The sequence below is a fragment of the Thiobacillus sp. SCN 63-57 genome (assembly GCF_001725555.1).
Lineage (GTDB): Bacteria > Pseudomonadota > Gammaproteobacteria > Burkholderiales > Thiobacillaceae > Thiobacillus.
In genome coordinates, this window is sequence record NZ_MEGP01000002.1 from 1 (window position 1) to 56089 (window position 56089).

55 protein-coding genes and 2 pseudogenes (1 of these 57 cut by a window edge) are annotated in these 56089 nt (G+C 64.6%); 29 read left to right on the top strand and 28 right to left on the bottom strand.

Going from position 1 to position 56089, the window contains the following annotated elements; genetic code table 11:
- The 7 genes and pseudogenes from ABT23_RS00615 to ABT23_RS00645 form a co-directional block, all read right to left on the bottom strand.
- A pseudogene (locus tag ABT23_RS00615) lies at positions 1 to 189 on the bottom strand (hypothetical protein); the annotation flags it as partial.
- A 28-nt stretch (positions 190 to 217) separates the two neighbouring features.
- Positions 218 to 1048, bottom strand: coding sequence for a dihydropteroate synthase (gene folP, locus ABT23_RS00620; protein ID WP_296629718.1), 831 nt, complete (start codon positions 1046 to 1048; stop codon positions 218 to 220).
- A complete protein-coding gene (locus tag ABT23_RS00625; RefSeq protein ID WP_296629720.1) occupies positions 1045 to 1584 on the bottom strand; it encodes a histidine phosphatase family protein in 540 nt (179 codons plus the stop codon). Before ABT23_RS00625 ends, folP begins: the two co-directional genes overlap by 4 nt.
- The gene (locus ABT23_RS00630) at positions 1581 to 2381 is read right to left on the bottom strand and encodes a formylmethanofuran dehydrogenase subunit C (RefSeq protein ID WP_296629722.1); all 801 of its coding nucleotides are present in this window, start codon (positions 2379 to 2381) and stop codon (positions 1581 to 1583) included. The genes ABT23_RS00625 and ABT23_RS00630 overlap by 4 nt, the downstream gene beginning before the upstream one ends.
- Positions 2378 to 3274, bottom strand: a complete 897-nt coding sequence (fhcD, locus tag ABT23_RS00635) for a formylmethanofuran--tetrahydromethanopterin N-formyltransferase (RefSeq protein WP_296629724.1) — start codon at positions 3272 to 3274, stop codon at positions 2378 to 2380. The genes ABT23_RS00630 and fhcD overlap by 4 nt, the downstream gene beginning before the upstream one ends.
- Positions 3271 to 4935: a formylmethanofuran dehydrogenase subunit A gene (locus ABT23_RS00640; protein ID WP_296629726.1), complete on the bottom strand. Its 1665-nt coding sequence runs from the start codon at positions 4933 to 4935 to the stop codon at positions 3271 to 3273. The genes fhcD and ABT23_RS00640 overlap by 4 nt, the downstream gene beginning before the upstream one ends.
- Positions 4922 to 6109 carry a hypothetical protein gene (locus tag ABT23_RS00645; protein ID WP_296629728.1) on the bottom strand — a complete coding sequence of 396 codons (1188 nt, stop codon included), beginning with the start codon at positions 6107 to 6109 and terminating at the stop codon, positions 4922 to 4924. The genes ABT23_RS00640 and ABT23_RS00645 overlap by 14 nt, the downstream gene beginning before the upstream one ends.
- A gap of 344 nt (positions 6110 to 6453) precedes the next feature.
- On the opposite strand from ABT23_RS00645, the gene ABT23_RS00650 reads away from it, so the two are divergent.
- The 8 genes from ABT23_RS00650 (at position 6454) to ABT23_RS00685 (ending at position 14164) form a co-directional block, all read left to right on the top strand.
- Positions 6454 to 7440: a beta-ribofuranosylaminobenzene 5'-phosphate synthase family protein gene (locus tag ABT23_RS00650; protein WP_296629731.1), complete on the top strand. Its 987-nt coding sequence runs from the start codon at positions 6454 to 6456 to the stop codon at positions 7438 to 7440.
- Between the two features lie 22 nt (positions 7441 to 7462).
- Entirely contained in the window at positions 7463 to 8365 is a 903-nt protein-coding gene (locus tag ABT23_RS00655) for an NAD(P)-dependent methylenetetrahydromethanopterin dehydrogenase (RefSeq protein WP_296629733.1), read from the top strand.
- Positions 8355 to 9536: an ATP-grasp domain-containing protein gene (locus tag ABT23_RS00660; RefSeq protein ID WP_296629734.1), complete on the top strand. Its 1182-nt coding sequence runs from the start codon at positions 8355 to 8357 to the stop codon at positions 9534 to 9536. Before ABT23_RS00655 ends, ABT23_RS00660 begins: the two co-directional genes overlap by 11 nt.
- Positions 9537 to 9547: 11 nt before the next feature.
- On the top strand, positions 9548 to 10513 hold the full coding sequence (mch, locus tag ABT23_RS00665; protein ID WP_296629736.1) for a methenyltetrahydromethanopterin cyclohydrolase: 966 nt from the start codon (positions 9548 to 9550) through the stop codon (positions 10511 to 10513).
- Positions 10510 to 11421 (top strand): RimK family alpha-L-glutamate ligase, encoded by a 912-nt coding sequence (locus ABT23_RS00670; RefSeq protein WP_296629737.1) that lies wholly within the window; start codon positions 10510 to 10512, stop codon positions 11419 to 11421. The genes mch and ABT23_RS00670 overlap by 4 nt, the downstream gene beginning before the upstream one ends.
- 37 nt (positions 11422 to 11458) lie before the next feature.
- Positions 11459 to 12301 (top strand): triphosphoribosyl-dephospho-CoA synthase, encoded by an 843-nt coding sequence (locus ABT23_RS00675; RefSeq protein ID WP_296629739.1) that lies wholly within the window; start codon positions 11459 to 11461, stop codon positions 12299 to 12301.
- Positions 12302 to 12410: 109 nt separating this feature from the next.
- Complete coding sequence (gene fae / locus ABT23_RS00680; protein WP_296629741.1) at positions 12411 to 12923, top strand: formaldehyde-activating enzyme; 513 nt, start codon at positions 12411 to 12413, stop codon at positions 12921 to 12923.
- A gap of 38 nt (positions 12924 to 12961) precedes the next feature.
- On the top strand, positions 12962 to 14164 hold the full coding sequence (locus ABT23_RS00685) for a 6-carboxytetrahydropterin synthase (protein WP_296629743.1): 1203 nt from the start codon (positions 12962 to 12964) through the stop codon (positions 14162 to 14164).
- On the opposite strand, the gene ABT23_RS00690 is transcribed toward ABT23_RS00685, so the two are convergent.
- Positions 14073 to 14834 carry a HisA/HisF-related TIM barrel protein gene (locus ABT23_RS00690; RefSeq protein WP_296629745.1) on the bottom strand — a complete coding sequence of 254 codons (762 nt, stop codon included), beginning with the start codon at positions 14832 to 14834 and terminating at the stop codon, positions 14073 to 14075. The genes ABT23_RS00685 and ABT23_RS00690 overlap by 92 nt on opposite strands.
- Between ABT23_RS00690 and ABT23_RS00695 the strand changes: the two genes are divergently transcribed.
- The 8 genes from ABT23_RS00695 to ABT23_RS00730 all read left to right on the top strand — a co-directional run bounded on the left by ABT23_RS00695 (position 14833) and on the right by ABT23_RS00730 (position 22211).
- Positions 14833 to 15819 (top strand): ATP-grasp domain-containing protein, encoded by a 987-nt coding sequence (locus ABT23_RS00695; protein ID WP_296629748.1) that lies wholly within the window; start codon positions 14833 to 14835, stop codon positions 15817 to 15819. The genes ABT23_RS00690 and ABT23_RS00695 overlap by 2 nt on opposite strands.
- Positions 15816 to 16922 carry a hydantoinase/oxoprolinase family protein gene (locus ABT23_RS00700; RefSeq protein ID WP_296629751.1) on the top strand — a complete coding sequence of 369 codons (1107 nt, stop codon included), beginning with the start codon at positions 15816 to 15818 and terminating at the stop codon, positions 16920 to 16922. The genes ABT23_RS00695 and ABT23_RS00700 overlap by 4 nt, the downstream gene beginning before the upstream one ends.
- A complete protein-coding gene (gene pabB, locus ABT23_RS00705; RefSeq protein WP_296629755.1) occupies positions 16913 to 18304 on the top strand; it encodes an aminodeoxychorismate synthase component I in 1392 nt (463 codons plus the stop codon). Before ABT23_RS00700 ends, pabB begins: the two co-directional genes overlap by 10 nt.
- The gene (locus ABT23_RS00710; RefSeq protein ID WP_296629757.1) at positions 18289 to 18870 is read left to right on the top strand and encodes an aspartate/glutamate/uridylate kinase; all 582 of its coding nucleotides are present in this window, start codon (positions 18289 to 18291) and stop codon (positions 18868 to 18870) included. The genes pabB and ABT23_RS00710 overlap by 16 nt, the downstream gene beginning before the upstream one ends.
- A 14-nt stretch (positions 18871 to 18884) precedes the next feature.
- Positions 18885 to 19487 carry a hypothetical protein gene (locus tag ABT23_RS00715; protein ID WP_296629759.1) on the top strand — a complete coding sequence of 201 codons (603 nt, stop codon included), beginning with the start codon at positions 18885 to 18887 and terminating at the stop codon, positions 19485 to 19487.
- Positions 19474 to 20004 carry a TlpA disulfide reductase family protein gene (locus ABT23_RS00720; RefSeq protein WP_296629760.1) on the top strand — a complete coding sequence of 177 codons (531 nt, stop codon included), beginning with the start codon at positions 19474 to 19476 and terminating at the stop codon, positions 20002 to 20004. Before ABT23_RS00715 ends, ABT23_RS00720 begins: the two co-directional genes overlap by 14 nt.
- 7 nt (positions 20005 to 20011) lie before the next feature.
- On the top strand, positions 20012 to 21361 hold the full coding sequence (locus tag ABT23_RS00725) for an aminotransferase class I/II-fold pyridoxal phosphate-dependent enzyme (protein WP_296629761.1): 1350 nt from the start codon (positions 20012 to 20014) through the stop codon (positions 21359 to 21361).
- A 271-nt stretch (positions 21362 to 21632) separates the two neighbouring features.
- Positions 21633 to 22211, top strand: a complete 579-nt coding sequence (locus ABT23_RS00730; RefSeq protein ID WP_296629763.1) for a cytochrome c — start codon at positions 21633 to 21635, stop codon at positions 22209 to 22211.
- A 10-nt stretch (positions 22212 to 22221) separates the two neighbouring features.
- Here the strand turns inward: ABT23_RS00730 and ABT23_RS00735 are convergent, their stop codons facing one another.
- The 18 genes from ABT23_RS00735 to ABT23_RS00820 all read right to left on the bottom strand — a co-directional run bounded on the left by ABT23_RS00735 (position 22222) and on the right by ABT23_RS00820 (position 38357).
- A complete protein-coding gene (locus tag ABT23_RS00735; RefSeq protein WP_296629765.1) occupies positions 22222 to 22485 on the bottom strand; it encodes a glutaredoxin family protein in 264 nt (87 codons plus the stop codon).
- On the bottom strand, positions 22482 to 22919 hold the full coding sequence (locus ABT23_RS00740) for a hypothetical protein (RefSeq protein ID WP_296629766.1): 438 nt from the start codon (positions 22917 to 22919) through the stop codon (positions 22482 to 22484). Before ABT23_RS00740 ends, ABT23_RS00735 begins: the two co-directional genes overlap by 4 nt.
- A 109-nt stretch (positions 22920 to 23028) precedes the next feature.
- Positions 23029 to 23649 carry a V-type ATP synthase subunit D gene (locus ABT23_RS00745; RefSeq protein WP_296629768.1) on the bottom strand — a complete coding sequence of 207 codons (621 nt, stop codon included), beginning with the start codon at positions 23647 to 23649 and terminating at the stop codon, positions 23029 to 23031.
- Between the two features lie 106 nt (positions 23650 to 23755).
- A complete protein-coding gene (locus ABT23_RS00750; RefSeq protein WP_296629770.1) occupies positions 23756 to 25138 on the bottom strand; it encodes a V-type ATP synthase subunit B in 1383 nt (460 codons plus the stop codon).
- Positions 25135 to 26934, bottom strand: a complete 1800-nt coding sequence (locus ABT23_RS00755) for a V-type ATP synthase subunit A (RefSeq protein ID WP_296629771.1) — start codon at positions 26932 to 26934, stop codon at positions 25135 to 25137. The genes ABT23_RS00750 and ABT23_RS00755 overlap by 4 nt, the downstream gene beginning before the upstream one ends.
- 5 nt (positions 26935 to 26939) lie before the next feature.
- Positions 26940 to 27590: a hypothetical protein gene (locus ABT23_RS00760; protein ID WP_296629772.1), complete on the bottom strand. Its 651-nt coding sequence runs from the start codon at positions 27588 to 27590 to the stop codon at positions 26940 to 26942.
- Between the two features lie 107 nt (positions 27591 to 27697).
- Positions 27698 to 28042, bottom strand: a complete 345-nt coding sequence (locus tag ABT23_RS00765; RefSeq protein ID WP_296629773.1) for a V-type ATP synthase subunit F — start codon at positions 28040 to 28042, stop codon at positions 27698 to 27700.
- Between the two features lie 4 nt (positions 28043 to 28046).
- Positions 28047 to 28484, bottom strand: coding sequence for an ATP synthase subunit C (locus ABT23_RS00770; protein WP_296629774.1), 438 nt, complete (start codon positions 28482 to 28484; stop codon positions 28047 to 28049).
- A gap of 88 nt (positions 28485 to 28572) precedes the next feature.
- A complete protein-coding gene (locus ABT23_RS00775) occupies positions 28573 to 30456 on the bottom strand; it encodes a V-type ATPase 116kDa subunit family protein (protein WP_296629776.1) in 1884 nt (627 codons plus the stop codon).
- On the bottom strand, positions 30456 to 31496 hold the full coding sequence (locus ABT23_RS00780; protein WP_296629778.1) for a V-type ATPase subunit: 1041 nt from the start codon (positions 31494 to 31496) through the stop codon (positions 30456 to 30458). The genes ABT23_RS00775 and ABT23_RS00780 overlap by 1 nt, the downstream gene beginning before the upstream one ends.
- A 55-nt stretch (positions 31497 to 31551) precedes the next feature.
- Entirely contained in the window at positions 31552 to 31869 is a 318-nt protein-coding gene (locus ABT23_RS00785) for a hypothetical protein (protein WP_296629780.1), read from the bottom strand.
- A 53-nt stretch (positions 31870 to 31922) separates the two neighbouring features.
- Entirely contained in the window at positions 31923 to 32495 is a 573-nt protein-coding gene (locus ABT23_RS00790; protein WP_296629782.1) for a HupE/UreJ family protein, read from the bottom strand.
- A gap of 35 nt (positions 32496 to 32530) precedes the next feature.
- Positions 32531 to 34324, bottom strand: a complete 1794-nt coding sequence (locus ABT23_RS00795; protein WP_296629783.1) for a nickel-dependent hydrogenase large subunit — start codon at positions 34322 to 34324, stop codon at positions 32531 to 32533.
- Between the two features lie 4 nt (positions 34325 to 34328).
- Complete coding sequence (locus tag ABT23_RS00800; RefSeq protein WP_296629785.1) at positions 34329 to 35591, bottom strand: (Fe-S)-binding protein; 1263 nt, start codon at positions 35589 to 35591, stop codon at positions 34329 to 34331.
- Between the two features lie 106 nt (positions 35592 to 35697).
- Positions 35698 to 36357, bottom strand: coding sequence for a hypothetical protein (locus ABT23_RS00805; RefSeq protein WP_296629787.1), 660 nt, complete (start codon positions 36355 to 36357; stop codon positions 35698 to 35700).
- Positions 36358 to 36359: 2 nt separating this feature from the next.
- Positions 36360 to 37439 carry a hydrogenase small subunit gene (locus ABT23_RS00810; protein WP_296629788.1) on the bottom strand — a complete coding sequence of 360 codons (1080 nt, stop codon included), beginning with the start codon at positions 37437 to 37439 and terminating at the stop codon, positions 36360 to 36362.
- A gap of 44 nt (positions 37440 to 37483) precedes the next feature.
- Complete coding sequence (locus tag ABT23_RS00815) at positions 37484 to 37894, bottom strand: hydrogenase expression/formation protein (RefSeq protein ID WP_296629790.1); 411 nt, start codon at positions 37892 to 37894, stop codon at positions 37484 to 37486.
- Entirely contained in the window at positions 37884 to 38357 is a 474-nt protein-coding gene (locus ABT23_RS00820) for a HyaD/HybD family hydrogenase maturation endopeptidase (protein ID WP_296629791.1), read from the bottom strand. Before ABT23_RS00820 ends, ABT23_RS00815 begins: the two co-directional genes overlap by 11 nt.
- A 150-nt stretch (positions 38358 to 38507) precedes the next feature.
- Here ABT23_RS00820 and ABT23_RS00825 point away from each other — a divergent pair, with 150 nt between their 5' ends.
- The 8 genes and pseudogenes from ABT23_RS00825 to hflX all read left to right on the top strand — a co-directional run bounded on the left by ABT23_RS00825 (position 38508) and on the right by hflX (position 45772).
- Positions 38508 to 38753, top strand: a complete 246-nt coding sequence (locus ABT23_RS00825) for a HypC/HybG/HupF family hydrogenase formation chaperone (RefSeq protein ID WP_296629792.1) — start codon at positions 38508 to 38510, stop codon at positions 38751 to 38753.
- Positions 38746 to 39114 carry a hydrogenase maturation nickel metallochaperone HypA gene (locus tag ABT23_RS00830; RefSeq protein WP_296629793.1) on the top strand — a complete coding sequence of 123 codons (369 nt, stop codon included), beginning with the start codon at positions 38746 to 38748 and terminating at the stop codon, positions 39112 to 39114. The genes ABT23_RS00825 and ABT23_RS00830 overlap by 8 nt, the downstream gene beginning before the upstream one ends.
- A gap of 17 nt (positions 39115 to 39131) precedes the next feature.
- Positions 39132 to 39938 carry a hydrogenase nickel incorporation protein HypB gene (gene hypB, locus ABT23_RS00835; RefSeq protein ID WP_296629794.1) on the top strand — a complete coding sequence of 269 codons (807 nt, stop codon included), beginning with the start codon at positions 39132 to 39134 and terminating at the stop codon, positions 39936 to 39938.
- A 65-nt stretch (positions 39939 to 40003) separates the two neighbouring features.
- A pseudogene (locus ABT23_RS00840) lies at positions 40004 to 40234 on the top strand (hydrogenase formation protein HypD); the annotation flags it as partial.
- Between the two features lie 92 nt (positions 40235 to 40326).
- The gene (gene hypD, locus ABT23_RS00845; protein WP_296629796.1) at positions 40327 to 41037 is read left to right on the top strand and encodes a hydrogenase formation protein HypD; all 711 of its coding nucleotides are present in this window, start codon (positions 40327 to 40329) and stop codon (positions 41035 to 41037) included.
- Positions 41030 to 43255 (top strand): carbamoyltransferase HypF, encoded by a 2226-nt coding sequence (hypF, locus tag ABT23_RS00850; RefSeq protein WP_296629797.1) that lies wholly within the window; start codon positions 41030 to 41032, stop codon positions 43253 to 43255. Before hypD ends, hypF begins: the two co-directional genes overlap by 8 nt.
- 9 nt (positions 43256 to 43264) lie before the next feature.
- Positions 43265 to 44269: a hydrogenase expression/formation protein HypE gene (gene hypE / locus ABT23_RS00855; protein ID WP_296629799.1), complete on the top strand. Its 1005-nt coding sequence runs from the start codon at positions 43265 to 43267 to the stop codon at positions 44267 to 44269.
- 102 nt (positions 44270 to 44371) lie between these two features.
- A complete protein-coding gene (gene hflX / locus ABT23_RS00860) occupies positions 44372 to 45772 on the top strand; it encodes a GTPase HflX (protein ID WP_296629800.1) in 1401 nt (466 codons plus the stop codon).
- Positions 45773 to 45861: 89 nt separating this feature from the next.
- Here hflX and narL read toward each other — a convergent pair whose 3' ends face one another.
- Entirely contained in the window at positions 45862 to 46521 is a 660-nt protein-coding gene (narL, locus tag ABT23_RS00865) for a two-component system response regulator NarL (protein WP_296629802.1), read from the bottom strand.
- Positions 46518 to 48440 (bottom strand): type IV pili methyl-accepting chemotaxis transducer N-terminal domain-containing protein, encoded by a 1923-nt coding sequence (locus tag ABT23_RS00870; RefSeq protein WP_296629803.1) that lies wholly within the window; start codon positions 48438 to 48440, stop codon positions 46518 to 46520. Before ABT23_RS00870 ends, narL begins: the two co-directional genes overlap by 4 nt.
- A 349-nt stretch (positions 48441 to 48789) precedes the next feature.
- Between ABT23_RS00870 and nosZ the strand changes: the two genes are divergently transcribed.
- From nosZ to ABT23_RS00895, 5 genes are all read left to right on the top strand, one after another.
- Positions 48790 to 50757, top strand: a complete 1968-nt coding sequence (nosZ, locus tag ABT23_RS00875; protein WP_296629805.1) for a TAT-dependent nitrous-oxide reductase — start codon at positions 48790 to 48792, stop codon at positions 50755 to 50757.
- Positions 50758 to 50874: 117 nt separating this feature from the next.
- Positions 50875 to 53586 (top strand): 4Fe-4S binding protein, encoded by a 2712-nt coding sequence (locus ABT23_RS00880; RefSeq protein ID WP_296629808.1) that lies wholly within the window; start codon positions 50875 to 50877, stop codon positions 53584 to 53586.
- Positions 53568 to 54773 (top strand): nitrous oxide reductase family maturation protein NosD, encoded by a 1206-nt coding sequence (locus tag ABT23_RS00885; RefSeq protein WP_296629809.1) that lies wholly within the window; start codon positions 53568 to 53570, stop codon positions 54771 to 54773. Before ABT23_RS00880 ends, ABT23_RS00885 begins: the two co-directional genes overlap by 19 nt.
- Positions 54748 to 55686 carry an ABC transporter ATP-binding protein gene (locus ABT23_RS00890; RefSeq protein ID WP_296629811.1) on the top strand — a complete coding sequence of 313 codons (939 nt, stop codon included), beginning with the start codon at positions 54748 to 54750 and terminating at the stop codon, positions 55684 to 55686. The genes ABT23_RS00885 and ABT23_RS00890 overlap by 26 nt, the downstream gene beginning before the upstream one ends.
- Before the next feature lie 9 nt (positions 55687 to 55695).
- Positions 55696 to 56089, top strand: partial view of an ABC transporter permease subunit gene (locus ABT23_RS00895; protein WP_296629813.1) — the start only. It continues 422 nt past the right edge of the window; 394 of the gene's 816 nt are visible here — the first part of the coding sequence; the start codon lies at positions 55696 to 55698; its stop codon lies off the right edge, out of view.

The following is a 56089-nucleotide window of genomic DNA, read 5'->3' on the forward strand; positions in this document are numbered from 1 at the left end:
GGTCGTTCCCGCGACGAGTTCCATGTCCCGGTCGGCTGTGATTTCCATGAACGCACCCGCTACCTTCTGGCCAGGTGCCGTGGCACGCACCCAGGCATGGTCGATCTTCACATCGCCGGCCCAGGACCAGACGGGGGAAGCGAGGGCGGCCAGCAATAGAAAAGCATGGGGATGGCGACGTGAGCGCATGAGAGAAAACTCCTGAAGTTGAAAAGGATTACCGGGATTCCATACCCAATGCATGCAGGACCTTCAGGGCATCGACCGTGGCCGCGACATCGTGAACGCGCACGATCGCCGCGCCTTTCAGTGCGGCCAGCGTGGCCGCCGTGATACTGGCGACCAGCCGTTCCGGCGCCGGCCGGCCGGTGAGCGTGCCGAACAATGATTTGCGCGAGATGCCCACCAGGGTCGGCGACGCCAATGTAAAACGGTCCAGTGCCTGAAACAGGGCGATGTTGTGCGCGGGCGTCTTGCCGAAGCCGAAGCCGGGGTCCCACAGCAGGCGTTCCCGGGCGATGCCCGCCCGCGCCGCCGCCTCCGTACGCAGGTGCAGATATTCCAACACCTCCGCGACGACGTCGCCGTATCGCGGCTGCTGTTGCATGGTCTGCGGCGTGCCCTGCATGTGCATCAGGCAGACACCGCAGTGCGAAGCCGCCACGACCTCAAGCGCACCGGGCGCGCGCAAGGCATTGACGTCGTTGATCATGTCGGCCCCTGCGTGCAGGGCGGCCGCCATCACCGGCGTCTTCATGGTGTCGATCGACAGTGCGGCGCCGCAGTCGCGCAGACCTTCGAGCACCGGCAGCACCCGCCTCAATTCCTCCTCGGCTTCCACCGGGGTGGCGCCGGGCCGGGTGGATTCGCCGCCGATATCGAGGATGTCGGCCCCCTCTTCGCGCAGTCGCAACCCATGCTCGATAGCACGCTCGCGGGCGGCATAAAGCCCGCCGTCTGAAAACGAATCGGGCGTCGCATTGACGATGCCCATGACCAGGGGACGCGCCAGCGTAAAGTGGAAACGTCCACAAGTGAATGCCGTCATGCCGGGTCGAATTCCAGTACTTCGCAGTGATCCACCCAGACATTCCACATCTCGGGCAGGCTCAGCTTCCGAAAATGTCCCGTCACGGCCTGCAGGACCTCGTGATGCGCCACCACCAGCACCGTGGACGCGTCTTCATGTTCGATCTCTTCCAGGAAGCCGTGCACGCGTCTGACCATCTCTGCATAGGACTCGCCTGCAGGCGCCTTCCATGAAAATGGATCGGCTGCACCGCGCATGGCCGACAGATACTGCGCAACCGGCTGACCTTCGTAGCCGGTGTTGCGATCGTCGAGCCGGCCATCCACATGGATGTCGGCGCAATGGGACGCGTTGACGATGGCCGCGGTTTCGTGAGCGCGCTTCAGGCGCGACACATACACGCGCCGGATCGGCACATCCCGCAAGCGTTGTGCGGCCGCCGCCGCCTGCAACCGCCCCTTCGGCGTCAGCGACACCGGAACGGCCGGATCGGCATTGCACAGGCCGCGCAGGTTGTACTCGGATTCGCCGTGGCGCAGACACACCATTTTCATGCCAGCACCAGGATCTCCCCTTTGCCGCCGAAGGCCAGATCGCCCATGTAGCGGTGTGCTTGCGTGGAAGCCGGCAGCAGCCCGGGCAGGAAGCTTTCCGCATGCCGATGCAGCAATCCCAGGTAACTCAGGTCGACCCGACCCGAATCATTGAAGCTCAGTGGGATGGCTTCGGGACTGCGGCCCAGGATCAGGCTTCCGCGTCGCAGGCCGGATCCCGGCAGGGTACCGCAGCCACCCGCCACCACGAGCGTGCCGGCGAGAAGCCGCGCGCCGCAGGCGTCGCCCGCCTGGCCGCGTACGAGAATCAACCCGCGCCGCATGCGATCGCCGAGACGATCGCCAGCATTGCCCTCGACCGCCACCACGCCGCCCGCCATGCCGGTACGGTCGCCAATCAATGCGGCACCGAGCCAGTCGCCGGCATTGCCCCGAATGCGCAACAGGCCGCCCATCATGCCGTTGGCGGCGCCATCTCCGGCATCGCCGTGGATATCGAGTTCGCCGCCGCGCATCCCCTGCGCGGCGTAATGCCCTGCCGGTCCTTCGATCCGCACGCTGCCCGTGCTCATGCCCTTGCCCAGGCAATCGAGTCGATCGCTGTCCGTACGGATCACCAGCATGTCGGTTTCGTCCACGTCCACCTCGAACAGGTCGCCCAGCATCATGGGGTTGCCTGCCAGATGGATGATCTGCTTCGCGATGTCATCCGCACGCCGCCCGGCGAGCGTTTCCGGCAGTACGCCGGTCATGTCGACACGTCCGTTCGGCACGGCGCGCAAGCTCAGTGTCGTCATGCCAGAATCTCCCGCAACCGATAGTGGAACTGGCCCAGCTTTCCGCCGTAGTTGCCCGCCGACAAACGTACGATGCCACCTGCCGCACCGATCCCGCAGACCGCATCCATGCCGGCCTTCATCGCCACGCGCATGTCGGCGTCGGTGACGGCATCGATCACGATCTCGAGCACGGCGTCCACGCCCGGACTGAGCTCGGTTTTCGCCACGCCGCGCAGGGTCGGACAGAAGGCATCGTTGGTGGAGGCAGGCAGCGCCTTGTATTTGGAGCCCACCTTGGAGCCCGAGCGGACCACCCCACCCGGGAAGGGCGCGATGGCGCCAGGAACGCGCAGGATGGCATCCACTGCCGCTTCGCAGGCGGCCAGCGCCCGGCTGCGCGAACGCGCCAGGACCAGGAAATTGCCGCCGCCGACCGAACGCATCAGGCCGGTCGTTTCCTCGGCCAAAAACTCGCCGTCCATCACCGGGATGCGCCAATAGCGCCGTCCGGCAATGAGTTTGGACATCTGCCAGCCGTCGCCGAAATAGCGCAGGTTCTTGCCCAGCGGCAGCGACTCTTCGCCTTCGCAGCCGGCGAACACGGCCGTGGTGGGACAGGTCAGCACGCACTGGCCGACACGCCGCTCCAGCTGTTTGGCCAACTCCTTGGTGGAGACCGCAAACAGCAGGCCGGCCACGCCAGGGCGCCCGTCGGGTGTTTCCTCCGGAGACAACTCGCGTTCGATGCCCGCCTCGCAGCCGCAGGCGATGACCGAGGTGGCAAAGCCGAAGGCGGCGTTGGCCGCATGCTTTGCCCAGGTCAGGTTGTCCGCGGTGATGACAATGCGGGTTGCCTTCATACCGAAGGCTTCCGCATAGGTGTCGTCGATGTATACGCCATTGATGATCACGCCGCCCTCCCCTTGCACACATGGGGAATCAGTTTGCTGGCGCCGCACGTGCAGATCTCGTCGTCGCTTATGCGGACGTTTTCCATCCTGACTGTCATGTAACGGTCGAAATAATCCTTCAGGGGTTTCTCGATGCCCTTGTCGTACTCGGGCTTCACCACGTGCAGTGCACCATTGACCACGTTCACCACCTTGCCGTCGCGCACGATGAGCTGGCCGTCCTTGAACACATACTCGGGCTGCGCAAACATGGCCTCGCGGTCGGCATCGTCGCGATAGACCACGATATCGGCCGCCGCCCCTTCACCCAGATGGCCGCGATCGGTCAGGCCGAGGGAGCGGGCCGGTGCAGCGCGCGTCATGATGGCGATCTCGTAGAGGCTGTATTCCCGATCCAGACTGCGCAGCTGGCTGTGCGCGGCGGCCTCGGCGTTGATCTCGTCCAGCTTCGAATCGCGGAAGCGCTTGTCCATCAGCAGGCGAATCAGGTGCGGATAGCTGGTGAAGGGCGCACCGTTGGGATGGTCGGTGGTCAGGAAGATGCGCCAGGGATCGTTGACACGCAGGAACAGTTCCAGACCGATCGCCCATTGCAGGGCGTTGACGAAATTCTTGTCGCGGTACTTGAACGGAACCACGCCGCAGCCCGCGTCGCATTCGATGTCCATGACCACCCATTTGTCCGGGCTGGCATGGCGATGGTTGCCGTACTGCTTCATGCTGTCGCCCGAGACGGTCACCGTCTGGCCGAACAGGACTTGTCCGACATCGGCCGACACATTGCGCATGCGGTTGATGGCATCGGCGATACGCTCGGCTTCGGAGGAAAACTTGCGCTCGCCTTCGGTGCCATAACTGTGGAACTGGATGTGGGTCAGATGGATGGGCAATCCCTCCGCCGCGGCCATGGTTGCCAGGGTGGTGTCGGCATTGCCGGGAACGCCCAGGTTGCTCGCGTGCACGTGCAGCGGGTGCGCCACACCCAGGTCGTGCACAGCCCGCGCGAGTGCCTGCACCACCTGTCGGGGTGTCACGCGGTAATAGGGATGGGCCTCGTCCAGATCCAGGCTGCGGGCATTGAACTTGAAGGCAGAGATGCCGCCCGGATTCACCACCTTGATGGCCATGGCCTGGCTCGCATCCAGCGTCCAGCCCACGTAGTCGTTGATCAGGCGCTGGTCCGCCCCGCTGGCCAGCATGCGCAGGAAAAAGTCGTCACTGCCGAGCATGGCGTAGGCGCCCTTGTCCACCATGGGCGTATCGCCCATCTCAAGATGGGTATGACGCGCGTTGGTGGGCTGCATGGCCGGCTCGAAGCAGGCGGTATAGCCCATCTCGGCATAGCGGTAACCGGTGGTCCAGGTCGAGGGCGCGGCGTGACCACAGCCGGCATGCATGCCGCCGCTGGTCGGGAGCGGATCCTGGCGGTGGTCCTCCGGCAACAGCGCCCGCGCAATGTTCAGTTTGCCGCCGCCGATGTGCGTATGCAGGTCGATGGCGCCGCCCATCACCACGCGGCCGGCGAGATCGATGTCGCGATCGATTCTCGCATCCGGCCCTGGTGCGGCCACGATGCGGCCATCCTCGATATAGAGATCGCGGACCTCGCCATCGACGCCGTGCGCAGGGTCGTAGATCCGGCCATTCTTAAGCCGCAGCATGATTCGTCTCTCCCTGGATGATGGCAAGGACCTGGGCCACGCTCGGCAGGCTGGACGATGCGGGCGCCGACAAGGGCAAGGCCACCACCGCATCCATCCGATGCAGGAAACCCGCATGCTGTACACCCGGAACGGCCACCGGAATGAACACATCCGGCGCCCGGGCAAACCGCATGTCGGCCCGACCCAGCACCACGGTCGGACAATCCACGGCAGGGGGCGTGCGTTCGGGATCGAACGCCGATATCCAGACCAGCGCATCCACCTCCCCTGTTTTCAGCAGACGGTCGCTGTCGAACAGCAGCGGTTCATAGCGCGGACCGGCGATTTCGTATGCGGTGCGCAAGGGGTAGCCGGTCTGCCAGGTGCAGGTTTGCGCGGCCGAGGTGCCACCATCGTCGCCCCCCAGAGGCAACCCGGACCATCGCGTCGCCTGGTTGAGATCCTTGACCAGATTCACGGCCGACTGGATGGTCAGATCGGCCTGCGGAAAATCCAGTTCCGCCGCGTTCCAGACCAGCACACCATAGCGGGCCGCACGCATATCGGCCAGCAGGGCCTCGATCTGCCCGATCGACACGCCCGCCACGTCTGCGGCACGCGTAGGCATCCCTGCCAAGCTGGCGCGCATGACGGCAAATAATTCGCCCAGGCGGCCCGCATCGATCGGGATGGACGAAACGGATACGCCGTCCATGACGGGAATGGACGGCACGGGATCGCCCAGAACCACGACCTTGCGCGTCAACTCGCCAAACTGGGACGCCGGGGCAAGACAGCGTTCGAAGAAACGCGGATAGCGCGAGGCATCCGTGCCCGCCAGCACGATCAGGTCGGCACGGTTGCGCACCTCGGACAGGGTGGTCGTCACCCAGCCGCCATCCTGGAAAGCCTGCACATTGCGGAACTGTGCGCGGCCATGCATGTGATCGACCACCCCCCCCAGCTTTTCCGCCAGCGACAGGGCAGCGCGATGGCCCGTGACATCGCATCCCAGTCCGCCGATCAGCGGGCGGTGCGAACCTGACAGGATGATCGCCGCCGACCGGCAAGCTTCATCCAGGCTGATGGGCAAGCCGGCAATCATGGCCTGGCCAGGGTCCGGGATGGAAAACAACCGCGATGCGCGGGGACACGCCGGGCGTTCGAGCCGCACGCCGTCCCCCTCGCGCACGACTTCCAGATCGTCACACAGCAAACCGCAAAAAGGACAACAAACCGAAGGACTGGACACTGAGATAGAAGACTCAAAAAGACTGAAGTGCCAAAGCATTTAGCAGGATCCATGCCATGCATGTCGCGGCTGCGCCTATGTGTCTGGCCAGGCAGGCAGTTTCCCGTCGACGCATGCCGCCTTCCTCCATAAAAGATGTCACGCGGCCGATGCGAGCGGCGTGACAGTCTGTCACATCGTCGCTCTGAGCATGTAAAGCTAGACGATTGATTATTTATGTATTTTCCCATTGGCATAGCAATTGCTTCCAGAGGCTTACACGCTTTGCACCACTCCATATACACATGCCACATACCGCCACGATCAGCGTTACCGTACGAGCCTCCGCACGGCTACACATGGGGTTTCTCGACCTCAATGGCGGACTGGGGCGGCGCTTCGGCAGCCTGGGTCTGTCACTGGATGAACTGGCCACGACGCTGACCGCCTATCCGGCCGAACAGGTTTCGGCAGAAGGTCCGCAATCCGAGCGGGTGGAATCGTTCGCACGCCAATCGCTCGCGGCCATGGGCATTACGGACGGCACCTATATCCAGGTCCATCAGGCCATCCCCGATCACGCCGGCCTCGGCTCGGGTACCCAACTCGCCCTGGCCGTCGGCACGGCGCTTGCCCGGCTGTATGACGTGGATTGGCCGGTCCACGACATGGCCAGGAAATTGAATCGGGGCGCGCGTTCAGGCATCGGCCTGGGCCTGTTTACGCAGGGCGGATTCGTGGTGGATGGCGGACGCAAGGACGAAGGCGACCCGCCCCTGGTGATTTCGCGCATCGAGTTTCCCGCGCAGTGGCGCGTGATCCTGGTGATGGACAAGACCTACAAGGGCTTGCACGGCGAGCAGGAAAAGCGGGCCTTCGCCGCCCTGCCAAAATTTCCCGAGGCGCGAGCCGCGCACCTGTGCCGGCTCGCGCTGATGCAGGCCATGCCGTCCCTGGTCGAGCAGGATCTTCCGGGATTCGGCGCCGCCATCCACGCCATCCAGCAGACGGTGGGCGATCATTTCGCGCCGGCCCAAGGCGGACGGTTCGCCAGCCATCACGTGGCCAGCGCACTGGCCTGGCTGGCACGGAACGGCGCCGAAGGCATCGGGCAAAGCTCGTGGGGACCCACCGGTTTTGCATTGATCGACTCGGAAATTCAGGCACGTTCCCTGGCACGTGCCGCGTACAACGAGTTCGGTACCGAAGGGCTGGAATTCATGGTGTGCTCCGGCCGCAATCGCGGCGCGGAAATCCGTACCGAAGCATACCGAGCCCAGGCGCATTCCTGAATAACAACAGCTGGAGAAAACAATGGAAAAACCCTATTTGCTGCACTTCGCCACGCCCGGCACACGGGTCAGCCCGTTTGACGTGAACATGGCCTACGATGCCGGCTGGAACGCCGTGATCCCGTATTCGGGCGTAGGGCTGGAAGACATCGCAGGCTTTACCCAGGACGCCATCTTTTCCCGGGGTCCGAAAGGCGTGAAGCACACCGGCATCTTCATCGGCGGACGCGATCCCATGCTCGCCGCCGGCATGCTGGACGCCGCACGCAAGGCAATGGTGCCGCCCTTCGAAGTGTCGGTCTTCGCCGATCCGAGCGGCGCCTTCACTACCGCCGCGGCCATGATTGCCGCCGTGGAAAAAGCCCTGACCAGCACCCATGGCAGCACGCTTGCCGGCCGCCGCGTCACCGTTTTCGGCGGCACCGGCCCGGTTGGCATGATTGCTGCCGTGCTCGCCGCCCAGGCGGGCGCCGAGGTCACGATTCCCGGCCACGATGGCCTGTTCCGGGCACAGTCCGCCGCCGAGGCCATCCAGGCCCGCTTCGGCGTGACGATACGCCCCATCGATGCCAGTTCCGACGATGCCAAGGCGGCGCTCATCGCGGACACCGAAGTCGCGCTCGCCACGGCGAAGGCCGGCGTCCAAGTGATGGGGCCCGCGCATCTCGCGCACGCGGCACGCTTGCTGGTGGCGGCCGACATCAATGCAGTCCCGCCGGCCGGGATCGAAGGGATCGGCGTCATGGACGATGGCAAGCCGCTTGTGGCAGCCTCCGGGCATGCCGTGGGAATCGGTCCGCTCGCCATCGGCAACATCAAATACAAGGTTCAGCAAGGCCTGCTGCAGGCCATGCTGCGCACGGACAGCCCGCTTTATCTGGGCTTTGCCGACTGTTTGCGCGAGGCCCGGTTGCATGCCGCCTAAGGCCTTTCTGCTCACCTCGTTGTCCGGGCGCATACTGGCCAAGGCGGCAGCGCGCGCACAGCGTTCGGTCGTCGGGATCGATGCCTTCGCCGACCAGGATACCTGCGGGATGGCCTTGAAATGGACACGCTCGCCGCTGGACCGCAACGGCGAATTCGACGCGACCGCCATGCTGGATGCGGCCGACTCGGTCTGTCCGCCTGCCGCCTGTCTCGGTCTGGTCTATGGATCGGGACTCGAAGCCCAGCCGGCTCTGCTGCGCGGACTGTCCGAGGGGCGGATCGTACTGGGCAATTCGCCGGAGGTCCTGGAAACCGTCGCGGATCCGGAACGCTTCAGCAACCTGCTCGCGGCGCTCGGCATTCCCCATCCGGCAACCCGCATGTCACGCCCTGCAGAGGTCGCCGGTTGGCTGTCCAAACAGGCCGGCGCATGCGGCGGCACGCATGTACGCCTCGCATCCGCCTTGCCCGAAAGCGATGCGGGACGCTATTTCCAGCAACAGGTTGCCGGCGAGGAATGGTCCTTCCTGTTTCTGGCCAATGGGCGCGACATCTGCTCGATCGGTTTCAACCAGCCCCTGACAACCCCGCCCCAGGCATCCGGACGTTGGAGCTATGCCGGTGCGACACGCATGGATGCCGGCCCGGCCGGGGTCGACGAAGCCGTCACGCATGCGGCACGCGCGCTCACCGCTCGGCTCGGCCTGGTCGGCCTCAACGGCCTCGATTTCATTGTCACCCCCTCCGGCTGGGTATTGCTGGAACTGAATCCGCGTCCGCCCGCCACACTGGAATTATGGGATGTGCCGCTGCTGCCCTGCCTGTTCGATCTGCACGTCGAAGCCTGCAAGGGCCGACTGCCGGCCCGCCTGCCCCAGCCGGGCGGCAGCATGGCCGTGGCAGTGGTCTACGCCGAAACCCGCCTGTTGATCCCGGCCGATTTCGCTTGGCCTTCCTGGTGTGCTGATCTGCCTTGGGCCGACAGCGTGATCGAGGCCGGCGACCCTGTCTGCACGGTCCGTGCGGACGGCCCGGATGCGGCCACCGCCCGGTACCAGGCGCTCGGCCGGCGTCAGGAGATCCTTCAGTGGCTGGATCGTTTCGCCTCCCCCACAGCCGGCTGGAATGACCATGCCGTCGCGCACTCCACTCAGATGTTCCCTGCCTGATGACACACCCGATGAATCACATTCCCAGCGTCAACCAGCTCGCATCCCCCTTGGTCGAATACCTGGTGGACCACGCCGCGGAACTGCGCCTGGCGGTTTCGCGGCAGGACAATGGCGTACGCATCGTCGATGCCGGCATCCGGGTGGCGGGCGGCATCGAGGCAGGCCGGCGCATCGCCGAAATCTGCCTCGGCGGCCTCGGACGCGTCACGCTCGTTCCGGCCGCTGCCCAGGCCGCCTGGCCCTGGGAGTTGTCCGTTTCCACCGCACAGCCGGTGCTGGCCTGTCTGGGCAGCCAGTACGCCGGATGGAGCCTGTCGCACGGCGAAGGCAAGGGCAGTTTCTTCGCATTGGGATCGGGTCCCGGCCGTGCCCTGGCCGGCAAGGAAGAACTCTTCGGTGAACTCGCTTATCGCGATCGCGCGGACTCGGCCTGCCTCGTCCTGGAAACCGACAAGATCCCGCCGCTGCCCTTGCTGGACAAGATCGCTGGCCAGTGCGACGTCTCCCCCGACCGGCTGACCTTGATCCTGACGCCCACCACCAGTCTGGCCGGCGGCGTGCAGGTAGTGGCCCGCGTACTCGAAGTGGCCCTGCACAAGGCGCACTTCCTGGGTTTCCCGCTCGATCACATCGTCGACGGCATGGGTACGGCTCCGGTCTGTCCGCCGTCACCGGATTTCCTGACCGCCATGGGCCGCACCAACGATGCGATTCTTTTCGGCGGCCGCGTCCAGTTGTTTGTCGCCGGCGAGGAAGCGGCGGCCGAGGCGCTTGCGCAGCGTATGCCGAGCGAGGCTTCCAAGGATTATGGCCAGCCTTTCGCGCAGGTTTTCAAGGCTGCCGGACACGACTTCTACAAGATCGACCCGCTGCTGTTCGCGCCGGCGCAGATCATCGTGACCAGTCTCGGAACAGGGCGCAGTTTCCGCGCCGGCCAGCTCAACTCAGACCTGCTGGAGCGCTCGTTCTCATGACACGCCGCATCGCGATCTTCACCGACGATCCGGGCTGGCACGGCAAGCAGCTCAAGCGTGCGTTCGCGCGCAGAGGCTACGCGGCCAGCTACCAGTCGCTGACGGATTGCCGGGTGGACCTGGGCCAGAGCGGCGGCGTGGCGATACCCGGTTTCGAGCATGAACTGCCCGACGGCGTGTTCGTGCGCGGCGTGCCGGGCGGAACCCTGGAACAGGTCATCCTGCGTCTCGATTTTCTGCACGTGTTGCCGTTGCTGGGCGTGCCCGTCTACAACTCGGTCCGCGCCATCGAAAAAAGCGTGGACAAGGCCATGACCAGCCTGCTGCTGCATCGGGCAGGTATTCCGACGCCACCCACGTGGGTGACGGAGTCCGAATCTCAGGCGCGCGCGCTGATCATGCGCGAAATTGCGCTGGGGCACGAGCTGGTATTGAAGCCGCTGTTCGGTTCCCAGGGAGCGGGTCTCAAGCGCTTGGCTTCTCCCGCCGATCTCCCGCCGGGCGAGGCATACCAGGGCGTGTATTACTTGCAGCGCTACATCGGCGGCGCGACGGGTTCATGGGAGGACTACCGGGTGCTCGTGGTCGGCGGCCGCAGCCGTGCCGCCATGACGCGCCAAGGCACCAGCTGGATCAACAACGTGGCCCAGGGCGCCGCCTGCCGGCCTGCCCCCATCGACCCGGAGTTGTCCAGACTGGCCGAGGACGCCGCCCGTGCACTCGACATGGACTATGCGGGCGTCGACCTGATACGCGATCCGGAAGGCCGCCTCAACGTGCTGGAAGTGAACAGCATTCCGGCCTGGCGCGGCCTGCAAAGCGTCGTCAAGGACAATATCGCCGCCATGCTGGTGGATGACTTTCTCGACCGGCACGTGGTCAGGGAATCCCGGGAGCAGTGCGCATGAACGCCCTGCTGCAAATGCCCGTCGCCCCGCCTGCGAGATGGACGTGGTCGCCTTCAAGCCCGGCAACGTGAGCTGGGAATCCCCGGGGCACGGCATGACCGCCGAGGATTTCCTGATCAGCGCCAAGGCAGCCGCGCCGCATGTCGCCAATCCCGACCTTGAAATCGGCGAACGGATCTACCGCGCAGTCGAGGCAACCCGGGAAGCGGTCGGCTGCAATACCAACCTCGGCATCGTGTTGCTGGCTGTGCCGCTCATTCATGCCGCCCAGCACTGCATGCCAGGAGATATCCTGGCGCACCGGCTCCAGCGCAGCCTGGCTGCACTCACTCGCGATGACGCGGAATGGGTCTACCGGGCCATCCGGCTGGCCGCACCTGGCGGGCTCGGCGAAAGCCCTCGCCACGATGTTCGGGAAACGCCGGTCGTCACGCTGCTGGAAGCCATGCGGGAAGCGGCTGCCCGGGATCGCATCGCCTATCAGTACACCCATTGCTATGCAGACATCCTCGGTCCCGGACTGGTTTCACTGCATCAGGGACGCATGCACTGGGGCAGCGAGACAGCGGCGGTCACGACCGCCTATCTCGGATTCATGGCCAGTTTTTCCGACAGCCACATCTGGCGCAAACACGGCAGCAGTGCAGCGGGTGCCGTGAGAACAATGGCCTTCGATTGCATTGCCCGCTTGGGCCAATGCGCCGACTGGACTTGCGCCAAAACCCATTTGACGGGTCTGGACACGACCCTCAAATCCACAGGTTTCAACCCGGGCACGAGTGCCGATCTGACCGTGGCGGCATGGCTGACAGATCAGCTTCTGCACGGGGAGGCAACCTGTATTCCAAACCATACCCAGGGGGATTCTCAGTTTGTTTGATCTACTGAAACACCTGGTTGGTCATGCAACAAGTGGTCAGCCGACGGACGACTCGGCGCTGGCGAGCCGCTATAACCCAACCGAGTCTGTTCAACTTAAGGAGTAAATGATGGCGAAAATCAATAGCGTAATGGTCGGTGAATCCCTGGTTGGCGAAGGCAACGAAGTAGCCCATATCGATCTGATCATGGGCCCGCGCGGCAGCGCCGTTGAAGCGGCGTTCTGCAATGGCCTCGTCAACAACAAAGACGGATTCACTTCCCTGCTGGCTGTTGTGGCTCCCAACCTGCAGACCAAGCCCAACACCATGATGTTCAACAAGGTGACCATCAAGGGTGCCAAGCAGGCCGTTCAGATGTTCGGACCGGCCCAGCGCGGCGTGGCGATGGCTGTCGCCGATTGCGTGGAAGACGGCACCATCCCGGCCAATGAAGCGGACGATCTGTTCATCTGCGTGGGCGTGTTCATCCACTGGGAAGCCGAGGACGACGCCAAGATCCAGGACTACAACTACGAAGCCACCAAGCAATCCATCAAGCGTGCCATTACTGGCACACCCAAGGCGGCTGAGGTGGTTGCCCAAAAAGCGAAGGCCGGCCACCCCTTCGCCGCGCATATCTGATCGGGAGAACGGGCGTGATTTGCAAGGAATGTGGGGCCATGGTGAGCGAACTCGACAACGGGCACCTGCTCGCCTGCAGCGGCCTTACCTTGCAGGAATATGCATTACGTCACGCCTTGCCGCTCGACCTGCTGGTATCGCCGGACAGGATCGAGGCAGGCGCCGCGCAGGCGGAGCTCCCGCTCATGCCTGTCGCCGTACCTGACGAGACGGCACGGGCCGTGCTGGCCGGCTTGCGCCTGGCTGGCAAGGTCCATGATGCCGGATCGGTCTGTTTCGTCGAGGGCGAGGTCTCCTGGCTGGATCTGTTGTTCTGCGATCTGGCGCAACTCGCTCCCTACGGCTTCCGGTTTCACCAGGAATATCACTACGCGCCCGGCACTCATCGGGTCGTGGCGAAAAACCGCCTGGTGACGCAAAAGCGCAATCTGGTCGGCCCCTGGCTCCCCGCCAGGGTGCCTCCACCGGAACAGCGCCTGAAATATGCAACTTATCTGGCCCATGCAGCCGAACTGCATGCCGGATTTTTATTCCTGCCTTTCGCTTCGAACGACGAAGCCGAAGCGGCAACCGAATTCCTGTCGCGCGAATTGAACGTGCGCACCCGCCATCTGCTGGCTGCCGGCACGCCGCTGCTGCGCACGCTGACCAAGGCCGACACGACGCGCCTGCTGGACAGCCTGCGCGGCGAGCTCGAAGCCATGCCCGGCGTCTGGCCGCGCTTCCATCCGGATACCCCGGAGGTCACGGTGAGCAAGGAGGTCGTGTTCGATTCCGCCCACTTCCTCACCGACCATCCCGCCAAATGCAGCAACCTGCATGGCGGACGCTACGTCCTGCACGTCAAGGTACGCGGGCAGATCGACCCGATCACCGGCTGCGTACTGGATTACGGCTATCTCAAGCGCGTGGTCAACACCCGCGTGGTGGAGCGCTTCGACCACCACACCCTCAACTACGCCGGGCCGGAACTGGCCTGGCGCTCCACCACGGAATTGCTGAGCGTGTACATCTGGGAACAGCTCATCGATTTCCTGCCCGAACTGATCGAGCTGACCCTGTACGAAACGCCGCAGTCATGGTGCCAGTACAGCGGCCCCGATCTGGAAACCTGGCAGCGCCAGGGCAGCCAGCCGCTGCTGGGTCGATTTACCGATCCGGCCCTGGGACATTCGCCCTGGCGTCACTGGCTGCGGACGTGGGATGAGCAGCATGAAAAGCGTCAAGCTCAGGGCGACTGAGCCTGCCGTCGTGCAGGGCCGATGCCAGCAGGACACCGGCCGCCCCGGCCCGGGCCAATGCGGTCAAATCGTCAACCTGGCGCACGCCGCCCGCCGCATACAGGCGACAGGCGGTATTCAGGCGCTGCAACTGCGCCAGCCGGGCCAGATCGGGGCCGGCATCCATGCCGACGCGCGCCAGTGTCATGACGATCACCTCCGCCGGCCAGCGTTCGGGGTATTGCAGCAACGTGGCCGAACCGAGAAAATCGTCCCCCCGGAAATCCAGCGACAGCACACCCTGCGCCGGCCATGCGTCGCGTTCCGGAAGAACCGCCAGGCTCTCGCTGCCCAGCACCGGCCGTCCCCGACCCGCCGCCTGCCAGGCTTCGGCCGCCGCCGCATCGGAAAAGCCGCCATCCACCCAGAATTCGAGATCCGGATGCAATCGCTGCAGCCCCTCCACTACACTTCCGTGATTGCCCTGTCCCAGGATGGCGTCCAGGTCGGCGATATAGATCCGCCGGAACGGATACAGTGCAAGCAGCCCCGCCACCACCGCCTCGGGACGGCTGGAACTGCACAAGGCCGATTCCAGCGGCCGGTATTCGTCGCGCCGGCCGCCAAAAGCACGCACAACCTGTCCGTCCATCAGGTCGAGTACGGGGATGAGCGCTAGGGAGGCGGGCATGAAAGTGTTTGTTTTCGAGTATGTGACGGGAGGAGGATTCGCCAGTATGGCGCTGCCTGGGTTTTTACACGATGGCGAAGTCATGTGGCAAGCGCTGGTCGACGACTTGCGCGCCCTCGATGGCGTGGACGTGCTGACGCTGCGGGACTGCCGCCTGCCCCGGCCTGCCATGGACAAGGTGGAGATCATCGAGACGGAGGCCCATCGCTTCAGTGAGGATTACCGGCATTGCCTCTCGCTGTCGGATGCGGTATGGCCGGTCGCGCCGGAAGAGGCCGGGATACTCGAATCCCTGAACCAGGAAATCCTGACTGCAGGCAAGCGCCTCCTGGGCTGCCAGCCCGACGCCGTGCGCATTGCGGCCAGCAAACATGCCACCGCGCAACGACTGGGCCGCACGGGGATACCCGTGGTTCCCACGTTCACCTCGCCCTTCCCGATGACGACGAAAGGCCCGGTGGTGGCCAAGCCGGACGAGGGTGCCGGCTGCCAGGACACCCTGTATTTCTACAACCAGGCCTCAGCCGAGGAATGGGCGCTGGACGAAGGAAGCGCAGGATTTGTTTTTCAGCCGTTTCTTTCGGGCGAGCCGCTGTCCCTGTCCGTGTTGTGTCAGCCGGGCGGCTGCCAATTGCTGTCGGTCAACAGGCAGCACATCCGGCTGGAAGACGGCCAATTGCGCTTCCACGGCGTGACGCCCCACGCACTGCCCGATCCGGATGAGCGCTATGCCAGCCTGGCCCAGCGCGTGGTCTCCGCCATCCCCGGCCTGTGGGGGTATGTGGGGATCGACCTGATCGATACGGAAAGCGGGCCGGTGGTTCTGGAAGTGAATCCCCGCCTCACCGTCTCCTATGCCGGCCTGCACGCGATGCTGGGATTCAATCCTGCCGGGAAAGTCCTGGCCCTGCCGGACCATCCGCCCATGAGCGCGTTGCCGCCGGCCAACCTGACGAACGCTACGCGCGTAGCGCGCGCCCTATGAACGCGCCGACACGCATGCCGCCCAGGGATGAAGCCGTGATCGGATGGGATGTCGGCGGCGCGCATCTGAAGGCCGCACGGATCGAGCGCGACGGCACGGCCTCCGGCGTCTGGCTCGTGCCCTGCGCGCTATGGCGCGGTCTCGATCAACTGCACCAGGCCATCGACCGGATCGAGGCCACGATGCAGGCAAGCGATGCCTGCGTGCATGCCGTCACCATGACCGGAGAAATGGTCGACCTGTTCGAAACGCGGCAAGCCGGCGTGCAGGCCCTGGTCGCCCTGCTGAGCCAGCGCCTGGGCGCCGACCGGGTGCGTTTTTATGCCGGCGGCCAGGGCTGGTACGATGCCAGCCAGGCCAGCCAGGATGCCGGGCGCGTTGCCTCCGCCAACTGGCATGCCACGGCCCACCTGGTTTCGACCTGCATCAGCGAGGCCCTGTTGGTCGATATCGGTAGCACCACCACGGACCTGATTCCCATCCGGGACGGATCGGTGGCCACGCCCAGCAGCAGCGACCGCGACCGCCTGTCCGCCGGCGAACTGGTCTACACCGGCGTGGCCCGCACGTCGCTCATGGCCTTGGCAAGCGAAGCCCCGGTGGCCGGACAGTTCACGCCGCTGATGGCAGAGCATTTCGCGACCAGTGCGGATGTCTACCGGATCCTCGGCCTGCTCCCCGCACAAGCCGATCTGCATGACGCCGCGGACGGCGGTGCCAAGACCCCGTCAGCCAGCCGGGTGCGCCTCGCCCGCATGGTGGGGCGCGATGCCTGGGAGTTGCCCGACAAGGCCTGGGCCGAACTGGCGGCCTGGTTTGCGGATGCCCAGATGACCCGGATCGGGCGCGCGGTGCGGCAGATATTGTCGCGCGAGATGCTGGCCGCAAATGCCCCGCTGGTCATCGCAGGCGTCGGCGGATTCCTCGGCCCGCGGCTCGCTGCCCGGATCGAGCGACCGGTGATCAATTTCTCGCAGATTCTGGCCGCCCGCGCCCATCAGGATATGATTGACGGATGTGCCCCTGCCGTCGCGGTGGGACGGCTGCTCGCAACCCACCGCCACCCTCCAGGCCTCACGCCTGCGGACTTACCATGCGGATAAGCGCTCTACCTTATTGCCCCGACAGTGCCGAACGCTTCGAGGCCATCGCCGACGAACCCTGGTCGGTATTCCTCGACAGCGGACGGCCGCGTTCCACCATGGGACGCTTCGACATCCTGGCGGCGCGCCCCTATGTCACGCTGGTGACCCGGGGCGGCATGACCGAAATTCGTGAACGCGACCGGCCGACACTCTCCCCGGCGGACCCGTTCGAGCTGCTGCGCCGTTATCTCGCGGCGGACGGACACCCCACGGCCCTCCCGTTCGCGGGCGGTGCGATCGGCTATTTCGGCTACGACCTCGCGCGCCGCATCGAACAACTGCCCAGCCACGCGCGTGACGCCGAAGCCATCCCCGACATGGCAGTCGGCATCTACGACTGGGCCGTCATCGTCGATCATGCGCAACGCGCCAGCTGGCTCGTCGGCTCCGGGCGTGACGCCCGGACCGACGCCAGCTGGAACGAACTGATCGCCCTGTTCAGCGACACGCCGCACGCCACGGCACGGCGCCCTTTCCAGGTCGGGCCCGTCAGCTGCAACTTCACGCCCGACAGCTACCGCCAGGCATTCTCACGCATCCAGCATTACATCCGCGCAGGCGACTGCTACCAGGTCAACCTGGCCCAGCGCTTTGCCGCCGAAGTCAACGGCGACCACTGGCTGGGATACCAGACGCTGCGCCGCCTCAATCCGGCGCCCTATTCGGCCTATCTCAATTTCCCGGGTGCACGCATCCTCTCCTCCTCGCCAGAACGTTTTCTGGAAGTGAAGCAGGGACGGGTGGAGACCAAACCGATCAAAGGTACGCGCCCGCGCGCCGCCGCACCCGAAGCCGATTCGGCACTGGCCCGCGAACTGCGCGACAGCACCAAGGACCGCGCCGAGAACCTGATGATCGTCGACCTGCTGCGCAACGATCTGGGCAAGGTGTGCCAAGCGGGTTCGGTGGCCGTGCCCAAACTGTTCGAGGTCGAGAGTTTCGCGACCGTGCACCATCTGGTCAGCACGGTCACCGGCCGTCTCGGCAGGGACATCGACGCAGTGGGCCTGCTGCGCGCGGCCTTCCCGGGCGGCTCCATCACCGGCGCGCCAAAAATCCGTGCCATGGAAATCATCGAGGAGCTCGAGCCGAACCGTCGCGGCGTCTATTGCGGTGCCGTCGGCTGGCTGGGATTCAATGGCGACATGGACACCAATATCGCCATCCGCACGATGGTCAGCTCGGATCATTCGCTGCGTTTCTGGGCAGGTGGTGGCCTGGTCGCCGATTCCCGCGCAGACGACGAATATCAGGAATGCCTCGACAAGGCATCGGCCATGTTGAAACTGATGCGGGAATGCGGAGGCCATCTGGAAGACGGACAATGCTCCGGGTTGTGAAACTGGGCGGCAGCCTGTACCGCGTGCCCGAGCTCGCCCAGTGCCTCGACGCGCTGGCCGCCGCAGGCGGCGAAACCGTGCTGGTACCCGGCGGCGGCCCTTTTGCCGACGTCGTGCGCACAGTCCAGACGCATTCCGGGATCAGCGATGCCGCCGCACACCACATGGCCATCCTGGCCATGGAACAGTACGGCCTGATGCTGTGCGACCTGAACCCCAGCCTGGTTCCTGCCGACAGCCTGGGAAACATCGGCCATGCGTTGAGACAGGGGTTCACGCCCGTCTGGATGCCGGCCGAGATGTGCCGGCATGCGGCCGAGCTTCCTCAAAACTGGTCCGTCACATCCGATAGCCTGGCTGCGTGGCTGGCGATCCAGCTGTCAGCCGACAATCTCACGCTGGTCAAGTATGGACAGCCCACCGATACCGATCCCCTTGCGATGGCCGCGTCGGGCTGGGTGGACCAGGGCTTCCCCGCCTTTGCAAACGCATTCGACGGAAGCCTCAGGGTACTGGATTTCCATGGGGCCAGCACGATCTCGGCCTGGTTGCTCGAGCCGACCTGATCAGGGAGACACCGATGCTCAAGACACGCAACGGACTGGAACAGGGCAGTGTCAGGAACCTGCTGGTTTTCCTCTGCGCTTTGCCTGTCTGGGCGATTACCGCTGGGGCGACCGAGACGAGCCGCGATCCTGAAACCGGCCTGGAAAGCTGGCAGGTCGAGGCACGCGGCATCCAGCTTCGTCTGACGCAGATCAGCCCCGATCAGGCGCGGGCCTTCTATCAGGCGCGCGGCTTCACCCCGGAACAGGCGGAAGACTATGCGTCCAGCTGCGTCTTCATGACGGTCGTCCGCAATATCGGCACCCTTCCGATCGAACACCGCCTGGCCGACTGGCGCTACGTCGCCGGCGACGGCAAGGCTCGCGCCCTCCGCAGCAAGGCTGAATGGGATGCGGCCTGGGTCGACCACGGGGTCTCCGAGCCTGCCCGAATCGCATTTGCCTGGGCTCAGTTTCCCGCGACCCAGACTTTTCACGCGGGGGACTGGAATCAGGGCATGACCACCTACCAGCTTCCGCGCGGCAGCCGCTTCAACCTGATCGTCAACTGGCGCGCAGGTGACGCAGGGCGCAAAACAACACTCGAAAATGTGAGGTGTACGGATGAAATTCAGTAGCATGATGGGCGCCCTGCTCATGACAGTGGGCATGACGACCTTCGCGGCGGATCTGCCGGCCTTGTCCCACAGCCTGACCGAGCAGGCCGCGAAAACGCCGGCCCCGGTGCTGGCCCTGAAGGATCTCGATGGACAGTTGCACGACCTGGCCAGCCTCAAGGGCAAGGTCGTCCTGGTCAATTTCTGGGCGACCTGGTGCCCGCCCTGCCGCCGCGAAATGCCGTCCATGGACCGCCTTGCGCGCAAGCTGGCCGGCACACCGTTCGTCGCGCTGGCGGTGGACATCGGCGAAGATGCCGATACCATTCACACCTTCATCAGCCAGCTGGACGCGACGCCTTCGTTTCCCATCCTGCTCGATCCGCATGCCCGGATCATGCAAACCTGGAAAATCTCCGGTCTACCCACGACCTACCTGATCGACTCGCAGGGCCGTATCGCCTACAGTGCGGTAGGCGGCCGCGAATTCGACCATCCGGAAATCGAACGTCAGGTGCGTGCCCTGCTCAAACCCTAGGAGCCCCATGCCATTCGACCGGGAAAGCCTGGCCCTGCTGGACGAAGCCCTGGCCGTACTGGCGGACGGCTTCCGGCATCTTCCCGACGTCCCGCAGACCGTCGACCTCGCCCAGCTGCGCGAACCGCTGCTCGCCGCGGCCCACCGGCTGCAGGACAACGCGCCCTACCATCATCCGCTCTACGTCGGGCACATGCAGAAGCCGCCGCATCCCGTCGCGCGGCTGGCCTACACGCTGACCCTCTGGCTCAACCCGAACAATCACGCCTACGACGGCGGGCGCGCCAGTTCGATCATGGAGCAGGAAGCCATCGGCGAAATCGCGCGCATGGTCGGCTGGCCGGACAGCCAGGGGCATCTGTGCGGCGGTGGCACACTGGCCAATTTCGAAGCGCTCTGGGTCGCGCGCGAACAACATCCCGGCAAGGCCATTGCCGCTTCCAGCCAGGCGCACTACACCCACGAACGCCTGTCCGGCGTGCTCGGCGTACCGTTCCGTTCCATCGCGGCCGACGCGCGCGGACGCATGGATGCCGCTGCCCTGGAAGACGCCTTGCAGGACGGCACGATCGGCACGGTAGTCGTCACCCTGGGCACGACGGCAACCGGCGCCGTCGATCCGCTCGAACGGATCCTCGCCCTGCGCGCGCGCCACACGTTCCGGATTCATGTCGACGCCGCCTACGGCGGCTACTTCACACTGGCCGACAACCTGGACGCCGAAACCCGGCAGGCGTTCGACTGCGTTGCGCAGGCCGACTCCCTTGCCATCGACCCCCACAAGCACGGGCTCCAGCCCTACGGCTGCGGCTGCGTGCTGTTCCGCGACCCCGCCGTCAGGCACCACTACCGCCACGACTCGCCCTACACCTACCTGAGCTCGGACGACCCGCATCTGGGCGAAATTTCCCTGGAATGCTCCCGTCCAGGTGCCGTGGCCGTCGCGCTGTGGGCCACCCAGCGCCTGCTGCCGCTGGTGTCCGGCGGAACCTTCGCGCAAGATCTGGCGGCCGGCCGCATGGCCGCCCTGACCCTGCATGGTGCCCTGGCTGGCGACGCGCGTTTCGCCCCGCTCTTTCCGCCCCAGCTCGACATCGTCGTCTGGGCCGTCCGGGCCGACACCGCCAGTCAGGCATCCCTGCGCGCGCGCGCCTTGCATGCCGCCGCCAGGGAACACGACCTGCATCTGGCGCTCGTCACCCTGCCCAAGGCCATGCTGGAAGTCTGTACACCGGTACGAACCTGGGATACCGACACGCTGACCTGTCTGCGCGCCTGTGTCATGAAACCCGAGCACCGTGAATGGATGGACGAGATATTGGCACGCCTGGATACGGCTGCTGCGCTTGCCGGGTAAATGCGTTATCGCGCTTCGGCGCTTCGGCTCTCCCGTCGCCGCTCTCGAACCGCCATGAGCCCGTCACATTCGGGCATGCGATGATCCACAACTAACGAGACGAGTCATTTCCAGCGCGTGTATCGACTTGGGTCGCCCGTCTGATCCCTGCTTTTTCAAATCACCTGTTTCGCTTGGGTGATTGGGATCCCCTGCAGATTTCATTCAGGCATGCGCACTTTCAAGAATCCGCATGGTCAGGCTTAATATATCGCTCATTTAAGGATCGGGTATGACCCTCGTCAAGACAGCCCTATTTTTGCTAATACTCGCCATCTTTGGCGCCGGCGTATTCATATGGTCAGGCACCTACAATCCTGGCGCCGACAGTCCCCACTGGAAAATCACCTACACGCTGATGCAAACCGCGCGCGATCGTTCCGTCGAACACCATGCCTCCGCCGTCGCGCTGCCCACCAACCTAGATGATCCAGACGTGATCCTGAAAGGTGCGGGCCAATACGCCGCAATGTGCACCAGTTGCCATCTGGCACCAGGAATGCGGGATACCGAACTGCGTCCCGGCCTGTATCCCAAACCGCCCAATCTGAGCAAAGGCAGCGTAGAACCCCGGGAGGCCTTCTGGGTCATCAAGCACGGCCTCAAGATGAGCGCGATGCCGGCCTGGGGAATGAGTCATGACGATCCGACGATCTGGAGCATGGTCGCCTTCCTGAGGAAACTACCCGCCATGACCCCGGCGCAATACAAGGAGATGGTCGCCAAGGCCCCGCCAGATGATGATATGGAGTCGGGCGGGGACGGCTCCGATGGTCACGCCCATGGCGACCACTCGCATGTCCACGAGTGAGCGATCCGGCTCACGTGCTTGCCAACGCCTGGTCGAGCTGTGGTTTCTGTTGGGCGAATGTTCCATAAAAAAACGACGCGCCAATGACCGTGATGGGGGCGACCCGAACCCCATAGCGTGACTTGGCTTCATCGGCCACGCCCGGGGCGGTAATGTCCCGCTCTTCAAACGGGACGCCGCGATCCGCGAGATAGCGCTTGACCGCGGCACAATCGGGACATCCCGGGCTGGTGTAGACGATGACTTGCCCGTTGCCGGAACGAGTGCCGGTCATGGCCTGGATGTCACGGACAGGCCCATGATCAGCCGGGCAAGCTGCGTTGCCTGGGCATCGCTGGCCAACCCCGGCGGCATGCGGCCAAAGCCGTGTGCTATGTGCATGGCGAGCAGGTTCTCCGCATCCGCCCGACTTGAATAGTTGGTCGCGATCGACTCGAAGGAGGGGCCGAAGCTCGCCCCCGACACCACATGGCATTGCAGGCAGGCCGGGTTGTGTTCATGGATGTAGCCCAGCAGCGCCTTGGCGCGGGTCGGATTCACCTGGCCGGGAGAAGCCTCCTCAGGACTGCCTGGAGATCCCATCATGCCGGGCCCCATCATGCCTACGCCCATGCCTCCCGCTTCGGCCAGCCGGGGGCCGGCAAGGCATGTCAAGCCGGTGAACGCCACAACCAAGCCAAAAACCATCGCTTCACGTGAATAGCGCATGAAACCTCCTCATCGAAAATCGTATTGCAATAACGACCCAACGACCTGCCAAAGACAACGCATCCAACCAGGATCAGGCATGGGCTCCTTGGGATGTCCAAGGGTACGCTCAAACCGATTGGCGTGCCCGCAGCACCTTGATCTGGAACAGCGTGTTGCGTTCGTCCTCTTCGAGTGCGGCACGGATGTGTTGTACGGTCGCCTGATAGCGCGGGATGATGTTGTATTTCAAGGCATTGACCCGCTTCTGCGTCTTGCGGCTGGCGGCGAGCAACCGCCACAGCGCGTTTTCCGCCTCGCCCAGTCGCGCCAGCGTCACGGTCAGTTCGCGCAGGCGGATACGCGCCTCGTCGAAGCTGACGTCGGTCCACATCAAGCCGACCGGCTGCAAGGGCAACGGCTCGGCCGACACGCTGGGATATTCCACACCGACGCTGGAACGCGCCACCACCTTGATCGCCACCGCCGGCTTCAATCCGACCGACGCCTGGCGCAGCATCTGCTCGCCCATGCGCATCTGCACGATACCGAGCCAGCGGTAGGCTTCGGCAAGTTCGCGCTGGGTCTGCGCGCGCAACTCGCGATATTGCGCCAGCCGTTCATAGACCAGCCGGGTCAGCAGATCGCGTTTCTTTTCCAGCATCTGCCGGCCCTGCTCCAGGAAACGCGCCTGCCTGCCGACCTGCAGCAACGCGCTTTTCGTGGGGGGGACGGGAAGGCGCTTCTTCATGCGCCGTCCTTCCGGACGGCAGGTACAAGATTCAAGTTGCAAGTTGCAAGAAGGACGCAATCCATTGCTTTTCCTTGTAACTTGTAACTTGCACCTTGCATCTGTTTCACGCCGTCCCCTTGTGATACTTCGCCAGTTCCTCTTCCGACACCCGGATCAGCGATTCCGGCGGCAGCAGGGAAAGCAGGTCCCAGGCGAGGTTGAGCGTTTCATGGATACTGCGGTCTTCGTCCTCGCCCTGGTTGATGAAGCGCCGCTCGAAGGCGTCGGCGAACGCCAGGGTGCGGCGATCGGCGTCGGAGAGTTCTTCGGCACCGATGATGGCGGCCAGCCCCCGCACTTCCAGCGCCTTGGCGTAGCTGGCGAACAACTGGCTGGCGACGTGGGGGTGATCTTCGCGGGTGAAATTCTTGCCGATGCCGTCCTTCATCAGGCGGGAAAGCGACGGCAGCACGGTCACTGGCGGATACACGCCCTGGTTGGCGAGCTCGCGCCCGAGCACGATCTGGCCTTCCGTGATGTAGCCGGTGAGGTCGGGAATCGGATGAGTGATGTCATCCGACGGCATCGACAGCACCGGGATCATGGTGATCGAGCCGCGCCGGTTCTTGATGCGTCCCGCGCGTTCGTAGATTTCCGCGAGATCGGAATACAGATAGCCGGGGTAGCCCTTGCGCGCCGGCACGTCGCCGCGCAGCACCGCGACTTCCCGCAACGCTTCCGCATAGGCGGTCATGTCGGTCATCACTACCAGCACGTGATAGTCGAGGTCGAAGGCGAGGTATTCGGCGGCGGTGAGCGCCGCGCGCGGCGTCAGCAGGCGTTCGATCACCGGCTCGTCGGCGAGGTTGAGAAACATCACCACCTTGTTGAGCACCCCGCTTTCCTCGAAGCTTTCCTGGAAGAAGCGGGCGTCGGCGTGCGAGGCGCCGAAGGCGGCGAACACCACCACGAACTCGGCGGCTTCTTCGCCCAGCAGTTTGGCCTGGCGTACGATCTGCGCCGCCACCCGGTTGTGCGGCAAGCCGCCGCCGGAAAAGATCGGCAGTTTCTGGCCGCGTGTCAGCGAATTCATGCCATCGATGGCCGAGATGCCGGTCTGGATGAATTCGCGCGGGTAGGCACGCGCCGCCGGGTTGAGCGGCTCGCCATTGATGTCGCGACGGTCGGCGGAAATGACGGGCGGGCGCCCGTCGCATGGCCGGCCGGAGCCGTTGAACACGCGGCCGAGCATGTCGCGCGACACGGGCAACTTGTAGGGTTCCTCCAGGAAACGTACCCAGGTTCGTTCCAGATCGAGTGCATCGGTCCCTTCGAACACTTCCACCAGCACGGCATCGTTGGCGCTGCGGATGACCAGGCCGGAACGCACACGGCCGGCATGGTCGCGCAGTTGCACGCGCGAGCCGGCCGCCACACCGGGCACGCCGGCCATGACGACGAGCCCTCCCTGGGCGGAGGCGGCGGTACGGAATTCGATGTTCTTCATGGCCGGATCTCTTCCATCGCCGAAGACGGGGCAGCGGGCGCATATTCCAGCAACAACGGCTCGAAGGCCGCCGGGATCGCAGCGATCTTCACCTTCAACGCGTCGAGGTCGTCCGAGCTGTGCTGACTCTTCCAGCGTCGCGCCTGGGCCAGCAGCGGCATCTGGATCAGGCGCCGGGCCGGCGCGCCGAGCTTCACCAGTTTCATGCCCTGACGATGGATGTCGAGCAATGCCGTCAGCAGCGCGAACTGCTTCTCGGGCGAGGCGAAGCTGTCGACCTCGTCGGTGGCGGCCTGCTGCAGCAAGCCTTCCTTGATCAAACTGGCGGCTTCCAGCGTCCAGCGCTGCTCGGACGACAGCGCCTCGACACCGACCAGGTTGACGATGCGTTGCAGTTCCTCGGAGGCGGCGAGCAGATCCAGCGCGGCGGCACGCGCGGCTTCCCAACCCGGATCGATGTTGTCCGCCCACCACTTCGCAGCGGAGTTTACATAGCCCGAAAAGCTTTCCAGCCAGTCCACGGCCGGGTAATGGCGGGCATCGGCCAGTTCCTTCGACAGCGCCCAGAAGGTCTGGATGATTTCCTTGGTATGGCTGGTCACTGGTTCCGAGAAGTCACCGCCCGGCGGCGACACCGCGCCGATCAGCGTAACCGAGCCATGGTCGCCGGCGAGGGTTTCCACGCGTCCGGCACGCTCGTAAAAAGCCGCCAGCCGCGAACCGAGGTAGGCCGGGTAGCCCTCTTCGACCGGCATCTGGCCCAGCCGGCCGGCAACCTCGCGCAATGCCTCGGCCCAGCGGCTGGTGGAATCAGCCACCATCACCACGTCGTAGCCCTGGTCGCGGAAATATTCCGCAAGCGTGATGCCGACATAGATCGAGGCCTCGCGCGCCACCACCGGCATGTTGGAGGTGTTGGCCACCAGCAGGGTGCGTTCCATCAGCGGGCGGCCGGTGTGCGGATCCGTCAGCGTGGGCATGGATTCGAGCACGTCGGTCAGTTCGTTGCCGCGTTCGCCGCAGCCGACATAAATGACGATCTGGGCGTTGCACCAGCGTGCGACCTGGTGCTGCAGCATGGTCTTGCCGGCGCCGAACGGACCCGGAATCGCCGCCTTGCCGCCCTTCAGCAAGGGGTAGAAGGTGTCGAGGATGCGCTGTCCCGTGATCAGCGGCGCGACGGCATGGTCGCGCTGCCTGAACGGGCGCGGCGTGCGTACTGGCCAGCGATGGAACAGGTGCAGTTTCTCGATGCGGCCGTCGGCGAGTCTCACCCGGCCGATCACGTCCTCCACGGTGTGTTCGCCTTCCGGCGCCAGTTCCAGCAATTCGCCCTGAACCCGCGGCGGGACCAGGATACGGTGCTGGATCGACTCGGTTTCCTGCACCGTACCCAGCACCTCGCCGCCGGCCAATGGCATGCCGGCACGGCGCCCGGGATCCGGCACAAAATGCCAGCGCCGGCCGCGCGGCAGCGACGCCACCGCGACGCCGCGGGCGATGCGATCGCCACTCTGTTCCCACATCGCCTGCAAGGGGCGCTGCACGCCGTCGAAAATGCCGCCCAGCAAGCCTGGCCCGAGTTCCACCGACAGCGGCCAACCCAGGCCTCCCGCTTCTTCGCCCGGACACAGCCCGGCAGTGTCTTCGTACAACTGTGCCAGCGCCGTATTGCCGTCGCGGCTGATGACTTCGCCTACCAGGCCCAGGCGGCCGACCCGCACCTGCTCGCCGAGCACCGTCTGCGGCAGGTCGAGTTTGACCAGGGGGCCGTTGATCTCGAGAATTTTGCCCATATTCGCTATCCGTGAATCAGCGTGCCAAGGTCAGGCGCGCTGGCGAACAGGCGTTCCATCGTCACGCGTGCCAGTTCGTCGGCCAGGCGCGCGTGGCGGGCTTCGACCGTCTGGTCGTATTGGGCGCGATTGTCGGCCAGCCTTACCCGGATGCCGCCTTCGCTGGGTTGTCCGTGCGTGGCGAGCGTCACGCTACGCCCCGGCGCAGCACGCGCGCGCATTTCATTCCACCGCGGCGCCAGGCGCTTTTCGTCTTCGGGCCGGACTTCCGCCACCAGATCGCCCGGTGGCAGGGCTTGCGCCGCCGCCGCCAGCCAGGCTTCGAGCACATCCAGATAACGCGTTTCGTCCTGCACCAGATGCCGGAAAGCGATCCTGACCTCCGCCAGCGCGGACTCCGTGAGCGCCCAGCGCAGCCGGTCGAGTTCGGCTGCCAGCCGCGTTTCCGCCGCCTGGCCTTGCCGCCGCACCAGCCGCTCAGCCTCGACCTTGGCGCCCAGCACTTCGTGCTCGCCGGCTAGTTTCAGCTTCTCGGCCGACTCGGCAAGCATGCGCGCGCGCGCCGATTCGGCATTCTGCAAAAGTTCGCGCGCCAGCGTCCCGGCCTGCTGCTGCAGCGCCTGCTCGAGTTGGGAGACCTGCACATCGGCTTCCATTTTTTCTCCATATTCATGAACTTGAGTAACAAGTTTCACGTTGCAAGTTACAAGATTGGTTGCCAGCTTTTCCTTGTAACTTGTAACGCGTATCTTGCAACTTGCATCTACTTCAGCGCGTCCGGCCCGAGGACAGCCCGCACCACGTCGTCGACCGCCGGCGCATAATCCTGGGGCGAGGGCAAGGGCGGCAGTTCGGTAATGACGATGCGCCCGCCTTCGTTGCGCAGGCGATTGAGCCAAGGGCCGCCGGCATGGGCCAGCGGCGTCTCCAGCAGTACCAATGCCGCCTCGCCGCTCCGCACCAGCTGCTCCAGCACCGTTTCCACGGTGGCCGGTTCGGCATCGGCATACACGTCGGCGCCGATCAGGCTGAAGCCGTCGGCGAGGCCGGCGCTGCCCAATACAACCAGACGCGCGCTATCGGGCGGGCTGCCGGTTCCTGGCGGCATCGGCTCAGAGCTTGCCGAGCAGCAGGATCGACATGACCAGGCCGTAGATCGCGATCCCTTCGGCCAGTCCCATGTAAACCAGGGTGCGGCCGAACATTTCCGGCTTTTCGGCGATCACCGCCAGCGATGCGGAACCGATCGGCCCCAGTGCCATCGCCGCGGCAATGGCAGCCAGCCCCGTCGGCAGGCCGATGCCGAGCAGGGCCAGCCCCTGCCCCAAGGTGATCTCGCGCGCGGCCGTCGCAGCCGTTTCGGCCGCCATGACCTCCTGCACGCCCATCAGCAGGACGCCTGCAACGCCCAGGCCGAACAGCGCCAGGTTGGCCAGCAGCCCTCCCTTGAGCCAGCCCGCGGATACGCGGCGCGGCTTCAGCATCAACCAGATTCCCACGCCCAGCGTGGCCGCCACCGGCACCCCCATCAATGCAATCACCCAGGTCATGTTTTCTCCTTTTTCGGTAAACGGTGAGCGGTAAGCGGTGAGTAGTGAGTGGAGACCGTCTCACTGCTTACCGCTCACTGCTCACCCCTCACGCCTTCTCGATTCGCAACGGCACGAACGCCCTCCCATCTCCGCTGAAGAAGCGTGAGAATCCCTCGTAATACATCAGGCGCAGCGCCTGGATCGCAACAATGCCGCCTTCCAGCACGACGATGACGACATTGCCCAGTACAAGCGTGACGCCGTGGCCGACCATGCCGAGGCCGTGCGCCAGGGTGAAGACCGCCAGCGCCAGTGCCACATGGTTGAGGCTGAAGGCTGCCACGCGCATGAATGACAGCGTATTCGAAAACAGGTTGATCGCGGTTTCCAGCGTTTCGATGAACGTGACCAGCAGGCGCTCGCCCAGCCCCGCTCGGGTTTCATGCCACTTGAACGCCGCCACCCCGGCGATTCCCAGCCCGGCCAGTATCCCGGCTGTTTGCGCAACATCCGCCACGCGGGCCAGACTCGCCAGGATGCCAACGGCGCCGAGATAGAACGCCAGGCCGGCGAGGCCGCTGGAATCGAACAAGGCCTCGCCGCCCCGTCCGGCCGCCCATTTGTTGCGTACGTTGACCAGCAGCGTGAACACGATGAACCCGACGCCGAACGTCACCGCTATCGTCAGCACGCGGATCGGATCGTGCAACGGCGACAACCAGCGCGGCGAGACGATGTCCTCGTAGCCGAAGACGCTGCCGTAGAAAAAACCGAACAGCATCGACACGGCGCCAGCGGCCACGCCTATCCAGGCCATCTGGCCGAGGCGCCGCGCGAATGCCAACGCCAGCAGCAGGATCGCCGCACCGTGGCCGATGTCGCCGAACATGGCGCCGAACAGCAGCAGGTAAGTAACGGCGAACGGCAACGCCGGGTCGAACTCGCCGTAGCGCGGGACCCCGTAGCTTTTCACCAGCGGCACGAAGGGCTTGAGCCAGCCCGGATAGCGCACCAGCGACGGCACCTCGGCCGCGTCGCCGGCAGCGAGCTCACGCGGGTCGAGCCAGTAGCGGCCATGCAGGCGCGCGTCCAGCGTTTCTCGCAATTCATCCAGCTGTCGGCGCGGGATCCAGCCCGACAACGCAGCCAACCCACCGCGGCCGAGTATGCCTGCCTGTGCGGCCTCGGCCAATGGACGCGCCAGGGCCAGGCGCAAGCGTGCTTCATGCAGGCGCGGACCGAATTGTTCGCGCAGTCCGTCCCGGATCTGGCAGGCCGCGCCGGTTTGCGCGTTCAAGCGGATGCGTTCGGCCTCCAGCCAGGCGCGTGCCGCCTGCGGATGGGTACGCAGTTCGTCCGGTACCGGCAGTTCGCGCCAGCCCGCCTGAGCCAGCAGGCCGCGAACTTCGTTCCGGCGCGTGCGCGGTCCGGCAATCACCGCGAACACCTGTTCGCCTGCCTGATCGAAACGCGACACCAGGTACCCGGTCATGGACAAGGCTTCGGTCACCCGTTTGAGTTCCGCCGCCGGCAAACTGCCGATGCTCGCCGACAGCAGACTGTCGGGACGCAGCAGGTATGCCAGGTTCACATTCAGCCCTTCCAGCTTGGCCAGCGTGTCCTCCAGCGCACCAAGATGACTGCGCGCATCCTCGATCCTCGCCTCGTTCTCATGGCAATCGAGGCAATCTTTCCACACGTCTTTCAGCCAATGGTTCAGTTCCTGCAGATCGGCGAGCGACGGCGCTTCGGCATCCGCCGGTGGATTCAGGGGGCCGGTGTCGCCGCATTCCTCCTGCAGCTTGGACAGGCGGGCCTCCGCCTCGAGCCAGGCTTCGCGATACGCGGCCGCAGGCGATTCCGCAAACGCGGTCTCCCTGCACGGCGCCGGATTGAACACGCCGAAGCGGGCCAGCGCCAGGGCGGCATCCTGCGCTTCGGACGCCAACACCAGCAATTGAATTCTGAGCAGGGGTTCGGCGCGCAGCATCAGTTGAGCTCGGCAGGCGCGCGTCGCAGTGCCAGCCGGATATCGTCGTCGGGCAAGCCGAGATGGCGCCCGCGCAGTACCGCACGGACGGCGCGCAGGTCACGTTCGCGCAGGATCAGGTAGGCGAACGCGCGGGCGATGCCGGGCGCGCGGGAACGCAGCACCCGCAAGGCCTGTTCGGCGGCGACGTGCTCCATGCGCGCGAAGACATCGGGCACGTCCGTCGCGCCCGCCAGACGGGCCTGCCACGCGGCAGGCAGCGCGGCCAGTACGACCTCCAGGCTGTCCTGCGCAGCGAGATCCCGTAGCCGCGCGCCGGACAAGTTGTAATGCGACGCCACCAACAGGTAATACACCTCGGCAGGCGGTAATCCGTAGTTGAAGCGGTAGCGCAACAGCCAGACCAGGTTGATGCGGTCGATGAGATTGGCCATGAGACTGCGGAACGGCGCACCCACCGCCTCTTCAATCGGCTGGGCGTGCTGGACCAGGCCTTCGTAGTAGCCGCGATCGAGCGCGGCATCGAGGCTGAACGGATCGTGGCTTTGTTCGAACGCGCGCCGCGCGCGACGCACGATGCCGGCATAGGGACCGGCCTCCAGGCGGCGCAACAATTCGCCGATATCCTCGGCGTGCGCCAGGTCCTGGTTGTCCAGACGGCCGAATGTCCCCATTGGAATCAGCCGGGCGAGGACGGCCGCGGGACGCTCGTTGGTCATCTTGCTGCGCAGCAGGGTCTTTACGTTGGACATCTCGAAACGCGCCGTCCAGAAGGTCAGGAACGCACGCGCCGCCCCGGACTGGGGCCGGACCAGTATGCGCGTCTCGTCCAGGATCTGGGCGATGATGCGTTGTTCCAGCGAGCGGGAATCCTGGGACCCGCCGGTCCGGTCGTAACCCGTTGCCAGTTGCGGCAACCCGTGTCCGATCAGCCTTTCCGCCACGGTGCCAGCCGGCGCGTCGATCAGCGCCGTCAGGGCATCGTCCGGCCACAGGCGGCCGGCATACAGGCTGACGCGGGTATCGAGGTAGGCGGACATGTCAGCGGGGTCGGTGTGATTCAGGGAGCCCTGTCCGTCAAGGGCCAGGAAGCCTTCATAAGGTCGGGTCGAGCAGCAGCGCCAGCGCCGCATCCACGGCTTCGGATTCGTGGCGGGCGGCCAGTTCGCGCAGCATGCGCTGACGCTCGCCGTATTTGCGCGTCAGCTCGGCCACCATCTGGTCAGCGCGCCCCTGCGCTTCGTGCAGGTAAGGTGCCCGCAACTCGGCTCGCCCGGCATCGAAACGTGCCTCGGCGCCGCGCACGGCAGCCAGCGCGTCGTCCATCATGCGCTGGCGTTCCTGGCTGGCGCCATCGATGACCGCTTGCGCGCGGGCCTCGGCGTCGAGCAGTCTTTGCAGCGAATCATCCACCCGATTGGCTTCCTTCAGTCCGGTTCAGAAATGGCCCGGCGCATACCGTCCGATCACGCCAGAACCAGCAGAGCTGCACCGGTAGCCGCGATGCCGATGCCGGCCATCCGCATCGCGCGTCGGCCCAGCAGGCCGCCAGCGATGCCCACGCCATGCAGGCAGGCCGTGGCCAGCACGAAACCCAGGGCATACAGCACGGGCGACGTGGCCTGCGGCATTTCCATTCCGTGCGCATAGCCATGGAAGAGTGCGAATACGCCGGCAATCCCCATGCCGACGACGACGGAGGCTCGTCGCTGCGTGGCGACCAGCAACCCCAGCAACAGCACCGACAGCGCGATGGCCGTCTCGACATGCGGCAGCGCCCCCCCTGTCCAGGACAGCACGCCACCCAAGCCCATCGCGCCGACAAACGCGGCGGGCACCGCCCACAGCGCCCGCCCGCCTTGCTGTGCGGCCCACAAGCCGACCGCGATCATGGCGAAGAGGTGGTCCACGCCCAGAAACGGATGCGCGAAGCCGCCGGCGAAACCGGTCGGAGGATGGCCGGGGTGCGCGTATGCCGTGCCCGCAAACAGGCAGAGGACAGTCAGGACGATGGTGCGCGAATAGCTCATCGGTTTCATTGCATGCTCTCCACGTTCAAAATCTTGTCGGCAAGTCACTTGATTTTCACCTGCACCAGTTCCTCGCCATCGGGGTCGGTCACGTGCACCGCGCAGGCAATGCAGGGGTCAAAGGAATGGATGGTGCGCAGGATCTCGATCGGCTGCTTCGGGTCCTGCATGACATGGTTGTCCTGCAGCGCCGCCTCGTAGGCGCCCGGCTGGCCTTGCGTGTCGCGCGGGCCGGCGTTCCAGGTGCTCGGCACCACGGCCTGGTAATTGCTGATCTTGCCGTCGTCGACGACGATCCAGTGCGAAAGACCGCCGCGCGGCGCTTCCATCAGGCCGACGCCCTGCATGTGCCTGGGCCAGGTCGACGGCTCCCAGTATTGCTCGTTGAACGTTCGGATGTCGCCGGCCTTGATGTTGGCAATCAGCTGGTCATACCAGCCTTGCATGGCATCGGCGAGGATCTTCGATTCCAGCGTGCGCGCGGCGGTACGGCCCAGCGTCGAGAACAACGCATCGACCGGCACGTCGAGCGTCTTCAGTGTGTAGCCCACCAGTTCCTTGGCCTGGGCGTTGCCGGTGGCATAGAGCATCAACACGCGGGCAAGCGGGCCGACTTCCATGGATTTGCCCTGCCAGCGCGGTGACTTCAGCCAGGAATATTTCTTGTCGACGTCGAGCTGTTCATACGGCGGCTTCGGCCCGGTGTAGTTGAGTTCGGTCTCACCTTTGAACGGATGCAGGCCCTGTGCGTCGCCCTGGCTGTACTTGTACCAGGAGTGGCTAACGAATTCCTGAATCTCGTTGTCCGCATCCAGGTCGATGGGATGGATCTTGGAGAGGTCGCGATTGAGGATGACGCCGCGCGGGATGAGATAGGAATCGGTATCCCAGAAGCCTTTCGACGGCAAGTCGCCGAACGACAGGAAGTTGCCCAGGCCTTCGCCCCGCCCGGCCCAATCCTTGTAGAAACCGGCGATGGCGAGCGTGTCGGGGACGTAGACCTGATCGACGAACTCGCGCATCTGGCGGATGACGTTCTGGATCGTCTCCAAGCCCACCACGTTGAGCGCGGTGGCGTCCTGCCCGCCGCGATAATGCGGCCCACCCTGACCCTGGCCCACGCCGGGCTGAATGGAAATGGCCGAGGGCACGCCGCCGACCACGAAGTTGGGATGCGGATTCTTGCCGCCGAAGATGGTGTGCAGCTTGACCACGTCGCGCTGCCAGGCGAGCGCGTCGAGGTAGTGCGCCACCGCCATCAGGTTGGCCTCCGGCGGCAGCTTGTAGGCCGGATGGCCCCAGTAGGCGTTGGCGAAGATGCCGAGCTGGCCTTGCTCGACGAAGGTCTTCACCCGCTTCTGCACGTCGGCAAAATAACCCGGCGACGATTTCGAATAGCTGGAGATCGACTGCGCCAGCGTGGAGGTGGCCTTGGGATCGGCCTTCAGCGCCGACACCACGTCGACCCAGTCGAGCGCATGCAGATGGTAGAAGTGCATGACGTGGTCGTGCACGTATTGCGCCGCGATCATCAGGTTGCGGATCAGCTCGGCATTGTGCGGAATGCTGTAGCTGGGGATGGCGCGGTGCAGCGCATCCTCGACCGAGCGCACCGAGGCGATGCCATGCACCAGGGTGCAGACGCCGCAGATACGCTGGGCGAACGCCCAGGCGTCGCGCGGGTCGCGTCCGCGCAGGATGATCTCGATGCCGCGCACCATGGTGCCGGCGGAATACGCCTGGGTGATCTTGCCGCTGGCGTCGGTTTCGGCCTCGATGCGCAGATGCCCCTCGATGCGGGTGATGGGGTCGACGACGACGCGTTGTGCTGTGGTCATGTGTTCAGGCCTCCAGGTGTTCCGCCAGCAGCTCGGTCAGGCCGAGCAGTTTGGTATTCATTTCGTAATGGTCGAAGCCTTCCTCGATCGTGATGCGGCAGTTGGCGCAGAATGTCACCATGGTGTCGACGCCCGCCTCCTCGATCTGGCGCTTCTTGATGCGGAAAGCCTTGGCGCGCAGCGCTTCCGCCTCCTCGGTGTGGATCGCGGAAGCGCCGCCGCCGCCGCCACAGCACCAGTTCAACTTCTGCTTGTCGGCGATCGGGATGTAGTTCTCCGCGACCTGCTGGATCAGCGGCTCGGGCGCCTGCAGCACGCCGCCGCGACGCACGATCTGACAGGGGTCGTGCAGGATGAGCGGATCCTTCAGCTTGTCCTTCATCTTCAATACGCCCTTCTGGCGCAGTTCGTCGAGCAGTTCCAGCACATGCACGACATTGAAGCCGAAGGGACGGCCAACCAGGTTGGGCCCCTCCCAGCGGATCGCCATGTAGGCATGGCCGCATTCGGGCGACAGCACGTTCTTCACCTTAAGTTTCTCGGCGGCGTCGACGATGCGCGTGACGATCACCTTGGCCAGGTCGGAACTGCCGATCTGGATGCCGGCGTTGGTCGCCTCGTAGGCGTCGGAGGCGAGCGTGAAGCTGATGCCCGCCTTGTGGAAGATCTTTGCCAATGCTTCGATGTATTCTGGATAGTTGACGATCTCCATCGACGACAGCAGCACCAGGTAGTCGGCACCGGACTGGTCGACGGGGATCTTCAAGCCAGTGTTCTCTTCAACGTGCTTGAGCACATTGGCGACCGCCGGCCACTTCAGGCCCATCGGCCCCCCGAGCTCGACCGTACGCTTGGTCGCGCTCCGGATGCCGTCGGGGACATGGCCCGACACCGCCATGCCTTCGCGGAACTTGCGCACCATGTAGACGATGTCGTTGCCCACCGGACAGACCAGCGAGCAGCGGCCGCACAGCGTGCAACTGTCGTAGACCAATTCCTGCCACTGGTCGAGCTCGGCGTCGGTCACCGGCTTCGACAGGCCGACCATTTTCTTCAGCCGCCCGAGCAGCGTGTATTCCTGCTCGTAGACGCGGCGTAGCGGCTCCAGCTTGTGGATCGGCGTGTATTTCGGATCGCCGGTCTCGGTGTGGAACAGACAGGCCTCGGCGCACAGGCCGCAGTGCACGCAGCTTTCGAAATAGCTGGCAATGGGCGCGTCGATGACTTCCTTGAGGGCGTGGATGCCTTTTTCGAGTGAGGCGCTCATACCGCTTCCTCCTTGAATAGTTCAATTATTCCGAGGCTATCGTGTCGATCGCTGCCGGCATTCGCGGCCGGTCGCATCCCCGCCAGGCTTGGCCCCTGCTCCCTGCTCATACCGGCACCCCCTTATGCGCATTGACCCGGCCGTTGTACCAGCGCGAGCCGAACAGCGTGAAGCCATGGAACAGCTTGGAGAACGGCAGCACCACGAGCAGGATTTCCGCGGAGAGGATGTGCAGCGCCAGCATCTGGGTGTAGGGCAGCAGCAGGTGCTGCGTCGCCATCCAGCCCGTCAGCACCGGCAGGAAGGTCACCGCCCAGGTGAACCAGTCCTCGAAGGTGCTGAGAAAGCGCTTGACCGGCTTGTTGATGCGGTCGGCCAGCATCACCACCATCGCCGCCATCGTCACCACGGCCGTCAGCCCGATGAACTGCGAAGGCAGCGCAGGCCACGACAGCCCGACAAGGTTCTCGATCAACAGGATGTGCGGGGCGCCCAGGAACACGATGATCGCCAGCCCGATGTGGAAGATATAGCCGCCGACATAGCTGACCGGCGAACGCTTCAGCATGCCGGGCGGCGGCAGCGAGCGCCGGAACACGGTATGAAGACCGGACGCGCCTGCAGCGTGGCGTGGCGCGGCGAGATCCTTCTTGCGGCCGAGCGTGTAGATCTCGATCAGGCGCCACAGCACGCCCAGGAGGAAGATGCCGACGGCGATGTCGAGGCCCGGCCCCCGGGTCCAGGTCAGAAATTGCAGATCAGTCATGCCTATTTCTCCAGGTCGGCCAGCGTGGTGGTCTCATGCGTCGCCTTGGCGGCGCTTTTCTTGACCCGGTTGGCGACGCTGACCGCCACCCCGGCACCGGCGCCCACGACCGCGGCGACAGCGGCAAACTTGAGAGGGTCGGCCGGCGCCGACAGCGCCTTGTAGAAACCGCCGCCGTCCCAGAAATCCGGTTCGGAACAACCCAGGCAGCCATGCCCCGATTCCACCGGCCACGAGGTGCCGCCGTTCCATTTCACCGTGGCGCAGGCGTTATGCGTCACCGGCCCCTTGCAGCCGAGCTCGAACAGGCACCAGCCCTGGCGCGCGCCTTCGTCGTCGAAGGTCTTGGCGAACTTGCCCTGGTCGTAGAACGGGCGGCGGTAGCAGCGGTCGTGGATGGTCTCGCCGAAGAAGGACTTGGGCCGGCCCTTGTCGTCGAGCTCGGGCAGGCTGCCGAAGGTGAGATAGTGCGCCAGCACGCCGGTCATCACCACCGGGATGGGAGGACAGCCGGGAATGTTGACGATGGGTTTGTCCTTGACGAGGTCGGACACCGAGACCGCGCCGGTCGGATTCGGGTTGGCCTTCGGGATGCCGCCGAAGGAGGCGCAGGAGCCGACGGCGATGACGGCGGCTGCACCAGCGGCCGCCTCCTTCAGGATGTCCACGTTGGAGCGTCCGCCGATGCAGGAGTAGGCGCCGTCCTGACCCAGCGGGATCGAGCCGTCGACGATCAGCAGATACTTGCCTGCGTTGTCCTTCATCGCGGTATGCAGCGCTTCCTCGGCCTGGTGGCCGGCGGCGGCCATCAGCGTTTCCTGGTAGTCCAGCGAGATCATGTCGAAGATCATGCCTTCGATGGTCGGGGAGTGCGAACGCGTGATCGATTCGGTACAGCCGGTGCATTCCTGGAACGGCAGCCAGATCACCGATGGCCGTCGCGCCGCCGCCATCGCCTCGGCCATGGCGCGGCCCGCCGTCGGCGGCAGGGCCATCATGGAGGCCAGCGTCGCGCAATACTTGAGAAAGGTACGGCGGGTCACTCCCCGCCGCGCAAGCGTATCGATCAACGGACCCTGCATGATGCGTGCCTCCTGACAAGAAACATTCCCGCGCTCCCTACACCTTAGAAGTCGGATACCAGCAGTTCAAGATATCCCGATCCAATTTCCACATCCTGGGGATGGGCCTTGACCAGATCGGGAACGAATGCCACTTCGATGAATTGCGACGTCACCGCGCCCTGTTCGTTGTGATGCATGACCCACCACACGCCGGGGCATGCTGTTTCGTTCAGAGTGGATTCGCCATTGGCCTGCAGGGTGACGCTGATTTCACCGGCGCCGAGCTTGTCGCGCAGCCAGTCCAGGTCGGCAGGCGTCAGCGGCAATGCAGACAGATCGATGGCGGACGCTTCGCCGGTCGCGAGCAGGCGTCGCACCATCTCGAGCAATTCGCGCAGGAGGGGCGGCGCATTGCCGGTCAGGCCCGGTTCACCCGGCGGGACGACGTGTATGGGAATGGCATCAAGCGACATGGTGCCATGTCCGGATCAGGTCACGGATCGCTGTACAGGCAGGGGAAATGGCGGTGGCGACGGCAGGGGTAGGATGCTCGCCCCAGTCGATGGTCTGCGGCTGGATCGCCAACATGGCGCGCTTCTCGGGCCAGTGCCCCGCCAGAATGGCGATGGCGCGCAGATCGGTCAGCCCCACCTCGTGCACCGAGGCCTTGCGATTGCTCATCAGGAATGCGTCCATCTCCTCCCCCTCCAGCAATGTCCAGTCGCCTGGTTTCGATTTGATATTCGCGGCATCGACGACGATCAACGCATCGGCTTCCTCGATCGGTCCTGCCAGGGTGAACGAAAGCGTGCCGCCATCGAGCAGGGTCACATCGGACCAATTTGCCAGTTCGGGCTCGAGTGCCTGCAAAACATGAATGCCAATGCCTTCGTCGGTAAGCAGGGTGTTGCCGATCCCGAGCACGAGCGTTTTCATTGATTCAATCTACCAGCCTAAAATTAGAATAACAACCAAGTAATTCGCTCAAGCTTCTGATTCTCCATCATTATTTTGTAATATTTCGGATCCGGCAGAGGGCCGGCAAATCACATATACTGGTTCGAGTGTAGATTTTGATTGCCGCCCATGTGTCTCGCCATTCCGATGCAGATCGAATCGATCGAAGGCTTCACTGCCCGCTGCCAGGCCAAGGGCGTGTGGCGCGACGTCAGCCTGTTCATGATGCAGGATGAGCCGCCCGCAATCGGTGATTTCGTCATGGTGCACGTCGGCTATGCGATCCAGAAAATCGCCGAATCCGACGCCCGCACCACGTGGGAATTGCTCGACCAGATCCTGGAGGGCCAAGCCCAGGAGGTGGGGGGTGCATGAACTGGCCGTCGCCCAGGCGCTCGTCGAACAGGTGGATGCCGTGATCGATCAGCATCAGGCGAGCCGTGCCACCCTGATCCGCGTGTGCATCGGTCCCCTGGCCGGCGTCGTGCCTGATCTGCTGGCCACGGCTTTTCCGCTCGCGGCGGCCGGCAGCCGCATGGAACACGCCGAACTCGAATTCACCCATGCGCCGATCCGGGTGCATTGCCAGACCTGCGGCGCCGAGACCGAGGCCGCGATGAACCGCCTGCTCTGCGGTGCCTGTGGCGACTGGCATACCCGGATCCTATCCGGCAACGAACTGCTGCTGGAAAGCGTCGAGCTCGAAACGGCGCCCGCCCTGCCCCTTGAAACCTGACTCCTGGCCTCTGAAAAATGTGTGATACCTGCGGCTGCAACCTCACCCCCGGCAACCAACACCTCGCGTTCAAGCCCGTCGCCAAGGGCGCGACTGCGGTCTCGGTGCTCAAGGGCCTCCTCGCGAAGAACGACGATCAGGCTGCACACAACCGCGAACATTTCGACCGCCGCGCCATCCTTGCGATCAACCTGATGTCCTCACCCGGATCCGGTAAGACCGCGCTGCTGGAAGCGACGCTGACCGCGCTGAAGGACGAATTCACCTGCGCAGTGATCGAGGGCGATCTCGAAACCGAGAACGACGCCGAGCGCATCCGCGCGAAAGGTGTGCAGGCGCACCAGATCGTCACCGGCACCGCGTGCCACCTCGACGCGCATCTGGTGCACGACGCACTGCACCACATGACGCTCGACGGCGTCGACATCCTGTTCATCGAGAACGTCGGCAACCTGGTGTGCCCGGCGAGCTTCGACCTCGGCCAGCACCTCAACGTCACCTTGCTCTCGGTCACCGAGGGGGACGACAAGCCGGCCAAGTATCCGGTGATGTTCCGCGCCGCCGATGCCATGTTGTTGACCAAGACCGATCTGCTGGCGGTACTCGACGATTTCGACCCGGACCAGGCCGAGACACACCTGCGCAATCTCGCCAATCCTGCGCCGGTCATGCGCCTGTCGGCACGCAAGGGCATGGGCATGGACGCCTGGCTGACCTGGTTGCACGAACAGCTCGCCGCCCAACGCGCCCGCGTCGCCATCGGACAATCTCGCCGCCCGGCGATCCAGAGCGACGGCATGAAATATCACAAGGCCACGGCCTGATGAACGAGTCCCGCGTCTGGCTGGACAAGATCCACGCCTTCGAATTCGACCGCCCGATCAAGATCATGAACGTGTGCGGCGGTCACGAGCGTTCGATCACCCACGCGGGCATGCGCGGCGCCCTGCCGGCGTGGCTGGAGCTGGTGCCGGGTCCCGGCTGTCCGGTGTGCGTATGCCCGGAGGAGGACGTCTACCAGGCAATCCAGCTGGCGTTGCAGGACAAGGTCATCCTGGTTGCGTTCGGCGACATGCTGCGGGTGCCGGTCAATGTCAAAAAAGGCGAGGTGCGCTCGCTGGCCGAGGCACAGGCCGCCGGCGCCGATATCCGTCCGATCGCCAGCCCGCTCGATGCGCGCCGGATCGCGCAAGACAAAACCCCGATCGCCCGGTGGTGTTCTTCGCCGCCGGCTTCGAGACCACCACTGCACCGACCGCGGCTATGCTGGCCGAAGGGATTCCCGACAACCTCAGCATCCTGCTGTCCGGACGGCTCACCTGGCCGGCGGTCGCGATGCTGCTCGACTCCGGTAGCCCCGGCTTCGACGCGCTGGTCGCGCCCGGCCATGTCTCCACGGTCATGGGGCCGGAGGAATGGTCTTTCGTCATCGACCGGTACGAGATTCCCGCCGCAGTGGCCGGCTTCGGCACGGAGTCGCTGCTCGCCTCGTTTTATTCCGTACTGCGCCAGCTGAAGACCGGCGAGCGCTTTCTCGACAACTGCTATCGCGAAGTCGCCCATCCAGGCGGCAACCCGACCGGCCGCCGTCTGCTTGACCACACGCTCGCGGTCGTCGACGCCAACTGGCGCGGCATCGGCATCATTCCAAACTCCGGCTACGCGCTGAAGCCTGCCTTTGCACAACACGACGCACGCCTGCTGTTTCCCGACCACACCGACCCCGACCGCCGCCGCGCCGGCGAAATGCCGCCCGGCTGCGATTGCGCGCAAGTGGTGCTCGGCAAGATCTACCCCAACCAGTGCCGCATCTACGGCAAGGCCTGCACCCCGCGCAATCCGGTCGGCCCCTGCATGGTGTCGGACGAAGGCGCCTGCCGCATCTGGTGGGCAGGCGGCGTGCGCGTAGCCGCCGATGCCTGAACGCGTCGCCCGCTTCATCACGATCAGCGGCAGGGTTCAGGGCGTAGGCTTCCGGCCCTTCGTCTATCGGCTCGCCCATCGGCATGGCATCACCGGCTGGGTGCGCAACGCCAACGGTGCAGTGGAAATCCATGCGGAGGGACTGCCCGCACAACTCCAGCGATTCAGCGACGCTTTGCTGAACGATGCACCGCCCTTGTCGGCGCCCGCCAAACTGGCCAGTGAAAACTGCCCGCCCGAAGCGGCACACGCATTCTCCATTCTCGACAGTGAGTCCCGGAACGCGGCCGACATTCATGTGCCGGCCGATGGTTTTGTCTGTGCGGACTGCCTGGCCGAACTGCACGACCCGGCCAACCGCCGCCATCGCTACCCCTTCGTCAACTGCACCCAGTGCGGGCCGCGCTACACGCTGATCACCGCCCTGCCCTACGACCGGCCCAATACGGCGATGCACGATTTCACGCTGTGCCCGGATTGCCGGCAGGAATACGGAAACCCGCTCGACCGCCGCTTTCATGCCGAACCCATCGCCTGCCCGGCGTGCGGCCCCCACCTGCAGTTCGTCTCGGGGAACAAGGCAGCCGACGGCGACGAGGCTGCACTGGCCGCAGCCGTCGCCGCGCTGCAGTCCGGAAAAACCGTCGCGGTGAAAGGCGTCGGCGGTTACCACTTGATGTGCGATGCCGCGAACGATGACGCCGTCGCTTCACTGCGTGCACGCAAGTCGCGCCCGACCAAACCGCTGGCGGTGATGTTCCGCAACCCCGACGCCATGCGCCGTGCCGTGCACATGACACCGGAACGGGCGGATTTCGTGGCGTCGGCCCAACGCCCCATCGTGCTGCTACCGAAACGGGCTGAATCCGGACTGAGCAATCTCATCGCACCCGGCCTCGCGGAAATCGGCTGCCTTCTGCCCTACTCGCCGCTGCACGACCTGCTGCTGGCCGATTTCGGCGGGCCGCTGGTGGCGACGTCCGGCAACCTCTCCGGCGAACCGGTGCTGACCGACAACCACGAAGCGCAAACCCGGCTTGCCCACCTTGCCGACGCGTTCCTGCACCACGATCGCCCCATCGTACGGCCGGCCGACGATCCCGTGTACCGTCCCATCGCCGGCGCGCCGCGGCCGCTGCGCCTGGGACGCGGCAATGCGCCGCTGGAACTCGGACTGCCTGCTCCCTTGCCCGAACCCGTGCTGGCGCTCGGCAGCCACATGAAGAACACACTCTGCCTCGCCTGGGGATCGCGCGCCATCATCTCGCCGCATATCGGCGAACTCGGCACCGCACGCAGCCAGGACACGCTGGCGCAGGTGGCGTCCGATTTGCAAGGCCTGTATCAGGTGCGGGCAACACGCCTGATCGTCGACCGCCATCCTGGCTACGGCACGCGCCGTTACGCCCGCGCCGGCGGCTTGCCGGTGTTCGAGGTCTGGCATCACCACGCCCATGCATCCGCGCTGGCCTGGGAATTCCCGGATGTCGCCGACTGGATCGTGTTTGCGTGGGATGGCGTCGGCCTCGGCGAGGACGGCACGCTGTGGGGTGGCGAGGCCTTCACCGGCGCACCCGGACGCTGGCAGCGTGCCGCTTCGATGCGAACATTTCGCCTGCCTGGCGGCGACAAGGCCGGGCGCGAACCGTGGCGCGCCGCGGCAGCACTGCTGTGGGAAACGGGCCAGCCGGCACCCTTTGCGCCCGAACCCCTGCATCAGGCATGGTCGGCCCGGCTCAACAGCCCGGCCAGTTCCGCCGTCGGGCGCCTGTTCGATGCCGCTGCGGTCTTGTGCGGCGTCTGCACCCACGCCAGCTTCGAAGGCGAGGCGCCGATGCGGCTGGAAGCGGCCGCGGCCACCTCCACCGGCGATGCCGTCGAACTGCCGCTCGCGCGCGACCCGCTCGGCCTATGGCGTACCGACTGGGCGCCGCTGCTGCCCATGCTCGGCGACACGACCCGGCCGCCCGCCGAGCGCACAGCCCGCTTTCATCTGAGTCTGGCGCAGGCGCTGGTCGAACAGGCGCAACAGTTGCGCACGCAAACCGGCATCCGGTCGGTCGGCCTCACCGGTGGCGTGTTCCAGAACCGCGTGCTTGCGGAAGCCGCGATCGGCCTGCTTGAGCGCGCAGGCTTCAGCGCTCATCTGCCCCAGCATGTCCCCGTCAACGATGCCGGGTTAAGCTTCGGCCAGGTCATCGAACTCCTCCACCAATAAAGACACGCCATGGACGACACCCGCATCCTTCTCGCACACGGCAACGGCGGCCGCCTGATGCGCGAACTCATCACCGACGTTTTTGCACGCCATCTCGGCAACCCGCTGCTCGACACCGACGCCGATGCCGTCACGCTGCCGCACGTGAACGGCGAGCTCATGGTCACCACCGACGGCTTCACCGTCGAGCCGCTTGAATTTCCCGGCGGCGACATCGGCTCACTCGCCGTGCATGGCGTGGTCAACGACCTGGCGGTGGCCGGGGCCGATCCGCTTTATTTCACCGTGTCCGCGCTCATCGAGGAAGGACTGGAAATCGGCGCGCTCGATCGCTACATCTCCAGCTTCGCGCGGGCTGCGCGACAGAACCATGTCGTCGTCGTGGCCGGCGACACCAAGGTGGTGCGCCGGGGCGAAGGCAGCGGCCTGTATCTCTCCGTTGCCGGCATCGGTGTGCGGCGCGCGTCCACCCGGCTGGCGATGGACCGCATCGCGCCGGACGACGTGGTGCTGGTGTCCGGCCCGGTCGGCGATCACGGCATCGCGGTGATGCTGGCACGCGAGCAGTTCGGCCTGTCCGGCGAGCTACGCTCCGATTCGGCCTCGGTGTTGCCGCTGACGCGCGCGGTGCGCGATTTTCCCGATCTCAAGTTCATGCGCGACCCGACGCGCGGCGGACTCGCCACGGTGGCCCACGAAATCGCACGCGCCAGCGGCCACAGCGTGACGCTCGACCAGAACGCGGTACCGCTGCGCCCGGAAGTCGTATCGGTCTGTGAAATGCTGGGCTATGACCCGTATTTCCTGGCCTGCGAAGGCCGGGTCGTCGCCGTCGTCGACCCCTTCGCAGCCGACGACGTACTCGCCCGTTGGCACGCCCTGCCGGAAGGGCGGGACGCCTGCATCATCGGTCGTGTCGAAACAGGCGGCGGACGCGTGATCCTGGAAACCGGTCTTGGCGGCCGGCGCGTGCTGGACGAACTGGAAGACGATCCGCTACCACGGATCTGCTGAACGGTGGCGTCGACACGTCACGCCAAATACAGTTTCAGCGCCCGTGCCGATTGCATTGACGGATAATGCCCGGCTTCGCTCACCCTCTGGAAACCAGGCCGCATGCAAAAAGAAGTCCAAGAAGCCCCTCAGTACGCCGTCGTGGCGTCGGTTCAGCTCCCAGGGGTGAGCGACATGGAGTTTGAAGCCTCGCTGGCCGAGCTGCGCGAACTGGCCAAGACACTGGGCTTCACGGTTACCCGTACGTTCACGCAAAAACGGTCCGGCTTCGACTCGACGGCCTATCTGGGCGTGGGCAAGCGGCGGGAGATCCACCATTTTGTCCAGGGCAAACCGGATAGCGAAACCGAGCCCGACGCTCGTTCGCTGAACCCCTTGTATCGCCTCGACACGGTTGTCGAGGGAATGGACGACGAAGCGCCGGTCTCGCCCGACCCGATCGACGTCATCTTCGTCGACCACGAGATTTCCCCGTCGCAGGCGCGCCATCTCGAAAACGAAGTCGGCTGCCAGGTGATGGATCGCACCATGGTCATTCTCGAGATCTTTCACCGCAACGCACGTTCCCCCGCTGCGCGCGCGCAGGTGGAAATCGCGCGTCTGGGCTACCTGGCGCCGCGCCTGCGCGAGGCGGCGAAGCTCGCCGGGCCGCAAGGGCGGCAACGCAGCGGCGTCGGCGGACGCGGGGCCGGCGAGTCGCACACCGAACTGGACAAGCGCAAGATCCGCGACCGCATCGCCGAGCTGCAGAAGGAGATCGCGGCGATGGACGCCGACCGCAAGACGCAGCGTGCGCGGCGACAGGCGCACCAGGGACTCGCCAGCGTGGCGCTGGTCGGCTACACCAACGCAGGCAAGTCCACCTTGATGCGCGCACTCACGGGCAGCGAAGTGCTGGTCGCCAACAAGCTCTTCGCCACGCTCGACACCACCGTGCGCACCCTGTTCCCCGAGAGCGTCCCGCGCGTGCTTGTCAGCGATACGGTCGGTTTCATCAAGAACCTGCCACACGGACTGGTCGCGTCATTCAGGTCCACGTTGGAAGAGGCACTGGATGCCTCGCTGCTGCTTCACGTCATCGACGCCAGCGACCCGGGATTCGAACGGCAGATCGAGACCACCGAGCACGTGCTGGACGAGATCGAGGCGCAGGACGTGCCACGCATCCGGATTTTCAACAAGATCGACCACGTCGGCGATGTGGCGGCACAGGCCGAACGCGAAGCCGCGCTGCGCGCCGCGTATCCAGGCTGCATCGTGATGAGTGCGCGCCGTCCCGACGACGTCGCGAAACTACATCAGGCGATCGTTGCCTTTTTCCAGCGTGACCTGGTCGAGGCCGAGCTGTTCCTGCCCTGGTCGGCCCAGCAACTGCGCGGAAGCATATTCGCGCGTTGCGAGGTCCTGGCCGAGCGTGCCGACGCTGAAGGTGCGTTCTTCAGCGTGCGGGGCGAGCAGGCAGCCCTGGATAGTCTGCGCGAGCAGCTTGGTCAGACGCATTGAGAGATCGCCTTATCGAACCGCTCACCGTTTGCACACCCACACCGATCACTCTCAAACCCACTTCCTTCGGCTGAGGAAACCGACAGCTGTCAGGATTTGACCTGCCTGCGACAGCGATCCGCCCACACGGCCGCTTCCACCCGCGAACGCAGGTTGAGCTTCTTCAGCAGGTGCTTGACGTGGACCTTCACCGTGCCTTCGGCGATATTCATGTCGCGGGCGATCAGCTTGTTGCTCTTGCCGCCGGCCAGATGGTCGAGGATGCGGCTTTCCTGCTCGGTCAGGCCGGCTTCGGCAAGGCTGGTGGGGCGGCTTTTCTCGCGCAGCGAAGCGACCAGCAACTGGGTCAGGCGCTCGCTGATGGTGATCTTGCCGTGCGCAGCCTCGACCAGCTTCTGCATCAGATCCTCCGGTTCCATGTCCTTCAGCAGATAACCGTCGGCGCCGGCCTGCAGCGCCGCCATCAGATCCTCCGCCTGGTCCGACACGGTGAGCATGATGACGCGGGAATCGGAGCCTTCCTCCTTGATCGCCTTCAGGACGTCGACGCCGTTCATGTCCTTCATGTTGAGGTCGAGCAGGATCATGTCGGGATGCAGGCGCTGTGCGAGCTGGATGCCTTCCTTGCCGCTGGGGGCTTCACCGACAAAGCGGAATTCGGGGGTGGCCTGGATCAGTTGGATCACGCCCTTGCGGAACAGGGGGTGATCGTCGACGACCAGGATGGTGTGGGTATCGGACGGATTCATAGGGAAGGGGGAAATTGTTCAGTAGGCAAAGAAAGGATGTCGCGCCGCGCGGTTGGCATGAAGTGCAGGGTGACACGGGTGCCGGCGGCAGGAAGGTTCTCGACGCTCAACTGGCCGCCCAGGTTTCTGGCCCGCTCTTCCATGATCGTCATCCCGTAATGATGGGCTCCCGCTGCCTGGTGGACGCCGATGCCGTCATCGGTCACGATCGCCGACACCGACCCGTCGCTGTTGCAGTGCACGCTGATTTCCGCCTGGTGCGCCCGGGCATGGTGAAGCACATTGGAAAGCGCCTCGCGCACGATCTGCAGGGCGTGGATTTCTTCGTTGGGCGTGAGTGTACAGCCGGCCAGATGGACGTCCAGCGTGATCGGAATGCCGCCGCGGGCAGTGAATTCATTCACGGTGTCCTGCAGGGCGGCACCCAGGCCTTCTCCTTCGATACGTAGACGGAACGTGGTGAGGAGTTCGCGCAACTGGCGGTAGGCGCTGTTGAGGCCTTCTCGCAGTTCGGCCAGCACTTCGTTGGCTTCGCTGCCTGCGCCGGGCTGCAATGCCGGGTCCGCGGCAGGCAACAATGGCTTCAGCCGGCTGACCTGGATTTTCATGTAGGCGAGCGATTGCGCCAGCGAATCGTGCAGTTCGCGCGCCAGCGCGGCACGCTCTTCCAGCAGCGACAGCCGGCGAGTCTGCTCGGTACGGCGCGCGGTGCCGATGGCGATGCCGATATGGCGCGACAAGGCCTCGAGCAGCTGGGTCTGCCATTGCGCCAGCTCCTTGCCCGGAGGCATCTCCAGTTGCAACACGCCATAATGATGCTCGGTATCCTTGAGCGGCAACGTCAGCATGCGACGACCATCTGGCAGCGCATGGACGGCCAGCGTTTGGTGGGCAAGGCATTCCGCGCAACTCGTCAGACCGCACTGATTGGGATCGCCGCCGTCCGGACGCAGCGTACTGGCGATCACGCGCGCACGTGTCTCGCCGGCCTCCACCAGACAGGCGAGCCCGTGTCCAACGCCGAGGACATTCTCCAGATCGTTCAGCAGGATGGCATAGGTGTTCGCCGCCACCGGCCCGTTGTAGAGCCGGGCGATGGAGTGATAGAGCAATTCCAGCGAACGGTTGGCGATGGTGAGCTCGGCAGTCTTTTCTTCCACCCGCGCTTCCAGGTTCTGATACATCCTGGAAAGATCCTCGGCCATGTGGTTGAAGGCCTGCCCCAGCCGTCCGAGCTCGTCGCTGCCGGTGTGCTCGGTACGCACCGCGAGGTTGCCCTGGCCGACATTGGCCGCAAACGACAGCAGGTCGCGCAGGGGCAGGATCAGGTCGTTGCGTGCCAGATACAGCGTGAGCGAGCCAACCAGCAGCGTCATCAGCAAGGCGGCGCCGAGCACCATGCGCAGGACCAGGATTTTCGCCTCGGTATCGCGTTCGATCTGCTTGACCAGGTGATCGATCTGGTCGACGAAGTAATTGACCTCCGCGATCAGCGGGACCTGGTTTGTCATGGCAGACGCGCTACCCCCCACTTCCGCCTTGAACCGCGGTTTCATTTTCTGCCAGGCCTGTAGCACGGTCGCATAGCTGCGCGAGAGCTCGGTTTCGGCCTGTCGCGGCATCAATTCCGTGATGCGGGGGTCGGCCAGGGTGGATTCGAACGTGTCGATCGCATCGCCGAGCTGGATGGCGGCATTCCCGCCGCCCGACTGTCTGGCCGAGAGTGCGAGGCTGCTCATCCTGTAGGTCTGCATGCGCAGGCTGCCTGCGAGGTTGATCGCTTCGCCGCTGCCCTGCACCGATTCTGCGATGATCCCCGAGCTGGCCATGCCGAGGATGGCGAAACAGGCGATCAGCGCCAGGGCGCCGCCCAGTTTCAGCAGCAGCGAATGCTGCAGGAAGCCACGTTTTTCGCTCATATCCGCCTTGGGGCCGATCGGGCACCCGAAAATAAAGAGGTACCTCGAAAGTACCATTTATCCATGATCATGCTAGCAACGATTTCCCGATTTGTTGTGAAAACATGGACTTAACAATCTTTCGCCATACATCTTTTAGCCGGCGCCATCGGCTGGCAACACCGTGATTGAAATCAATATTTACGGACCTAGAGATCGTATTTTCTTTATATGCTAGATTCCAAATGCGACATTTTGTCGCAGCGGCAAGCAGCCGGAATGGCCGCCTGCCGGATTCGAGCGATTCGGATTGCCTTGCGCCAATCCGAGTGAACGTGCCGATTATTTTCAGGACGGGGAGCACCACGACATGACACAGGACCATACGCAGGACGATAGCAAACTATCCGACACCCAGCCCGATCTGGGTCGCCGAAAATTCATGAATACCGCCGCCCTGGTCGGACTTTCCGGCGCAGGGCTTTCGCTGGGCCTGTCTGCATGCAACAAGAAATCGGCGCCGGCGACGGGTGAAGGCGCTGGCGCGGGCGCCCCCGCGGCCCAGGCCGGGAGCGGTGTCGATTACAGCAAATACGAAGTCCCGCCGGGACAGCTCGATGAATACTATGCGTTTTCCAGCGGCGGGCATTCGGGCGAGTGCCGCATCTACGGCATCCCGTCCGGGCGCGAGTTGAAGCGCATCCCGGTCTACAACATGGACGCCCTGGTCGGTTGGGGCGTGACCAACGAATCGAAGGCGATCCTCGGCACCAAGCCCAACGGCACGCCCAAGTACACCACCGGCGACACGCACCACGTCCACCCGTCCTATACCGACGGCACCTACGACGGCAAGTACCTGTTCGTGAACGACAAGATCCACGGCCGTCTCGCGCGCATCCGCATGGACACCATGGAGACCGACAAGATCACCGAGCTGCCCAATGTCCAGGGCTTTCACGGCACCTTCCCCGACAAGCGCGACCCGGTCGACTCCAACGTCAACCACACCACCCGCGTGTTCTGCGGCGGCGAGTTCTCGATTCCGCTGCCCAACGACGGGCGCGACCTGGAGGACGGCAGCAAGTACAAATCGATATTTACCTGCGTCGACTCCAATTCCATGGAGGTGCGCTGGCAGGTGCTGATCGACGGCAACTGCGACCTGGTGGCCAGTTCCTATGACGGCAAGCTTGCCGCGACCAACCAGTACAACACCGAGATGGGGCTCCATTACGAGGACATGATGGCGGCGGAAATGGACGACTGCCTGTTCTTCAACATTGCCCGCATCGAAGAGGCCGTGAAGGCAGGCAAGGTGCGGTACATCGCCGGATCCAAGGTGCCCGTCGTCGACGGCACCAAGGCGGCCAACCAGGACCCCAAGACCGCGCTGACGTGCTATGTGCCGATCCCGAAGAATCCCCACGGCGTGAACATCAGCCCGGACGGCAAGTACTACGCCTGTTCGGGCAAGCTTTCGCCGACGGCCTCGGTCATCGAGCATGCCCTGGTACTGAAGTGGTTCGATGGCGGCCTGGCCAACCCCCGCGACGCCGTGGTTGCCGAACCCGAGATCGGCCTCGGGCCGCTGCACACCGGTTTCGACAACAAGGGTAACGCCTACACCACCCTCTTCCTCGACAGCCAGATCGTGAAGTGGAACGTGGAAGCCGCGATCAAGGCATACAAGGGTGACAAGAATGCCAAGGTGGTACTTGACCGCATCGACGTGCATTACCAGCCGGGCCACGGCTTCACGTCAATGGGTGAAACCAAGGAATCGGATGGCCGCTTCTTCATTTCCGACAACAAGTTTTCCAAGGATCGCTTCCTGCCCGTGGGGCCGCTGCACGCCGAGACTGCCCAGCTGATCGATATCAGCGGCGACAAAATGAAGCTGGTAGCCGATCACTCGGTGTATTCGGAGCCGCACGATTCCATCATCATCCGCCGCGACATCATCAAGACGCGCCAGATCTACAACATGGACGACTTCCCGCTGGCGGTGAAGGATCCCAAGGATTCGGGCGTCTTCCGCAACGGCAGGAAGGTGACCATCAAGCTCACCAGCCAGGCGCCGACCTTCAGCCTGCGGGAGTTCAAGGTCAAGAAAGGCGACGAGGTGACCATCATCCTGACCAACCACGACAAGGTCGAGGATCTGACGCACGGTTTCGCCATTCCCAAGTACGACATCCAGTTCATCGTCAACCCGCAGGAGACCAAGTCGGTCACCTTCGTTGCCGACAAGCCGGGCGTTTACTGGTGCTACTGCACCAATTTCTGTCATGCACTGCACCTGGAGATGCGCAGCCGCATGCTGGTCGAGGCTTGACCGATTGCTCCGTTCCGCTCCCCTGGGCGGAACGGACGACCAGATCGCAAGGCCGCCGGCTGGCCGGCGGGCAAAATGCGTGTTCCAGGTGATGTTCAGACATTTGCGGTGTTTTTCATGGATTATCTAGCCCGCCCTATCGCCTGTTTCCTGGCGATACTCTGTTTTTACTGCGCCCCCGGGCTGGCTGTCGCCGGCAGCTACGAGGCGCCGTTGCCGGTGCAACTGTCCACCGATCCCGACCTGTGCGCGTACGTACCCTGCAAGGACGTGATGCCTGGCGCCGACAGCTTTTCCAAGCGCATGGGCAAACCGGCCTATGTCGAGGCCTACCAGAGCCGCAAAGACAAGCATGACGGGAAGGACGATCATGGCGACGAGAAAGACAAGCATGACGGGAAAGACGACCGCAAGCTGATCGGCTACGTATTCCTGTCCACCGACGTCGTCGACATCCCGGCCTACTCGGGCAAGCCGGTGGTGACGCTGATCGGCATGGATACCAAGGGCATCATCACCGGTGTCCGGGTTCTGAAGCACTCCGAACCCATCCTGCTGGTGGGCATTCCGGAGTCGCAGCTCACCAAGTTCGTCAAGCAATACCTCGGCAAGTTCGTCGGCGACAAGATCGAAGTGGGCACCTCCCGGCCGGGCGAAGGCATGATCGGCGTCGACGCGATCTCCGGCGCCACGGTGACGGTGATCGCTGAAAACCAGGTCATCCTGCGCAGCGGCCTCGAAGTCGCCCGACAGGTGGGCATCGTCAAGCCTACGATCCGGCCCCAGGCGAAATTCAAGGACATCCCGGGCACGCTGGACTGGCAGGCGCTGCTCGACGAAGGCAGCGTCCAGGAACTCAAGGTCAAGGCGGACGAAATCGGCCAGGGGCCCGCGGGGCAACCCTACATCGACATCTATTTCGGCTATCTCAACGAGCCGACGATCGGGCGCAGTGTGCTGGGTGAGCATGGCTACGCCTCTCTGATGTCCAAGCTCAAGCCGGGCGAGCATGCGATTTTCCTGATCGCCAACGGCACGGGGTCCTTCAAGGGCTCAGGCTTCGTGCGCGGCGGCATCTATGACCGCGTGCTGGTGTCCCAGGACATCGATTCCTTCACCTTCCGCGATCTGGATTACCTCAACCTGTACGGCATCGAGGCCGCCGGCGCCCCGCCCTACAGGGAGTCGGCCATCTTCATCATCCGCTCGCCGTCCTTCAGTGCGGCCTATCCCTGGAGCCTCGTGTACCTGGCCAACAAGATGGACCGGCAGACCGGCGCCAAGACTTTCGCCAACTTTGACAAGGAATACTGGCTGCCCGCCCGCTATCTGGAAGGCGGTCGCCCGGAAGTCGTCAAGCCGGAGGCGACCTGGGTCAAGGTCTGGAAATCGCGCAAGGTCGAGGTCGTGCTGTTTCTGCTGTGGCTGATCGCTGCGGGCACCGTCTATGCGTTGCGCGACAAGCTGGTCCGGCGCTCCACCATGAAGGACACACGCTGGAAGGAAATTCCGCGCTACCTGCTGTGGGTCTCATCGATCGGCTTCGTCGGCTTCTACCTGCTGGCCGTGCCGTCGATCACCCAGGTGCTGACCTGGTTCCATGCCATCCTGTTCGAGTGGCGCTGGGAACTGTTCCTGTCCGATCCGTTCGTCTTCCTGTTCTGGATTTTCATCATCGTCACCACGTTCTTCTGGGGACGCGGGATGTTCTGCGGCTGGATGTGCCCCTACGGATCGCTCGCCGAACTGGTCTACCATGTGGCCGGCAAGCTGGGGCTGAAGCGCTACCAGCGCCACCTGCTGCCGCAGAATTGGCATGATCGGCTGAAATGGATCAAATACGGCATTTTTACCATCCTGCTCGCCGTGTCCTTCTATTCCATGGGATGGGCGGAAAAGCTCGCCGAAGTCGAGCCGTTCAAGACCACCTTCCTGGTCGGCGTGTGGAACCGCTCCTGGCCTTTCGTGACGTTCTGGACCGTCCTGATCGTCGCGTCGGCTTTCTTTGAACGCCCATTCTGCAAATACCTGTGCCCGTTGGGCGCGGCGCTCGCGGTGCCTTCGACATTCCGCTGGTGGGGACTCAAGCGCAAGGCGGAGTGCGGGCCGTGCGCGGCGTGCCAGGTGGGCTGCGGCTCGCAGGCGATCGACGACGCCGGCCGCATCGACCAGCGCGAATGCCTGTTGTGCCTCGACTGCCAGGTCCTCTATTACGACACCCATGCCTGCCCGCCGCTGGCCAAGGAACGCAAGCGCCGCACCAAGGCCGGCGAGCCGCTGACCGCGATCGGCGCGGACGGCTACTACATTCCCATCGTGCCGGTTTCCGCCCGTCCCACGCCGGCGGCCGCGGAGCGGCCGAGCCTGCCCGCCTTCATCGGGCAGGAATTCTTCGACCATCTGTTCCCCTGGAGCCGCAAGGTCTTCCAGCAGCCGGTCCTGCTGCAGGCGACCACGTTCGCGCTGACCGTGCTGGTGACCTGGGTGTGGGTGCTCGGCGCCGCCGGTCAGATCGGCCCCGGCATCGTGCTCGGTTGGTGGCTGGGCTGGAGCGCCTACGAGCTGGTGGTGCGTATGCGCTGCAAGCCCTACGTCAAGGATGGCCCGTGGTGGGGGCGCAACCTGCGCCCGGCCTCCTGGGCCGACATGGCCGCCTACGTGGCCTTCAAGAACCTGCTCATCGCTGCCACCCTGTTCCTGATCATGAAGGGCGCAGGCATACTGGATGTCCTGCAAGGCCTGCCGGCGCTGCAACCAGACCGATCGTATGGCCCGTTCTGGCGGGCATGCTGGCATGCCTGGCGGGCCTGGTGCGCGCCGACGTCCTGACGGTGCACGCGGGCGAGTCCATCGGCGCGGCCATTGCCCAGGCCCACCCCGGCGACGAAGTGCGCGTGGAGCGTGGCCTGTACCGGGAAAACCTGCGGATCGACAAGCCGCTGACGCTGAAAGGCATCGACCGGCCCACGCTGAGCGGCGGCCACAAGGGCGACACCATCCGCATCACCGCCGAGGATGTCGTCATCGATGGGCTGATCGTGCGCGATTCCGGCGACAGCCTGCTCGACCAGAATGCCGGCATCTACATCCAGCCGGGCGCGCATCGCGCGATCGTGCGCAACTGCGACCTGACCTACAATCTATTCGGCCTCTGGATCGAATCGGTGCAGAACGTGCAGATCCTCAACAACGTGATCACCGGCAAACGCGATTACCAGTCGGCCCGCCGCGGCAATGGCATCGAGCTCTACCACACCGAGGGCGCGCAGATCGTCGGCAACCAGATCAGCTTCGTCCGCGACGGCATCTACGTGGATGTGTCGAATCACGCGCTGTTCCGCAACAACCGCATCCACAATTCGCGCTACGGCACCCACTACATGAACTCCAACGACAACGTATGGGAAGGCAACGACTCGTACCACAACCGCGGCGGTCTCGCGCTGATGATGGCGCGCAACCAGGTGGTGCGGAACAATCGCGCCTGGGGCAATTCCGACCACGGCATCATGCTGCGCACGCTCCAGGATTCGGTGATCGAAGGTAACGTCGTCGCCGGCAATGCCCGCGGCTTTTTCATCTACGATGCCGAGTACAACACCATCCGCAACAATCTGGTGATGGACAACACCGTCGGCATCCACCTGTGGGCGGGCTCTTACCACAACAAGGCGACAGGCAACGACTTCATCCAGAACCGCACCCAGATCAAGTACGTGGCCAGCCGGGACGAGATCTGGTCCGGCAACTACTGGAGCAACTATGTGGGGTGGGACCGCAACGGCGACGGCATCGGCGATGTGCCCTACGAGGCGAACGACATGGTCGACTACCTGTCCTGGCGCCACCCGATGATGAAGCTGCTGCTGGCCAGCCCGGCCGTACAGACGCTGCGCATGGTCAGCCAGCAGTTCCCGCTACTGCGCGCCACCAGCATCGTCGATCCCCAACCGCGGATGCAGCCGCACAACCCCGACTGGAGAAAATGGCGTGGCCTCTTCCCTTCCCCCCAATGACGCCGGCGCACCCCTGATCGTCGCACAGGGGGTGCGCAAGCACTACGGAAACATCCGCGCGGTCGACGGCGTCGACCTCGACATCCGTTCCGGCGAACTGTTCGGCCTCATCGGGCACAACGGCGCCGGCAAGAGCACGCTGTTCAAGATGATGCTGGGCCTCACCCCCACCACCGCGGGCGACATCCGCATCGGCGGCGCGCTCGTCACCGGCCGCGACTTTCGTGCCGTACGGCGCACGGTCGGCTATCTGCCGGAGAACGTGGTGCTCTATGACAATCTCACCGGACTCGAGACGCTCTGGTTCTTCGCCAGGCTGAAAGGTGTCTCGCCGGCAGAAGCGGGCCCGACGCTCGAACGCGTGGGTCTTGCGCACGCAGCCAAACGGCGCGTACGCGAATACTCCAAAGGCATGCGCCAGCGTCTCGGCTTCGCCCAGGCCCTGCTCGGCAAGCCGCGTATCCTGTTTCTCGACGAGCCCACCACGGGCCTCGATCCGGAAGCGATCCGCAGTTTCTACGCGACGCTGCGCCAGCTCAGAAGCGAAGGCGTGACGACGGTCATCACCTCCCACATCCTCGCCGAGATCCAGGAACGGGTGGATCGCATTGCGATCATGGCCGCCGGCAAGGTGCAGGCCCGCGGGACGGTGCAGGACCTGCGTGAACAGGTGGACCTGCCGCTGTGGTTCAGCGTGCGCGTCTCGAAGGAGGATTTCGAGGCGGTGCGCGCCGCGCTTTCCCATCTGCAGGTGGAGGCGATCGAGGCGCACGATGATCACGTGAAGGTGCGCTGCCGGCGCGAAGCGAAGATGGCGGTGATCGAGGCGCTCGCCCGGCTGGACGGCCGCGTCCGCGACCTGACGGTACGCGAGCCTTCGCTCGAAGATGTGTTCTTCGGCTTTTCGGACTGAGAGGGCGACATGGAAATCGCACAGATCGCCACCATCGCGAGCAAGGAATTCTGGGACCGCATCCGCAATCGCTGGGTGCTGGCCGTGGCGCTGGTCTTCACCGCCTTCGCACTGGTCATCGCCTACTTCGGCGCAGCACAGCAAGGCGCCGTCGGCTTTCGCTCGATCGACCTCACCATTGCCAGCTTGGTCAGCCTGGTCATCTACCTGATTCCCCTGATCGCGCTCGTCCTGGGTTTCGACGCCATCGTCGGCGAGCGCGAACGGGGATCGCTCGATCTCCTGCTCTCGATGCCGATCACGCGCCTGGAACTGCTGCTGGGCAAATATTTCGGGCTGGCCGCCGCGCTGGCCTTCTCGACCATCGCAGGTTTCGGCCTGGTGGCGATCGTGCTGTCGGCCA

Bases quoted from the DNA above. Each gene is read 5' to 3' on its own strand.
- ABT23_RS00880 (WP_296629808.1), top strand. From the start codon at position 50,875: ATGGATTATCTAGCCCGCCCTATCGCCTGTTTCCTGGCGATACTCTGT.
- ABT23_RS00630 (WP_296629722.1), bottom strand. From the start codon at position 2,381: ATGACGACACTGAGCTTGCGCGCCGTGCCGAACGGACGTGTCGACATG.
- ABT23_RS00800 (WP_296629785.1), bottom strand. From the start codon at position 35,591: ATGAGCGCCTCACTCGAAAAAGGCATCCACGCCCTCAAGGAAGTCATC.
- ABT23_RS00740 (WP_296629766.1), bottom strand. From the start codon at position 22,919: ATGCGCTATTCACGTGAAGCGATGGTTTTTGGCTTGGTTGTGGCGTTC.
- ABT23_RS00815 (WP_296629790.1), bottom strand. From the start codon at position 37,894: ATGTCGCTTGATGCCATTCCCATACACGTCGTCCCGCCGGGTGAACCG.
- ABT23_RS00755 (WP_296629771.1), bottom strand. From the start codon at position 26,934: ATGGGCAAAATTCTCGAGATCAACGGCCCCCTGGTCAAACTCGACCTG.
- ABT23_RS00750 (WP_296629770.1), bottom strand. From the start codon at position 25,138: ATGAAGAACATCGAATTCCGTACCGCCGCCTCCGCCCAGGGAGGGCTC.
- ABT23_RS00685 (WP_296629743.1), top strand. From the start codon at position 12,962: ATGGTGAGCGAACTCGACAACGGGCACCTGCTCGCCTGCAGCGGCCTT.
- ABT23_RS00745 (WP_296629768.1), bottom strand. From the start codon at position 23,649: ATGAAGAAGCGCCTTCCCGTCCCCCCCACGAAAAGCGCGTTGCTGCAG.
- ABT23_RS00695 (WP_296629748.1), top strand. From the start codon at position 14,833: ATGAAAGTGTTTGTTTTCGAGTATGTGACGGGAGGAGGATTCGCCAGT.
- ABT23_RS00780 (WP_296629778.1), bottom strand. From the start codon at position 31,496: ATGTCCGCCTACCTCGATACCCGCGTCAGCCTGTATGCCGGCCGCCTG.
- ABT23_RS00770 (WP_296629774.1), bottom strand. From the start codon at position 28,484: ATGACCTGGGTGATTGCATTGATGGGGGTGCCGGTGGCGGCCACGCTG.
- ABT23_RS00765 (WP_296629773.1), bottom strand. From the start codon at position 28,042: ATGCCGCCAGGAACCGGCAGCCCGCCCGATAGCGCGCGTCTGGTTGTA.
- ABT23_RS00760 (WP_296629772.1), bottom strand. From the start codon at position 27,590: ATGGAAGCCGATGTGCAGGTCTCCCAACTCGAGCAGGCGCTGCAGCAG.
- pabB (WP_296629755.1), top strand. From the start codon at position 16,913: ATGCGGATAAGCGCTCTACCTTATTGCCCCGACAGTGCCGAACGCTTC.
- ABT23_RS00715 (WP_296629759.1), top strand. From the start codon at position 18,885: ATGCTCAAGACACGCAACGGACTGGAACAGGGCAGTGTCAGGAACCTG.
- ABT23_RS00660 (WP_296629734.1), top strand. From the start codon at position 8,355: ATGCCGCCTAAGGCCTTTCTGCTCACCTCGTTGTCCGGGCGCATACTG.
- ABT23_RS00625 (WP_296629720.1), bottom strand. From the start codon at position 1,584: ATGAAAATGGTGTGTCTGCGCCACGGCGAATCCGAGTACAACCTGCGC.
- ABT23_RS00710 (WP_296629757.1), top strand. From the start codon at position 18,289: ATGCTCCGGGTTGTGAAACTGGGCGGCAGCCTGTACCGCGTGCCCGAG.
- ABT23_RS00810 (WP_296629788.1), bottom strand. From the start codon at position 37,439: ATGCAGGGTCCGTTGATCGATACGCTTGCGCGGCGGGGAGTGACCCGC.
- ABT23_RS00825 (WP_296629792.1), top strand. From the start codon at position 38,508: ATGTGTCTCGCCATTCCGATGCAGATCGAATCGATCGAAGGCTTCACT.
- ABT23_RS00655 (WP_296629733.1), top strand. From the start codon at position 7,463: ATGGAAAAACCCTATTTGCTGCACTTCGCCACGCCCGGCACACGGGTC.
- ABT23_RS00720 (WP_296629760.1), top strand. From the start codon at position 19,474: ATGAAATTCAGTAGCATGATGGGCGCCCTGCTCATGACAGTGGGCATG.
- ABT23_RS00805 (WP_296629787.1), bottom strand. From the start codon at position 36,357: ATGACTGATCTGCAATTTCTGACCTGGACCCGGGGGCCGGGCCTCGAC.
- ABT23_RS00735 (WP_296629765.1), bottom strand. From the start codon at position 22,485: ATGACCGGCACTCGTTCCGGCAACGGGCAAGTCATCGTCTACACCAGC.
- ABT23_RS00650 (WP_296629731.1), top strand. From the start codon at position 6,454: ATGCCACATACCGCCACGATCAGCGTTACCGTACGAGCCTCCGCACGG.
- mch (WP_296629736.1), top strand. From the start codon at position 9,548: ATGAATCACATTCCCAGCGTCAACCAGCTCGCATCCCCCTTGGTCGAA.
- fae (WP_296629741.1), top strand. From the start codon at position 12,411: ATGGCGAAAATCAATAGCGTAATGGTCGGTGAATCCCTGGTTGGCGAA.
- ABT23_RS00640 (WP_296629726.1), bottom strand. From the start codon at position 4,935: ATGCTGCGGCTTAAGAATGGCCGGATCTACGACCCTGCGCACGGCGTC.
- ABT23_RS00790 (WP_296629782.1), bottom strand. From the start codon at position 32,495: ATGAAACCGATGAGCTATTCGCGCACCATCGTCCTGACTGTCCTCTGC.
- ABT23_RS00670 (WP_296629737.1), top strand. From the start codon at position 10,510: ATGACACGCCGCATCGCGATCTTCACCGACGATCCGGGCTGGCACGGC.
- hypE (WP_296629799.1), top strand. From the start codon at position 43,265: ATGGACGACACCCGCATCCTTCTCGCACACGGCAACGGCGGCCGCCTG.
- hypF (WP_296629797.1), top strand. From the start codon at position 41,030: ATGCCTGAACGCGTCGCCCGCTTCATCACGATCAGCGGCAGGGTTCAG.
- ABT23_RS00870 (WP_296629803.1), bottom strand. From the start codon at position 48,440: ATGAGCGAAAAACGTGGCTTCCTGCAGCATTCGCTGCTGCTGAAACTG.
- ABT23_RS00820 (WP_296629791.1), bottom strand. From the start codon at position 38,357: ATGAAAACGCTCGTGCTCGGGATCGGCAACACCCTGCTTACCGACGAA.
- ABT23_RS00675 (WP_296629739.1), top strand. From the start codon at position 11,459: ATGGACGTGGTCGCCTTCAAGCCCGGCAACGTGAGCTGGGAATCCCCG.
- ABT23_RS00775 (WP_296629776.1), bottom strand. From the start codon at position 30,456: ATGCTGCGCGCCGAACCCCTGCTCAGAATTCAATTGCTGGTGTTGGCG.
- ABT23_RS00730 (WP_296629763.1), top strand. From the start codon at position 21,633: ATGACCCTCGTCAAGACAGCCCTATTTTTGCTAATACTCGCCATCTTT.
- folP (WP_296629718.1), bottom strand. From the start codon at position 1,048: ATGACGGCATTCACTTGTGGACGTTTCCACTTTACGCTGGCGCGTCCC.
- ABT23_RS00795 (WP_296629783.1), bottom strand. From the start codon at position 34,324: ATGACCACAGCACAACGCGTCGTCGTCGACCCCATCACCCGCATCGAG.
- ABT23_RS00690 (WP_296629745.1), bottom strand. From the start codon at position 14,834: ATGCCCGCCTCCCTAGCGCTCATCCCCGTACTCGACCTGATGGACGGA.
- nosZ (WP_296629805.1), top strand. From the start codon at position 48,790: ATGACACAGGACCATACGCAGGACGATAGCAAACTATCCGACACCCAG.
- ABT23_RS00700 (WP_296629751.1), top strand. From the start codon at position 15,816: ATGAACGCGCCGACACGCATGCCGCCCAGGGATGAAGCCGTGATCGGA.
- ABT23_RS00725 (WP_296629761.1), top strand. From the start codon at position 20,012: ATGCCATTCGACCGGGAAAGCCTGGCCCTGCTGGACGAAGCCCTGGCC.
- hflX (WP_296629800.1), top strand. From the start codon at position 44,372: ATGCAAAAAGAAGTCCAAGAAGCCCCTCAGTACGCCGTCGTGGCGTCG.
- hypB (WP_296629794.1), top strand. From the start codon at position 39,132: ATGTGTGATACCTGCGGCTGCAACCTCACCCCCGGCAACCAACACCTC.
- narL (WP_296629802.1), bottom strand. From the start codon at position 46,521: ATGAATCCGTCCGATACCCACACCATCCTGGTCGTCGACGATCACCCC.